Here is a 42,172-nt window from a genome sequence, read left to right as displayed (position 1 = left end):
CGGGCCCCGCGCGGCGCCCGCCCCCCCCGCCCCCCCCCCCCCCCCCCCCCCCCCCCCCCCCCCCCCCCCCCCCCCCCCCCCCCCCCCCCCCCCCCCCCCCCCCCCCCCCCCCAGATCACCCGCGGTAAGCGGGCGCACAGAAGAAGTAGCTGACGGTGCGGGGGAACACGTGCTGCTGCTTCGGTACGCGCCCCCGCATAACCGTTGATGACTCGTTCCATACGCTACATCAAAGGTCAGAAACGGACAAGCTAGATAATCTAGCTATCAAATTTGTGACACAGCAGGTCGTGATCTGCAACGGTAGAGGCATGATGCGGGGGCGCAACATCTGGGTCCCCCATGCATTCATAGGGGCAGGACACCATGACAGACACCCAGACGCAATCGGACAACACGCCTTCGCAGGAGCAGCTACGCCACGTTGACGGCATGGTCGCGAAGCTTCGGGAGATGCGCCAGCTCACCAACAAGGCGTACCGGGAGCAGAGAGATACGCGGAATCTCAACGACAAGGACATGGCGGCGCTGGGTTACCTGTCCCAGGAATGGGGCGAGGGCAAGGAGGTGAGTCCGAAAGACATCGCCGCTCACCTCGGGCTGTCCTCGGCGACGACGACCTTGGTCCTGGATCGGCTTGAAGCCGATGGATACGTGACACGGCGGCCGAGTAGCACCGACCGTAGAGCCATACTGCTCAAGCCGTCATCTTCCATGCAGGAATGGACCGAGCAGTACCCGGCCTCGCTGCTGCGAGCGAGCTTCCTCGACGTAGCAGCGGGCCTTGCTTGCGCGGACGTAGCGATCATCGAGCAGTACTTCGCCGCCGTCCTCGATGACGTCCGCCAGCGGCTCGCCTGAGCCCACAAACTCCTCGTGCCAAGAATGTACCGGTTGAATGACGTTGGCCCAGATGCCTGTCCTAGCTCCTCGTCGACTTGCCGCTCCGGCAACCGGCACTCTGAGCAGTCAGGACCTGTTGATGGGCCAGAGGAAGACTCCAACTGGTCAGGTCGCATATCGCTAGATTGTCTAGCTTTACATTCTTCTAGGTAACTGCGTAGGCTCAGCTCAGGTCAAGAAAGCGGCCATCATGATCTTCAGGTGATCTTGAAGAGGTTCAAAGGTTCGGCTCATGTCTATCTCTCCCTTGGCACCCTCCCCTCGCACAAGCATCCCCCTGGTTGTCCGCTCCATGTCCGAAGGCTCCGTTTCTGAACCTGTGGAGCATGTCCTTCACGCCGTTACCTCTACTGATCTCATCGGTCTGCCTTCTGGCGGGCTGGAGCAGGTGCAGCAGGTTGCACTTGGATGCAACGATGCGATGGAGGTTCCGTTTGATCTCAGTGAGGAAACTAACCGGGATCTTCGTCGGTGGAGCAATGCCCTATACAAGGTCATCGACTCGGACTTCCCGCCCTATGGCGCATGCGATGACTATGAGCGGGTAACAGCTGAGCTCGAGCGCCGGACAGCCAAGCGTGCGCAGGCTTCACCATCGATGGTGCGGGAGAAGTTCCGCGACAACGCTCTGAGCCGCCGCTTCGAGCTGTTCCGCAACGGGTCCCTCGCCGGCTATGTCAGCTACACGATGCGGGCCGGAGCCCTGCGGTTGCACCGCACCGTCATCACTGAAGACTTCGAGAGCATGGGCATCGAGGGCATACTGACGCGTAACGTGATCCTCGTAGCCCACAAGCGCCGGCTCGCAGCCATCCCGTATTGTCCCGTAGTGCAAGGTTTCCTGCGGGAGAACGCGCAGTACCGGCAACTGATGCACGTGTCCTAGAGCTGGGGGCCCGCTCTCCTGAACTGTCAGCTGAATGACGGGCGTGCCTGGTGTGGCGGTACAACAGGAGCCGCACCGGCCACGAAGCAACTGAGCAGCCCGCACCACAACCTGCACGCACGCAATTCCACAGGTCGGCCCGTAGCAGACAGCTTCACCGTCTGTAGGGCCTAGTTAGTCCGACTGTTGACCGTCTTTGTCGAGTGCCCGCCCAGTAGCTCATCCAACTGACGTCCTGCGGTTGCTGCGTGATCCACTTGACAGGGGCTGCCCCGACTGGTCAAGCAGACGGCCAGCCGAGGCAGCCCCTCCGCCTAACCCCGCCCCCTCCGACAAACTCGCGTCACCGATCGATACGTCAACAAATAGGTACCCGCGAATCAAACTCCCATGGGTCAGCTCGCGTGAAGGGCTTCGGGTGCTGAAAGGAAAGGTGAAGGGCTTGTTCGCCAGTATGTATTCCATCGATGTGCCGCGGTGGAAGGGGCCGCTGCCGGAGGAGAGGACGGCCATGGTGGAATTGGCGTAGCTGTTCCACCAGTTCGCGAGTTCTGTCGTCGCGTTCGTGCGCAGTGCTTCCCATGCGGGGGCTGACCCACGCGGCGATCTTCTCGTTCCTCAGGCACGTGGCCATCAGTCGAGCGGTGCCGAAGACGCGTTCGCGCTGCTTGCCGGGTAGCGACAAGATGGTGCCCATCGAGTCGGCTTCGAAGGTCAGGAAAGTGCTGTCATAGCGCGTCGTATCGGTAATTGTGCCAAAACCTACAATGTGAGCCATGAGCGCCGGTCGAAGTTTTCCCGTGACTGCAGACAGTAAGACTCGCTCAATCTTCAGTCGAATCCACGGATGATACTGCCGGTAGTCGTCGCCCGTCTTTCGAGTATTCGAGCTGCTAACTCGGGTGGGTGGCACTCGTGCTCGAGAAGGGTGGAGCTCGTAGCGTTGGCTCAGGGGTGGACAGCCCTGCCCGTTCTCGCGATGTGGTTGGTTGACACCCCTGGCAGCGTCCTTCTCTTGAGACCGGAAGCGACGATGCTGGTAGCTTCCCGTCCCCCAGCACGGAAGCGACTGCTGGTAGGGGCGGCGGCGCCCGAAATCCTGTTGAGACCCAGGCTTCTAGGGCGCCGCCGACTCCTTACCTCAAGATGGCTTCCCTAAACCAAGACCACGGGGACGAAGGGAAGTGCGGGGATGTGTGTCGGGTAGGCTCACGCCATGGCCACCTCAAGGGATCAGACGTTGTCGATCGTGTATTCGAGCACCGCAACGCGTCCTCTAAATGATGCGGACCTCTCGGCCCTGCTGGCCATCAGCCGGCGAAATAATGCCCGCGCCGAGGTGACAGGGATGCTGTTGTATCGGGGCGGCCGTTTCCTTCAGGTGCTCGAGGGCCCCGAAGCAGGTGTACGCGACCGCTTCCTCGCCATTAAGACGGACACCCGCCACATGGATGTACAGGTCCTCGTCGAGGACCGGACCCAACACCGCCAGTTCCCTGACTGGACTATGGCCTACGAAGCCATCACCACGAGTGCCGGGCATGACATTCCCGGCTATGAAAAGTCCTTTGAGGACATCACCGAAGTCAGCCGTCGCGAAGAGGACCTCGACGACACGATTCAGATTGTTCGCGCACTGATCCGCTGGTTCCAGGAACGGGCCGTCCCTCTTCGATAGTCCTGCCCGCACCTGTAAAAGTGCTCCTGAAATTTACGCAGAAGGAGCCGCGCCGGTCTCTCGCCGAGAACCGCCAGGGCTTCGCGGCTACTGTCGATGGTTAGAGTCGTCTCGGCGTTGACGCCTTCAACCTCACCGTCAATTCCCCAGGGTTCGTCGGCCTGCCTGTCCAGAACGGACCGCCCACTGCTCCAGGACCGGTCAGTCATCGCCGTGTTCACGACGCGCTGCGCGCGGTGTCGAGCTTCCTGCACCAGCATCGTCAGGGTCATGAAAGCGGGGGCGTCGTCTCCCAAAAAGGTCCGACGTGAGATGCGGCATCAATTCATCTCATTGAACGCACTGCAGCTAGTCGCGAAATGCGAAGACAGCTCCGCAGCAGATTTGTCCTTCTGTGTACCTGTACTTACCGCTGGCAGCTTGTACTCGGATAGAAGCAGGTGTCCTGCAGCTGGCTACGAGGCGTCGCCGACAGACCTTAGCGACGCTACGAGCAAGGGGCCGCAGGCACACCAGCACGAATCCCGCGTCCTATCACCAACGCCGATAAGGACTTCCGCTACCGCCCGCCCCGCACCCTGACTCTCTAACCGCTTAGAGCACCACCCTTCGCAGCAGGTTAGCCACGCCTGAAGTTGAGGGGTCGATCCTCGCCACCTGCGACATAACGATGGTTATCGGCGATCCAGCGTCTGCCTAGCCTGGACACTTTCTCAGCAAGTCTGCCTGGTTAGATCAGTGGATCGCTTCAACGCGTCGTCGATTGAAGCGATCCACCGGTGGGGTTCGTGAGTTATGCGGCGGAGATGTCTGCTCCGGTGAGGAGCGTGACGAGCTCGCGGCCGTTTGTCTCGGAGGCCTTACGGCTGGCAATGGCTCGTCCTTGGCGCATCACCCAGATGACGTCTGCGAGGCCCATGACTTCCTCGAAGTTGTGGCTGATGAGGATGACGGTGATGCCTTGCTCGCGGAGCTGGGTGATGAGCCGGTGAACTTCAGCACTTTCGTTCGGGCCAAGGGCTGCGGTGGGTTCGTCGAAGATCACCGTTTTGGCTCCCCAGGCGACTGCCCGGCAGATGGCGACGGCCTGCCGCTGCCCACCTGACATGCCGCCGATTTCCTGGGTGAGGGAGAGGGTGGTGTTGCCGATGCGGGCCAGCATTTCCTTCGCCCCGGCCTTCATTTTCTTCTGGTTGAGGAGGCGGAAAGGCCAGATTCCCGTCCGGATTTCGCGTGAGAGGTAGAGGTTTTGCATGACGTTGAGGGTGTCGATGACCGCGAGGTCCTGGTAGACCGTCTCGATGCCGAGGTCGCGTGATGCCTGCGGCGAGGAGATGTCAGCTGGTTCCCCGTCGACGAGGATTTGGCCGGTGGTGGGCTGGTGGATGCCGGAGAGGCACTTGATGAGTGTGCTCTTGCCAGCACCGTTGTCACCGATGATTGCGGTGACCTGCCCGGCGGGGACCTGCATGGAGACCCCGCGGAGGGCGTGGACACCGCCAAAGTATTTTTGAACGTCGATGAGTTCGATCATGTTCTCAGCCATGAGTTGGTTCCGATGCTTTCAGGTTAGGAGCGGTGAGGTGCTCCGAGGTTAGTGTGAGGTGCTCCAGTTCCTGGCGGTCCGTACCGGCCAGGTAGGAGGAGGACTTGCTGCAGACGATTCGCCCTGCCGCGTCGGCGTAGGCCAGGGCTTCCGCGAAGTCGCGCCCGGATGCGAGGCCGGCGACGAATGCGCCGAGGAACGTGTCTCCCGCGCCGATGGTGTTGACGACCGTTGCAGGCGTTCCCTGGATTCGCCCGGTGCCGCCCACACCGTCGATGTAGGCAGCCCCGTCCGATCCCAGGGTGAGCACAGCGGCGACGGATCCGGCGTCCTGCAATCCTTTGAGAAGCTGGTCCGGGTCGTTCTCGCCCGGCTGGTTGAGGACGAGCTGGGCTTCCTCCCGGTTGAGGACGGCAACGTCCACAAGTGGCAGGAGATCCCGCGCGCCGTCCTGAATCGGGGAGAGGTTCAGTACGACGATGGTGCCGAGAGCCCGGAACCGTTGCGCCGCGTGACGCGTCGTGGCGAGGGGAACTTCGAGGTTGAGCACGGCGTAGTCCGGAGCAGTCGTGTTCTCGAGAAAACGATCGACGTCCCCGGGGGTGAAGTTGCCATTCGCACCCGGGATGACGACGGTGTCGTACTCCCCTGCTGCACTGACCCTGACGTGTCCGATGCCGGTACCGGCTTCCGGATCGAAGACCAGGGAGCTGACGTCGATTCCGGCACTGGTGAGGGTCCGGGCGATGAAGGCGCCGAAGTCGTCCTCCCCTACCCTGCCCAGGAGCTGGACGGGGGCAAGGGCGGCGATGGTCATGGCCGTGTTGAGGCTTTTGCCTCCCGCGGACATCTGGAAACCGAGACCGTCGGCGTACCTGGTCGCATCCTGGGCATCGCCCAAGTATGCGACCAGGTCCACGTTGATGGAGCCGGCTACACAGATACGGTGGTTTTCCACTTCTCCCCCATGACTGTCTCCCACAGGATGGGAGCGGAATCCAAGGCATGTCCTGTCGGCAGGTCCGGGTGGTCCCTGACGAGGGTGCGGGCCATCTCGATGATGGCACCCATGCGCACGATATTCATGGCGCACTCCTCGACAGGATTCTCGCGCACCGGGTCGGTATCGAAGTAGTACGTACCGGCGTAGCCCTCGCGGATGAGGTAGTAGGCGAGCTCGATGGTCTCGGAGAGGTGGATGCTGCCCACCATGAGCCCGTCGTCCGCCACACCGTGGGAATCGTTGAGCTGCAGCCCGAAGAGCTTGCCGGACTGCAGGCACATTGCGGCTGACTGCGCCGGATTCTCCCGTGCCATCAGCAGGTGCCCGAAGTCCAGGGTCACGCCGACGTTCGGTCGGTCGGTGTCGTTGACAAGGTTCATGACCGCACCGGTCGTGTTGAGGATGGTGCGTCCCCGCGGGTCGGCCGGCTTGTACTCGATGGAGACCCGGATCGCCGGGTTGTGGTCGGCAACGGCTTGGAGGCTTTCGACCATCCAGGCCCAGGACTTGGTGTAATCCATCTGCAGCGGGTATTCGTAGCCGTCGTGCGCGGGCCAGAGCAGCACGTGGTCGGCGCCGAAGGCCGAGCACAGGTCGATTGCTTCGATGACCATCTGCACGGCTTCGGCGCGGATCTCGGCGTCCGCGTTGGTGAAGGCGCCGTTCGAGAAACGCGGTGAGGGCCAGCGCAGCTGGAGGGCGGGGACGTCCAGGCCGGCCTTCTCGACGGCGTTCTTGATGTCCTCGACGGAATCGTGCTTGAAGTGCTCGGGGTAGTTCAGCTCGAGCGAGGTCAGGCCGGGAACGGTACCGGCCAGGGCGATGAGCTCCAGGATCGGCTCGTCGCCTGTAGGCAGCTTCTTGCCCTTGCCCAGGGCGAAGGAGTTGACGCGGGTGGAGTACTTGACGGAGGACATTAGCGCTTCGCTTTCGATCGGGATGCAGCACGGTCGACGAGGACCGCGAGGAGGATGATGAGGCCGGTGATGAGGAGCTGGTAAAACGGGTTGACGTTGAGCAGCGTGAGCCCGGTCCGGATGGACCCGAGGAGCAGGGCTCCGAGGACCGTGCCGACGATCGAGGCGCGGCCGCCCATGAGGCTGGTGCCACCGACGACGACGGCGGCGATGACCGTGAGCTCATAACCGGTGCCGGAGATAGGTTCGGCGGCGCCGATGCGGCTGATCAACAAGACCGCAGCGAATCCCGCCAGGCCGCCAGCGATGACGAACGCGGAGACCTTGGTGCGCTTGACGGCAATGCCGCTCTTCAGTGACGCGTCGGCGTTGGTGCCGACAGCCTTGAGGTGCACGCCGAGCTTGGAGCGGTTGAGGATCAGGTAGCAGATGACCGTGATGGCCACCAGCAGGATGATCGGGATGGGAATGGTGCCGATCGTTCCGCTGAGGATGTTCCGGAAGCCCTGGTCGAGGCCGAAGATCGGCAGCCCGTCCGTATAGAGGAACGCCAGTCCGCGGTACACGTTGAGGGTCGCCAGGGTGACCACGAAGGACTCGAGGGAGAACACGGCCGAGAGGCTGCCATTGACGAACCCGAGAACGGCGCCGAGCAGGATGCCGGCGATGATCGTCGGAATGGCACCCCACGTCTCGAGGTTCGCGGCGCAGACGACACTGACGAGGCCGACGATGGAGCCGACGGAGAGGTCAATGCCGCCGGTGACAATCACCAGCGTCATGCCGAGGGCGATGATCGCGATGATCGCGGACTGCACGCCCATCTCGAGGAGGTTGGAGATGCTGAGAAAGGACGGCACGAGGGCCGTGAACACGGCGAAGGTGACGATCAGGGCGAAGATAACGCCAAGGATCCGGTTGTTGGCGAAGTCAGGGAGCCGGGAGGCTCGTTTCGCCGGTGCCGCTGCGCCGCGGCTTGCCTGCACTGCAGGCGTTGGTTCTTTGATGGGGATAGTCATGCCAAGGAACTTTCTGCTGGAGAGTTGGCAGGGTCTGCGATGGGCAGGTCAGTCGAGGGTGGGGGGTGCGTCGTCGACGTTCTCGGTGGTGATGAGTGCCTGAGGTGTGTAGACGGCGCGGGGGACGTCCTGTCCGCCGAGGATGCGCAGGGCCACGTTCACGGAGACCTGGCCCGTGAGGTACGGGTAGGAGTCGACGGTCGCGGTCAGGTCGCCCGCGCGGATCGCGTCGTAGGCGGCTTCAACGCCATCGGTACCGATGACCATGATCTCGCCCTTCTTGCCGGCGGCGTTGACGGCCTCGGCGACGCCGAGAGCCATGCCGTCATTGTTGGCGTAGATGGCCTTCAGGTCGGGGTACTGGCTGATGATCGTGGTGGCGGCGTCGCGTGCCTTTGCGATGTCCCAGTCGCCGGGGACGCTGGCGACGACCTCGAGGCCGCCCTCTTCGGCGGTCGTGGTGAAACCGTCGGTGCGCTGCTTGGCGGCGTACACGCCGGCCTGGCCTTCGATGACTGCGACCTGTGCGCCTTCTTCCGCGGACTCGAGGACGAATTCCGCGGCGTTCACGCCGTTCTGGCGCTGGTTCGGGCCGACCCACTGCTTGGCTCCGGGAAGGACGGCGTCGTTGACGTTCACGACGAGGAGGTCCTGCTGCTCGGCCTTTTCGACGGCCGGGCAGAGATTGGTGTCCGTCTGCGGGGAGACCAGCATCGTGTACTTCTTCTGCAGCATGGTCTCCGCGGAGTTCAGCTGCCCGACCTGGTCGGATTCGGTCGCTGCGGCCTGAACCTCGACGCCCACCCCGTACTGCTCGGCCGCTGCGGTCTGGCCCTCGGACAGGGCGACCCAGTACTGGTTACCGAGGAACTTCATGATGGAACCGATCTGCGTTCCCTCGGGGGCCTCAGGAACAGCTCCGAGCGTGCTTTCGAGCTCTGTGTACTCGACGCTGTCCTCGGCGTCGTCGGTGCTGAACGGCTCGCCATCGACGGAGCAGGATGTTCCCTCGGCTGCCCCTGCGCTGGAGCCCCCTCCGGAGGTGGCGGGAGCGGCCGCTCCGCAGCCCGATAGGACGAACGAGATCGCGAGGATCGAGAGGACCCCGGCGAGCTTCGGTGCAGGTGATGCTGTCTTCGTTGACTTCATTTTCTCTCCCTGGGACGGGTTGATCAGTCGAGAAAATTCCTTCCGGAACTTCGGCGCTGAAGTTGATCTAATGGTTGGAGTCTAGGAGCCTGTAGAGCCAAGAAAAGGGCTGAAGGACGATCTCCTGTAACGATTAGTCGTGCCTGAATATCCATTCAGGGGGCTCCTGAGAGCTATGGGACAAGTGATTTAGGCAACACCCCGCCACCGCGCAGAACATCACTTCTCGTCCGTGTGACCGGGCAGAATCGAGCTTGCATATATATTCATCGAAAGTGCCGAGCCTTCGGAAGGAACCGCTGTATGACACCTCCAAACGACCCCGTGTCACTCTTGACGGCGAGCCCGGACCAGTTGCGTCTACTGACGAAGATCGCAGTTCTGTATCACGAGGAGGGGCTTGCGCAGTCCGACATTTCGAGCCGATTGAACCTTTCCCAGGCCAGGGTGTCGCGCTGCCTGAAGCTCGCCACGGATCTTGGCATCGTTCGCACGTCCGTGGTGCAGCCGCCAGGCATTTACGTCGGTCTGGAGAAGGCTCTGGAGGAGAAGTATGGGTTGCAGGAGGTTGTCGTCGCGGACATGGTGGACGACGCCTCCCTGGGGATGCGGTTGGGGTCCTGCGCGGCCACCTACCTGGAAACGACAATTGAGGTCGACGACGTCGTTGGCATCTCCAACTGGAGTACGACGCTGCTGCAGACCGTGGAGGCGATGAGGTCCCGGCCCCGCAAGGTCCTCAGCGAAGTGATCCAGATGATCGGAGGGGTAGGTAGCCCGCAGGCGCAGATCCAGGCGACGCGCCTGGTGTCGCATCTTGCCGAGCTGACGTCCGCCAAGCCGTTCTACATGGCCGCCCCAGGTTTGGTCGCGAACCACGAGATCCGTCAGGCATTCCTTGCTGATCCCGCTGTTGCCAGCACCGCGGAAGCTTGGGACCGGGTCAATACCTCACTTGTCGGGATCGGCACGTTCCCCGCTTCACCGTTATGGCAGGCCAGCGGCAATGCCCTGACCACCACCGAGGAGAAAGCGCTCCTGGATTCCGGGGCGGTCGGAGAGATCTGCCTGCGTTACTTCGACATCGACGGAGCACCCATGAACTCAGCGATCGAAGAGCGGATGGTGTCCATCAGCTCCGAGGCGATGCTCCGCATACCCCGCCGGATCGGAGTCGCCGGTGGAATGCGGAAACTGGACGCCATCCGTGGAGCGATCAACGGCGGCTGGGTGAACGTCCTCATCACCGACTCCGAGGTCGCCCGCCAACTCCTCGAGCCCCCGCGCCTGCGTCCCAAGAGATAGACAGAGCGTGTCGGCCTAGTTAGGTGACCGGTTTGTTGCGGTACCGGCCCACCAGTTCCGGTGCCGCGGCCTGCAGGCGCACCGGTGCGAGACCCCGTGCCATGAGCCTCAGGTCATCGACGACCATGTCCCCGATCGATTCGAAGGCCTGGGTAATACCCCCGGCACGATGCGGAGACAGGACCGTGTTCTCGAGACGCCGGAAGGGGCTGTCCGCGGGTACTGGTTCTACCGGCCAGACGTCGATGGCTGCGAGGAATCGGCCTGCGGTGAGCCGCTCGAGCAGCGCATCATAATCAACGACCGCCGCCCGGCTCACCAGAATCAGCCGTGCACCCGGGGGGAGCAGATCCAGGGCCGGGCCATCGAGGAGGTGGGCGCTGTCCGCAGTAGCCGTCGCGAAGACATAGACGAACTGGCTCGCGGACAGCGTTTCTTCCAGGCTCGAGGCGATTCCTCCGGTGTCCTCGATGACCGCGGCCGGTAGCCACGGATCATAGATGCGGACGGTGTTGTGAAAAGGCTGCAGAAGACGGTGCAGGCTTCGTCCCAGGTTCCCGTACCCGAGGATCCCGACCGTTGCCCGGTGCAGGAGGACCGCACCGGTGTTCGATTCGCTCACATACTTCTCAGACCCTGTGCGCATGGCGCCGTCCTGATCGCTGATACCCCGGGCGAGGTCGATAGCGAGTCCTAGTGAGTATTCGGCTACCGCCTGGGAGTAGGCCGATCCGCACCCGAGCACCCGGATGCCTCGGGAGAAAGCGGCGGCGTAATCGACATTGGGGAAGAAGTTCCCTTCCACGTTGATGAGCGCTTTCAAACGGCCCGCCCGGGCCAGCCGTGCTGCGTCGAGGTCGGGCTGCCCGATGATCGCGAAAGCCTCTGGGAGGTGCTCGTCGAAGACTTCATCATTTGGGGCGTCCTCCAGGTCGATGACAGTGAAAACGTCATGGAGCGCGTTCAACGCCGCGGGAGTGAAGATGCGGTCGCGCTTCTGGGGTGCAGGCCGGAGCAGCACCACGGGCTTGGTGGGCAGAGTGGTCATCATGGTCCTCGATCTGGTTGGTGTGATTTCAGAGGTGTGTTCTGAGGTCCGCCTCGAGTGCGGCACGAGCGTTGTGGGAATGCCGCACGCTGACGGTGAAAGCCCCCAGGTCCCTGCCGAGGGCCAAGTAGGCGTCGCTGTCTTCCAGAACGACACAGGGAGGCACACACAGATCTCGGAAGATCGTTTCCTTGTCACGGCCCGGCTTTCTCCGTGCGACCTCCACGAAGGGGCCGAGGTTCCAGGTGATGAGCAGGGCTGCTATGAGGTCGGGATCCCCGTTGGAGACGACGACCTGCTCGGATGCGACGGAAGCAAGCGCCGGCATCAGCGTGGCGGCGAGCCACGAGGGTTGAAGGTTGCCCAGAGCCAGTTGCGCGACGACCTCACCTCGTTCCCGGTGCAGAGCCGCTATCTCATCCGACGCGGCCGGAAACCCTTCGGCGATCAATCGTTCCCAGATCCACTGCTCTGTGTGCCCAACCAGGGCATCGAAGAAATCGACCACGAAGATATGTCCCCGCCGCTGGCCCAGCTCCCGGTAGCTGGCTTCGTGCAACGGCTCCGTATGGCCAACCACCCCATCGAAGTCCCAGATGACGCGCGCTCCCGCTGCCTCCTGCATGAGCCGCTCGGTGAGGACCGTCGGATCAGTCTCGTCGTCGGGCATGGGTTCCTTCCGCGTTGTCAGGGCTCAGAAGTTGAGTGCCCTTGTCCATCCGTCACCTTAGGCATATCTCTTCCCCTTCCGGCATGGGTAAGCCGAACAGCAGGGCAGATTCCTTGGGGTTCTCCCCATAACACCGCTTATCGGCGATTGGCGGAAGGGGCGCCCGACGGTCTTCAGCACCACTTCGTGAGCAGGCGGAGGTACTGCTTGCGTTCTGGCATGGCACACCCGCTGGCCACTCTCATCCCCGAACGCTGAACTTATCTGACGCAATCGACGGCTGCGGTGAGATCGTCAGCCGCGACAGCTGCAGTGCAGGATCGACCAGCTTCAGCGGATCGTTCTACCTGACGGAAGGTAGGTTATCGGCGGTTCTGCCTCGCCCGTTCTATCGCCTTTCAACGAGCGAAACTTCGGGCTGCTCCGAGTTCAGCGATCCGCCACTGGCCGTAACAGCGAACGCCAGCACAGGCCCGTTTGTGGCTCCTTGTCCGCCGGAAATCCGACGGACAAGAAGTGGTGCCTCCGATGCTGGTACAAACGCGCTACGGCCTTGGGGAACGGAGAGGGTCGCGTTCGGGGTGTCGAGCACGATCGGTCCGCTTACGGCAAGGACGATAACAGGCCCGTTTTGAACAATCGGCACCTGTTCGAGGACGACATTCCCACCCTCTACGACGGCATTGCCGCTCTGGCCGGCTTCAGTGCTCTCCGCGGACCGACCAGCACGACTAGCGGCCTCATCGGACAGAAGGATTCGCTGGAGCTGGAACTCTTCGAAGGGCGGGCGGAACAGCTCTTGGTCTAGCAGCGTGTATTCAGGCATGAGCGACGGCGGGGCCAGTGGCTCGAATACGACGGTAGAGAGCAGTTCGGCGGAATCTACATGTTTCGGCGTAAGGCCGCCGCGGAGGACGTTGTCCGACGATGCCATTACCTCAATGCCCAGACCTCGTAGGTAGGCGTGGATATTGCCAGCAGGAAGGTAGATGGCTTCCCCTGGGCGTAGCGAAACGCGGTTCAGCAGCAAGGCTACGAGAACCCCCGGGTCTCCTGGGTACTGTGCCGCGAGCTCTACGATCGTCGTGGCGTCGCGGCTGATCGAGCCCTCCGACCATCCTGCTTCGGGTGTTGCTCCGATGCGGCTACGTACAGCGGTCTCCACGTCCGTAACGATCTCCGGGGGCGTGTTGAGCAACAGGGTGAAAGCAGTGCGGAGCGAGCCCTCGCTCCCTGTAGCGAGATGCATGGCCACGGTATCGAAAACTTCGTGGGCCGGGGACCCGTGTTCGACGGCGGACGCGAGGACTGTGAAGATGCTGACGGCCTCGGCGAGGGGGCGGAAGCCGCACAACGCCTCGAAAGGGGTCAGCGCTAAGATCATCTCTGGCTTGTGGTTCCGGTCCCGGTAGTTGCGGTGTGGTGCGCCCTGCGGTACCCCCGCAGCTTCCTCGACGTCGAAGCCGGCAGCGGCCTGCTCGAGGCTCGGATGGACCTGTAAGGAGAGCGCCGATTCGGCGGCGAGTACCTTCATGAGGAAGGGAAGGAGCCCACCGAAGCGAGCGTTCACCGCATCGCCAAGAAGCTTCCGAGAATCCTTCGCGATGAGCTCGTCAAGGCCGCACCGTCCGCCGTCGTCCTGCAATACCTGCGACGGCGAGTCAGGATGCGCCCCGATCCACAGCTCAGCTTCAGGTTGGCCGGAGGGATCCCTGCCGAGTAGTTCGGCGATCGCCGTCTGAGAACCCCAGGCGTACGAACGAAGCGTGTTATCGAGGAGATACATCAGTCATCCTTTGGTAAGAGAAGCGCCCGTGACGGTTTCCGCCGACAGTAGGAAGCCGGCTCTGACCAGCGACCCTTAGGGGGCTGGTCAGCGCCGGCCAGTAGTGGTGATGTCCTGTCAGTGACTGCTGTGGAAGAAGTCCCACATGAGTTCACTTGCCTGGATGTCTTGCGTGACTGGGCCTGATCCGTTGAATTCGGCGGGGTCACCTCCTGGCCAGGTGTGTCCGCCGCCCTCGACCACGTAGTGGAAGACCTCGGCGTGGGATCGGCATGCTGTGTAGCTAACGAGGGAGACAGTGCTCGTCACCTCTTCGGTAGCTGACTTCTTGCAGTGGTTCAGTTCAGCCCACCGATCCGATGCGTCCAGGGCGCCATAGCGCCAGTACGCGGAGCCTCCGTCTTCGAAGGGGTTGGTGGGGTCTGCGGTGCCGCTGAAAGTCATCACGGGAAGGGGTTCCGAGGGCTGGCAGGTGGCTGGGTCAGGGACGTACCCGCCTTCAGGTGCCGGCATCGAGCTGCCGGCTCGCAGTCCGGCGACAGGTGCAATCGCTGTCAGAACGTCTGGGTGCTCGCATGCGAACTGGGACAGCATTCGCCCGCCTCCGGAGTAACCCGTGCCGTATACCTTCTTGTCATCGGCACAGGTCGATGTGAGTTCTGTGACGAGGTCTTTGAGGAAGGCGACGTCATCGGGAGCGCCTGGCTGGTCCGTGGAGGTGTACGGGACGTTCCAGCTGTAGCTCCCAGACGAGGGAATGGCGCCTTGCGGGGCGGCGACAACGAACTTCTCCCTGGCTGCTACCTGCTCGAGTTGTGACCGGCGAAGTTGCACCTCGGATGTACTCGAGCTGCCGTGAAGGTCCAGAACCAAGGGAAGCTTGGTGTGCTTCTGATCCGTTTCCGGCATGAAGACGACGGCTGATCGTGCTTTACCGCCGGATTGAATGGTGATCGTATGCCGTCCGGGTTCGGTCAGGGCGCATGTGGCATCCGGTGACCGATGAGGTGAATCCGGGGTGGAGGACGAATTCGTGGGCGCTGCGTGTGCCATCGCCGGGGTCGTTGCCGTGATGAGTAGGGCTGCAGCGAGGCCCGCTTGTGCAAGACGTTTCATGAAGACAGGTGCTTCCTCTGAAGATGTGAATAAGGGCTGGTTAAAACGAATCCCGCTTCCGGGACTGTAGAAGCGGGATTCGTCCTTCAAACGGGGTTCATCAGGGCGCGGAGAGGGTGGTGCGCAAATCATCGATGATGAGGTTTCCTGTGCCGCTGCCGTTGACGTAGACCGAAACTTCGGTCACCGCCGTGACGTTCAGGTCTGCTTCGGGCGCCCAGCTCGGCGGGGCGAAAGCCGTGAACGGGATGGTCACCTTTTGCCATTCGGTGCCTGTCGTCGTGACAGTGGTTTCCCAGTACGCGCCGCCGGCAACGAACTGCACCGTGAACTTGTTGGTGGCGTTGGGCTTCACCCACATTTCGAGTCCTGAGTATCCCCACCAGTTCTGTGCCTCAGGGAGTTTGTGAATGAGTCCGGCATACCCGGCCGATCCGGCCGAGTAGTTGACGGACAACGCCTTCGAACCGGTCTGGGGGTTGGTGGTCAGCGCCGCGGTGATGGGATCTCCTCCGCTGTTCGGAATGTATGCCGAAGCCACTGCCGCGTCAGTTGCATACTGTTCGAAGTCGTCGATTGTCAGCTGGGCCGTCGGCAAAGCTGCGGTGGTGAAGGACGCCGCTTGTGGGCTGACTACCGTCTGCCCCTTCCCGTTGACTGCGGTCACCGACCAGTAGTAGGTCGTTGCTGCCGTCAGGTCCAGATCGGGTGTGAACGAAGTGGACGGAATTGTTCGGGCCGTTACCAGCGGAGCGGACAGATCGGGGTTCGTTGAGAGCGTGAAATCGTAGTACGCGGTATCTGAGGCGGGTGTCCACGAGAAGGTTGGGGTGTCGATGACGTTGCCCGCGTTAGGTGCGGGGTTGGAGACCTGGAACGCGCCCGGCAGCGCCAGTTCGCCGCTCTGACCTGAGTAAATGGACACTTCACCGAGCTGTGGTGTCCAGACGTTGCCTGTTGCAGCAGGCCAGGTCACCTTGAGGTAGTTCACGTTCGTAGCACCTCGGACAGAGTAAACGTATTCCCTCCAGTTTCCTGTCCCTCGGTCAACCTGCACCGGCAGGATTTCCCAGTTCTGCCCATCACTCGAGCCGGAGATTTCCAGGTCACGCGCGGGCTCGTCTGGCCAGTACCACGCTGTGATGTCCGCTCCAGTCATGTCGTCTACAGCCCAAACGACAGAAGCCGGATCCGCGCTCTCTCGTTTCACACGCGAGGTATCTCCCGAGAAGTTCGCGGAATTCCCGGTGTCGAAGGCGAGGCTGCCGTTATGGCTTTGCGTCAGTGACCAGTCGTTCAGCGGGTCGTAGAGCGCCGGGCGGGGTGCCTGGTTCCAGAAGGTTGCGTCCCGAATCTCGATGGCTGCGCTGGAGGGCCACTGCACCTTCACCGCAGTGGCAGTCAGACCTGAAGCGACGAGTGTTGTTTGCCCCTTGTTCCGCTCGACTGTCGTTTTGACCGGTGTCCAGGTCTGCCCGTCGGTGGTCGCAAGGAGCTCAACGCCCTTTGCGTTGGACACAGTGATTTCGGCTCTGGTGATGTTGTCGCGTTCCCACACGATGTTGGATGTGCCGGAGCCCGTACCGACAACGACTGCGCCGTCGGCCCGTGGTTCAAGAACTACGTTTTCGCGGCTGGACGTCAAGAACAGGCTTTCGAGCGGATCCACCTGGATCGTGTTGTCGCCGGTGAGGGTATTGACGACAGCTGAAGGTTTCCCTACGGTCCCGTCGGGTTTGATGGCCGTAATGCGGTACTGAGCGTTATCAGGCGATTCGGTGTCGGTTACCGGCGATTCCTGGGCGCTGACTGGCTGCTCGGTGATTGTGGCCCAGGTCTTTCCGTCCGTTGAGCGCTCGACGATGTAGGTGCCGGCTCCGGCAACACCTCTCCACGAGATGAGGTTGATGCCGCTCTTGTTCTCGATCGATGTGATGAGTGGGATGTCGAGCTGGATCGAGCCCGGGCGGGTTCCGACGGCGGTGCCGTAGTCCCTGATGGCTTGTACCTGGGCGATTTCCTTCTCCGTGGTTCCTGGGTAGTGGAGGGTGAAGCCGTCGTCGTGCGGCACATAGCCGCCGGTGTCGTTGTGCCCGAACAGCGACCAGAAGAACATGCCTGACACGTCGGGATTGGCGGCGGCCGCTTCGAGAAGCTCAGCCGAGGCCGAGGTGGACCCGTACTCGCCAGCGATGTACACCTTGTCGGCGTTGGTGACGGCCTCGGCGTGCGCGGCAACCCGGTCGACCGTCGGCGGGTAGTAATGGACGTCGACGATGTCGAGCTCCGGAGCAACGAGGGTATCGGGGTCGATATCGAATCGACGCCCCGCGGCTACGAGCTGATTGGGGGCTTCCTCGTTGATGAGATCGACCTGCTGGTTGATCCAGTCGAGTGTCATGCCTTCGAGCTCGTTGCCGAGCTCCCACGCCAGGATGGTCGGGTCCTCGACGTATGGAACACCGGTCAGGGAGTTGGTTCGGTCCAGGATCATGGTCACGTAGTCCTGGTAAGCGGCGATAGCTCCCGGATCGGTGTAGAAGTCGGACGACTGGAGGCCCAGAGGGGTTGTAAAGTCCCGGTGTCCGCCGTGGTAGTAAGACCATTCGTCGGTGAGCGGGAGGATCAGCCTGATGCCTAAGGAACCTGCGTACGCGATCGCGAAATCGACGGTCTTGAACGCTTCCTCGTTGTACTCACCGAGTGCCGGCATGATTGCCAGCGGATTGGCGTCGTTCTGTCCGGTGGAAGTCATCATGTGTGAACGGACGACGTTCACGCCCATCTCGGATGCCGTGTCGAGGGCGTTCTTAATTCTGAAGTACGTGGGGTAGTCCACTCCCCCGACGTTCTCGTCCAGCCCCATCCAGTAGATGTTCGTTCCGCTCATGCGGTACGGCTTGTTTTTCAGCAGCAGGTCCGACCCGTCGCGGGTGACGAACTCTTTGTTCAAGCTCTTCCATTTGATATCGGCCGGACCGGCACTAGCCGGCACAGCGGATAGGGATGACGCTACGAAGACAGCTGCGAGGGCTCCGGTGACGCACCTGGCAGCCGTACGTCGTGCATGTCCTTGGGACGGGGTGAACATCGTCGGTCTCCTGTTGCTTGATCGAATGATGAGTCTGTTCCGGTACAGGAACAGACTCATCAGGAACTGTGGCAACGGCTTCCCCACCAGCCGGATGTGTGCCATAGCTCACACAACTATGGGTACCGGCAGGGGCAGAGTCAAGACTTACATAGATTAATTATGAAACAAGTGGATTCGCTGTTGATCCACGCTCGATGATCGTTGCACGAGGAGCTCTGACCTCTGAAGGCGGGACTGATTGAATGGCTTCCAGCACGGCCATGCCGGCCAGCTCCCCGATGGCGAGGACATCATGGCTCATGACAGATAGGGGCGGTTCCGCCAGCTCGCAGAGGGCAGAATCATCCCACGCCAGCAGTGACACGTCCTTCGGCACCTTAAGCCCCATATCGAAGGCAGCGCGAAGGCCGCCGAGGGCCATAACATCGTTGTCGAAAATGATCGCGGTCGGTTCGCCATCACGGAGCAGTTCGGTCGTAGCGATCCGACCGGATTCCTCTGAGTAGTCTCCTGCTCGCGCCTGATAGGACAAGCCGAGTTCGCTGCATCGCCGAGCCAGCGCAGAGGAGCGTATGGCGGAGTGAGCCATGTGTGCGGGTCCACCTATGTGCCCCAGTGAACGATGACCGAGCCGCTCCAGGTAGTCGACTGCGTCCTGCATGACGACGTCATCCTCGGTCCAAATGGACGTCAAGCCACCTGCTGAATGGACATCACTGATCGCCACGGCTGGCAGGCCGAGGTCGCGCACCTTGTTCAGCCGGACATCTCCGGGCACGAGATCGACAAGGACCACCCCGTCCACATGGCTTTCGTTCTTCCAGCGCTCAAACGTCTCCAGCTCGGACTCAACATCGGGCAGGATCTGCAGCAGGAGTGCGTAGTGCGAGGGCTGCAGTGCCAGCTCCAGCCCAGCAATGAACTCATGGTAGAAAGGTTCAGCCAACAGCATTTCTGATGTGCGCCGGAGCGTCAGGCCGACCGACCTGCCTCGATGGGCAACGTGGTCCGAGTGGCTGAAAACTGTGCGCAAGGATGCTCCAAGGCTGTTCGGGGCTCTAGGTTATATCGGCGTCGAGCTACGCCCTACATACTTGCATAGAAGCTTCTCTGACCATTTGGGTGAACGGAACCGTCAACAGTGGCACGACATGAGAACCCCAGCTCCGGCCCGGGCAGCAGGGCCTTGGTGATGGATCTGATCCGCTCTGCGGGAAGCATCAGCAGGGCCGAGCTGACCACGCTTACTGGACTCACCCAGCCGGCAATCTCGAGCATCGTCAAGAAGCTCATCAACGAGGATCTCATCCGCGAGGTTGGCCAGTCCGGTTCGACGGGCGGTAAACGGCGGCGCATGTTGGCCATGAATTCGGTGGCACGCTTCGGTGTGGGCGTTCAGGTAGCCGCCCAGGGGCTGTTATGGATGGCGACCGATATGCGCGGCGGGGTCCTGGGGCGTCGGAGAACCCCTGAGGCGCCGATCTCGGATCCTGTCGCTATGTCCGAACGAGTGGCGGAAGAGTACGATGCTTTCCTTGCCGCACTGCAGCTACCAGCAGAGGCAAGTGTGGGACTCGCGCTGGTCGGTCCTGGTCCAATCGATCAGGCCAGTGGTCTTTTCCAAGGTTCGCAGACCCCGCAGGCCTGGGTAGGCTTCGACATACCAGCCTCCCTGCGGGAAAAGCTGCAGCTACCGGTCCTCATCGAGAATGATGCTAGCTCCGCAGCACTCGGGGAATTCTGGTCGCGGCAGGTATCGCGACAGAAGACTTTCGCCTGCATATACATGAACATGGGCATTGGGGCGGGCGTCATCGTTGACGGCGCGCTCTACCGTGGCGCCAGCTCGAACGCCGCTGAGCTTGGCCACATCTCCCTCAACCCTTCGGGCCCCCCGTGCTTCTGCGGCAACCGCGGATGTCTCGAACGATACGCAGCACCCAGCACCATCTTGCAGCAGGCAAAGGACGATCCTGAACTACGATCAATGCTCGAGACGTCGTTCACGACCCGGGATGTCATGGGCCAATTCGATGATCTCGCTCGCCTCGCGATCCACGGCAACGAGGCTGCGTGCGAGCTTATTGACACCTCCGCAACCTATCTCGCGCACGCAGCCCTGACGCTGACAAACCTGTTCGACATCGATCACATCGTTCTGGCGGGCCCTGGTTTCGCCGTCGCCGGGGCTACATATGTTAAAAAGCTTCGTGCCCAGCTCGGGGCCGCGGCATTTGTGCGAAGTGCCCACACCATCGACGTCGAGCTGTCCTCCAACCCGCGTGACTCCGCAGCAGCCGGAGCCGCAGCGCTTATGTTGCAGAGCTCCGTGTCGCCGGGTCATGGACCCGTGCGCCTCGCATCCTGATCCTGAGCGAACAGCTTTCATAACTAATTTATGAAAGCTGTTGACACCTGCCCGTTCTCTCGTGCAACCTGAAGAACACGATCTTCTTGAGGGCAGGAACCGAGGCCGCTGTCATGTAGCAGGACAGTCTCGGACCAGAGTGCATCAGCCCATCTGATGGCAAGATCCCTCAAGCAGCCCGGAACTTACCGTCGGCCCCGCCGACGCACGCGTCACTGGAGACTTGAACAAGGAGCTTTTCAATGAAGAAAAAGGTAGTAGTTACCGCTGCCCTCGCACTTGGAGCCTCGATGGCGCTGAGTAGCTGCGCCGGCGGAAGCAGCAACAGCCCTGCAGGCGAAGGGTCGGGAGAACCGTCAGGGGACATCACTGTTCTCACCAACCGAACCGACCTCGTCGACACGGTCTTTCCTGAATACGTCGAGAAGTTCCAGGAAGAGTACCCCGATGTGAACGTTGAGTTCGAAGCGCTGACGGACTACGACGGCGACGCGACGATCCGACTCAACTCCCAGGACTACGGCGACGTCCTGCTCGTTCCGACCGCCGTACCGAAGGATCAGTTCCCAGCCTTCTTCGAGCCCTTGGGAGAAGCTGCCGAGCTGACCGAAGAGTACAGATTCATCAATTCCGGGTCGTTCGAGGGACAGACGTATGCGCTGCCGACCTTCGGCGCAGCCATGGGATACGTGTACAACCGCGGCGTCTGGGAAGAAGCCGGCATCACCGAGGCCCCGGCCTCGGAACAGGAATACCTCGACGCACTCGGCGCCATCGCTGACAAGACCGACGCGATCCCGTACTACACCAACTACGCGGACGGATGGCCGCTCTCGTCACTCCAAAGCAACCAGGGCGCCATCGGTGGCCCCGACGCCCGCATCGAAATGACCCAGGACGACTCTCCGTGGGAAGAGGGTAAGGACCAGTACGCCCTCGATTCCCTCCTCTGGGACACTGTCGCCGAAGGTTACTCCGAACCCGACCCGACCACGACCAACTGGGAGGAATCCAAGAACCTCCTCGCGACAGGGCAGGTCGGATCCATGGTCCTCGGATCTTGGGCGATCGCACAGATGCAGGACGCAGCCGAAGCCGCAGGTGAATCGCGTGACTCCATCGGCTTCCGGCCGATGCCGTGGCAGACCGACGACACCTTCACGTCGATGATTGCGCCCGACAAGATGCTCGCCGTCAGCAAGAACTCCGACAACAAGCCGGCCGCCCGCGCTTGGCTCGATTGGTTCACCAACGAATCCGGCTTCGCGGCAAGCCAGGGAGGGCTCGACCCCAAGATCGACGCCGAAATCCCTGAGTCCCTCGCAGACTTCGAAGAGCTGGGTGTCGAGTACGTCGAACTGGCCCCGGAGCCCGAGGGCGAGGAAAGCCTCTGGTCCGACATCTACAACGAGGCGGAAATCGACCTCACCGGGGACCAGTACCGCCGCGAAATCATCGACATCGCGCGAGGCGCGCAGGGCGGCGACAAAAACGGCTACTTCGCCGACCTGAACGAGCGCTGGGCAGCCGCACGAGCATCGGTCACCGAATAACCGCTCCCCACATACCGTTGTGGCGGCGCTGAAAGCGCCGCCACAACGGTCCAAGATTGGACTACACATGGCACTGCTAGCTCCACGAGCCGGCCAAGCCGATCGCAGCAAGCAGCATCGGGGCCCGAAACCGCCCAGGAGAAACCGGAAGCAGTCACGCATCACGCCGTGGCTCTTCCTTGCCACACCGCTGGCTTTCCTGGTCGTACTCACCTACATACCTGTCGTCAACATGTTCTGGTACAGCGTCACGTCCTGGAACGGCATCGACGTTGACAAAGAGTTCGTAGGGCTCGAGAACTACACCGAGATCTTCACCGAACCCTCGATCTTTCAGGTCTTTTTCGTCAGCGTCTACTACCTGTTCGGCGCTGTGGCTCAATTGGTCATCGCACTCTACTTCGCCACCATTTTGAGTTTCAGCACCCGCTTCAAGAACCTCTTCAAGGGCCTACTGTTCTTCCCCTACCTCATCAACGGCGTAGCAATCGGCTTGGTGTTCCTCTACTTCTTTCGTCCCGGCGGCACCCTGGACGCACTGCTTGCAGTGACGGGTGTAAACGATCCACCACTCTGGCTCGGCGACCCGTCGCTCGTGAACATCTCCCTCGCAGCTACCTCCGTCTGGCGGTACATGGGATTGAACTTCATCCTGTTCCTCGGCGCGATCCAGTCGATCCCCTCGGAACAGTACGAAGCAGCCGACATCGACGGTGCGACCGCTTGGCAAAAATTCCGGTTCATCATCCTGCCCAGCATCAGCCGGATCCTCGGGTTGTCCTTCACCCTCGCCATCGCAGGCGCGCTTTCGGTATTCGAGATGCCTTACATCATGACCGGGGGCGCGAACGGATCAGCAACGTTCGTCATCGAAACCATCAACACCGCGTTCAAATACGCGAACGTCGGACTTGCGTCAGCCATGGCAGTCGTCCTCCTGCTCATCGTGCTCTTCGTGACCTTCATTCAACGCCGTATTTTCCCCGACGACCAGGAGGCTTCACGATGAGCTCGCAGGTCACCCCCTCGGCATCGAACGAGGCACCCCCGATTACCGGCAGAGCAGAACTCCCAAAACGCAGGGAGTCCGGTCGTACCACCCGGTACACCGCTCGAACTCTCAAGTACATCTCCTTGGTACTGGCGGCGCTGGTGTCACTCGTGCCCTTGGTGACGATCTTCATGACGTCCTTCAAGACGCAGGAGGAGTTCCGCACGACCAGCCCTCTGACTCCGCCGGAGAACTGGACCAACTTCTCAAACTTCGTGACCGCCTTCGATAGCGGCGGCATGATCACCGGGTTCATCAACACCACGATCATTCTCATCGTCTCGGTCACCGGAACGATCCTGATCGGAACGATGGCCGCCTACGCCCTCGATCGCTTCACCTTCCGCGGCAGGGGCCTTGTGATCTTCGCGTTCCTCCTCGCAACCCTCGTCCCGGCGGTCACAACTCAAGTAGCGACGTTCCAGGTCATCAACGCCCTGGGCCTTTTCAACACCCGCGGCGCGGCGATGGTCCTCTTCATGGGCACGGACATCATCGCGATCTACATCTTCCTGCAGTTCATGAAGTCGATTTCGCCCTCACTCGACGAGGCAGCAATGATCGACGGCGCGAATCGCTTCACCATCTACTGGCGGATCATCCTCCCGCTCCTGAAACCGGCGATTGCGACCGTGGTCATCATCAAAGGCATCGCGGTCTACAACGAGTTCTACATCCCGTTCCTCTACATGCCCGCTAGGGACCTCGGCGTGATCTCGACATCTCTCTTCCGCTTCACCGGGCCATTCGGCTCCCAATGGCAGGTCATCTCGGCCGGGACGATCCTCGTCATCGTGCCGACGGTCATCGCCTTCATCTTCCTTCAACGCTATATCTACAACGGGCTAACAGCTGGAGCTACAAAATGACAACCGATCTGCACACCGTCCAGTACCTGCACAACGACTGGACCCTCCGAGCACTCGCAGGGCCAGTACCTGCTCACATCGCCGGCCAAGCCATCGAAGCCACCGTCCCCGGGACCGTGCACACAGACCTGATGGCACAAGGACTCATCCCCGACCCCTACCTTGACGGCAACGAAAAACTCCTCACATGGATCGGCCAGTCCGACTGGGAGTACACCACCAACTTCGCCTGGTCGCCCGACGGACATGAGCGCCACGACCTGGTCTTCGAAGGACTCGACACCGTAGCCCGTGTCCTGCTCAACGGCACGGAGATAGCCAACACCCGTAACCAGCACCGCACTTACCGGGTTCCTGTCGACAGGACCTTGCGACAGGGGCTGAACGTCCTCACCATCGAGTTCGCCTCGCCCATCAAGTACGCCAACGCGGAAAGCCTGAATCTCGGATACCGGCCGCACGTCAATTTCCATCCCTACAACGCGATCCGCAAATCGGCATGCAACTTCGGTTGGGACTGGGGACTGGACGCCACGACAAGCGGTATCTGGCGCCCAGTCAGCCTGCACTCATGGTCCGGTGCCCGGCTCGCCAGCGTCCGACCCACACCAACCGTCGAGGGAACGCGCGGCCAGGTAGCCGTCGTCGTCGAGATCGAACGAGCATCCCAAGGACCGGTCGATATCAGTGGCTCGATACCTCAGGCAGGAGCCGTGGAATCAACAACCATCGGAGAAAATGAGACCGCGTGCACCATCAACCTAGACGTCGAAGACGTCGACCTGTGGTGGCCGCGCGGCTTCGGTGACCAACCCCTCTATGACCTGAGTATCGATCTGGGAATCAAGGGTTCCCGGGTGTCCGGCTGGGAATCCCGCATCGGTTTCCGGACCGTCAAAGTGGAACTCGAACCCGACGATGAGGGAACCAGCTTCCGCTTCATCGTCAACGGCACCCCCGTCTGGGCTCGCGGCGCCAACTGGATCCCCGATGATGCTTTCCTGCCCCGCGTCGACCGCACACGGCTAGCTGCACGACTCGACCAAGCCGAATTCGCCAACATCAACCTGCTTCGGATCTGGGGCGGTGGGATCTTCGAATCCGACGACTTCTTCGAACTCTGCGACGAACGCGGCATCATGACATGGCAGGACTTCCTGTTCGCCTGCGCTTGCTACGCCGAGGAAGAACCACTGCGCAGCGAAGTCGAAGCCGAAGTCCGGGACAACATTGAACGACTCATGCCCCACGCAAGCCTCGTCCTTTGGAACGGCAACAACGAAAACATCTGGGGCTTCGACGAATGGGGCTGGAAGAAGCGACTCGAAGGCAAGACATGGGGCCTGGGCTACTACCTCGACCTGCTGCCACGGCTGGTCAGCGAACTGGACCCCTCCTGCAACTACACCCCAGGCAGCCCGTGGTCGGGAAGCCCGGAAATCTTCGCCAACGACATCGAACACGGCTCCGTACACCTCTGGGAGCACTGGAACCGGCAGGACTACCCGACCTACCGCGACGTCGTCCCACGTTTCGCAGCCGAATTCGGGTGGCAAGGACCGCCCTCATGGTCAACAATGACGCGCGCCATCTCCGACAATCCGCTCACCCCCGAATCGCCCGGAATGCTGGTACACCAAAAAGCTGCAGACGGGAACGACAAGCTCACCGACGGGCTGGTCGCGCACCTTCCCCTCCCCAACAACACCGAGGACTGGCACTGGGCTATGTCCCTCAACCAGGCCAACGCCATGACATTCGCCATCGAACACATGCGCTCCTGGAGTCCGCGATGCATGGGAACGGTCATCTGGCAGCTCAATGACTGCTGGCCCGTCACCTCCTGGGCCGCAGTCGATGGAGACGGGGTCGCAAAGCCGCTCCTGTACGCACTCCGGCACGTCTACGCGGACCGGATGCTAACAATCCAGCCCCGCGGGGATCAACTCGCAGTGGCAATCATCAACGATGCCGCAGAACCCTGGAACGGTACCCTTACAGCGCGTCGGCTTCGTTTCGATGGAACCGAGATAGCCGCCGTCGAGCTTGACCTAACAACGGTCAGTGCACGGGCCTCACAACTGATCGAACTACCAGCCGAGGTAGCTGCGGCAGGTGACGTCGCGGATGAGGTACTCGTTATCGACTACGGCAACGAGCGTGCAAGCTGGTTCTACGCGGAGTACCGGGACTCCAACCTCGAAGCCGCGCGCTTCACAAGCGAGGCTACCGCCACTGATACGGGTTACTCGGTGACGATCACCGCCGAAAACCTGATCCGGGACCTTACGCTCCTCGTCGACAAGGTCGACCGCCATGCCGTCGTCAGCGACATGATGGTCACGCTGCTCCCCCAGGAATCGGTGACCTTCCACATCACCTCCACCGTGGAGGTCACACCCGAAAGCTTCGTGACCAAGAACGTGTTGCGGACAGCAAACCAGTTGGTCATCGACTGGGGAACCCGGGCGCTTCCTCACCAGCGCGAGCTCGCCCCTACTCCCTAAGCGCACCGGGTTCTGACCTGCTGCTCATAAGCAGGTCAGAACCGGCTCCTGCTCCATCACAACATTTCTACGGATCTACAAACCTATAAATGTAGACGACACCCAGTTAGGGACGCTCATGGATGCCGCACGCCCATTTCTGACTCTCGCAGTAGATATCGGTGGCACAAAGGTCGATGCCAGTCTCATCACCGCAGATGGAGCCGTGGTCCCCGGCACCCTCCACCGACGTGCCACAGGCTCAACCACCTCAAGGCAGCGCATCTCAACTGCCATCAGCGAAGCCGCAAGCGCCGCCATTGCTGGGGCGCCTGCCAGAAGTTCCATCATCGGAATCGGGATCGGATCAGCCGGGCCTGTAAACCTCGACAAAGGCACCATCAGTCCCAAGAACCTGCCTCACCTGCATGACTTCGGAATAAGCGCTCACCTCGGAGCTCTCCTACCAGGACGTCCCGTCACCCTGCGCCTCGACGGTACCTGCATCGCACTGGCCGAATCCTGGAAGGGAGCCACACAAGGATCACCCAATTCACTCACCATGGTGATCTCGACAGGCATCGGTGGAGGCATCATCCTCCAGAACAAGCTCATCGCCGGGCGGTCAGGAAACGCCGGCCACATCGGACAGATGCGGCTACACCCGAAAGAAACCACGCACTCCCCCATCCACGCAGGGACACTGGAAGATCTTGCATCCGGCCCGCAAACAGTCGCCTGGGCCCGAGGCCAAGGGTGGACCGGCGCAACCGGCGAAGACCTCGCCCACTCCTACGACCAAGGAGACGCCACCGCACAGGCAGCAGTCCGCCGTTCAGCTGCCGCAGTGGGGCTCGCCATAGCGAACGCTGCGACGCTACTCGACCTCGACGTAGCGGCGCTCGGCGGCGGGTTCATCAATGTAAGCAGTGACTACGTCGACCTCGTGCGAGAAGCCGCCCACTCATCCCGCGTTCTGGACTACACAACCGACCTGCGCATCGTTGCAACAGCACTCGGACACGAGGGCCCTCTTCTCGGGGCCGCAGCCCTCATCCACCAAGCCCACGCCCTGGACCTCGCAGCCTGAGTAGCAGGATTCAGCCATCACCTCGAAAGGTCGAACAACGATGTTCCACAAGAACCCATGGCGCGCCCCCGCCGTCGCGCTCCTGTGCCTACTCTTCATCGGAGCATCCTTCACCCCCACACAAGCGTTCTCCTGGACATCCAAAGCGACCGTCGTCAGCTACCTGCAGTCAATTTCGGGCACCAAAGTGATCGCCGGTCAGCACAACAAAGAACCAGCGGCACAGCCGGCCTACTACACCAACAGGGTGCAAGCCATCACCGGCGTACGTCCAGGCCTATGGGGCGGCGACTTCCTGTTCAGTTCGACCGATGTGAGCAACCGTCAGTCGGTCATCAACCAGGCCAAGACCGAATGGGCCAACGGATCACTCGTCACCCTTACCTGGCACGTGTGTCCCCCCACCACCAGCTCGAGCTGCAGCTGGGAGACAATCAACGGCAACCTCACCGATGCGCAGTGGAACGAGCTCGTCACCAACGGAACTGCTCTCAACAGGGCGTGGAAGACACGCCTGGACGAGATCGTCCCCTATCTGCAGCAGCTCGACGACGCTGGCATCCCTGCCATCTTCCGTCCACTGCACGAGATGAACGAACAATGGCCCTGGTGGGGAGGCCGAACCGGCCCAAACGGATCAGCGAAGCTCTTCCAAATCACCCGGGACTACCTCGACAGCACAAAAGGACTAGGGAACCTGATCTGGGCATGGAACGTCCAGGACAACGCCAACGGGAACTTCGCCGGCTTCTACCCAGGACACAACTACGTGGACCTCGTGACCCTCGACGCCTGGTACAAAAACTTCCCTTCGAACCAGGAGTACTCAGCTCTCCTCGCCCTCGCCCCCGGCAAACCCCTCGCTCTGGGAGAGGTAGGCAAAATGCCCACCGAAAGCCAACTCGCAAGCCAACCGCGATGGACCTACTTCATGCACTGGTCAGAACAGCTTGAAACCAACAACACCCACCAGGACATCAAAAACACCTACTACAACCCACGGGTCATGCACCAAGGCGACATCACTTTCCCCTGACCATGCCATACGCCGATGCTCAGAGGTCCAGCACGTCCGGCGGTACCCAGCCAGAACGGGGGCGGCCCCTTCAACTCACCACCTGCCGCAGCGGAGTCCCTAACTCCTATCGAGCTGCCGGAATGGAGCTCCTCACATGAAGAAACATGGTCGCCTAGGATTCGGACGTCCCACCAGCACCGAGACCGCTCAACAAGTCAGCGCTCCATTTAGAGGGAGACGCGACTTCGACAATGGCTCCATCACGTCCGAACGCCCATTCTCTGGACTGGTACAGGCACTGAAACCAGCTCGCGTGAAGCTAGTAATCGCGGTCATTGCCTACCTCGTGAAAGACAGCCCCGTCTGGGTGCTGCCCGTTATCACGGCGGCAGTCATCGACACGGTAGTGGCAGGGGGACCTCCGGAGAGACTCGCACTACTCGGCTGCGCAGCACTGGTCTTGGTCGCCTTCAACTACCCCGCCAGCCAAACGTTTGTTCGGCTGATCAGTGCCACAGTTCGCGATCTGGGTGTTTCCTTGCGGAACGAACTCGCTCACCGTCTCCAAGTGTTGTCCATCGGATTCCACGGAAGGTCCAGCTCGTCAGTCATCCAAACCAAGGTCGTGCGAGATGTTGAAAACGTCGAGCTGATGCTTCAACAGGGGGCCAACCCGCTCCTTTCAGGTCTCGGCGTCATCCTCGGAGCCGTGACCGTCCTCGCCCTTCAAGTGCCCGCCTTCCTCCTGCTATTCATACTGGTCGTGCCGCTCTCGGTCGTACTCATCCAAGGAGTGCGCCGCCGTTCCCACCAGAAGAACGAGCTCTTTCGCCGAGACATCGAACAGTTCTCGTCGCAGGTGGGCGAAATGGCGATGCTCCTCCCAATCACCCGTGCACACGGCCTCGAAGAAGTTGCCACACAACGAGTTCTCACGACAGCAAAGGCTGTACGGAACTCAGGATTCAGCCTGGACATGCTAAACGGCCGGTTCAGCGCGCTTGCGTGGGGATCCTTCCAACTACTGTCCATCGCCTGTCTCATTGGTGCAGCAGCCCTCTCCGTGAGCGGTCTGCTGCCGATCACCGCAGGACAAGTGATACTGCTGAGTACCTACTTCGTCATGCTCACAAACTCAGTACTCAACCTCCTCAACCTCGCCCCCTTGCTCACAAAGGGACGCGAATCCCTCCGATCCATCGGCGAGGTCCTTCAGGAACCGGACATTGAGCGGAACAACGGCAAACACCAGATCCTTCATACAGACGGGCATCTGACCTTCGATCACGTCGACTTCCGCTACCCGGAGGAAGAAGACCTCGCCATTCACAGTCTCAGCTTGGACATCAACCCCGGAGAGACCATCGCCTTCGTTGGCAAATCAGGATCCGGCAAATCAACTGTGCTGAACCTCGCCCTCGGTTTCCTCCGACCAACCAGCGGCCACCTGCTGCTGGACGGCACCGATATGGAAACACTCGACCTGCGCACTGTGCGTCGCCACATCTCAGTGGTACCGCAGGAATCCGTACTCTTCTCCGGATCAATCCGAGACAACATCGCTTACGGGCTCGACAACGTCAATGACGAATCGATCTGGCAAGCACTCCAGGAGGCCAACGCATCCGACTTCGTTCGAGCACTCCCGAACGATGTCAACACCCTACTGGGCGAACGGGGAGCCCGCCTATCGGGCGGACAGCGACAACGAATCTCCATCGCTCGCGCCCTGATTAGGGACCCACGGGTCCTCCTGCTGGACGAGGCAACAAGCGCTCTAGACAGCGAGTCAGAACAACTCGTTCAAGACGCGCTTGCAAACCTGCGCCACGGAAGAACGACCCTGATCGTGGCTCACCGGCTCTCGACAATCCGCTCCGCGGACCGAATCGTGCTCTTAGACAGCGGCCGAGTAGTCGAAACCGGTACACATGAAGAACTCCTGACCGCTAAGGGCCCCTATGCGAAGCTGTACACACTTCAAACGCGCTGAACGGACTCCGCAAGACACAACGCACCGGTACGGGCGATCGGAAGCGGAACAGAGGTATGGGCATCGGGCGTACCTGACTGCCATCGTGCTGACCCCTCCATCACGGTTGTGCTGAACTCGGCCGTGCAACAGGCTAGACGCGGCTCTTCAGATAGTTCAGGACTTCGCGGGCGTCCGTGATCATGGTGGACGAACTCCTATGCACGCCATCGTCATCCTGGTACTCATAGTCCTGCCGAATACCGATTTCATCCGTGAAAGTGTGAGTCGTCGTTTCCCAGAGTGTGTACTTCCCGTCGGAACCCCAGCCTGGACGAGTGGAGGTGTGCGTCTCCTCACGCCCGCGGTACTGACCGTAATCACGGATGAACTCAGCCAAAATGAGTGCATCATCGTCTGTCAACCGTGTTCGAGACATCAAGACGAGCTCCAATGGTTTCCCTAAGCCGCCTTTTCTCTTGCTGATCCATGTTGCCTCCTCGATTCACGGACGCCAGGGTATCGATGCATTACCTCGGCTTCAGGGATGGTGCTTTAGGCACCATGCTAGGGGTACGCGGGCGGACGGGTAGAAGTGCTGTACCTACTGCTACGAGTACAAACCCTCCGGTGCTGGGACAACTGGCAACGGCGTGTTCGCAGGCTTGTGCTCCGCCGGCGTGCAGCCCTGGAAAGGGCCGGTACTAGAGAAAAGGGCAGCCATGTGGGGTCGGCGTAGCTGTTCCACCAGTTCGCGAGTCCTGTCGTCGGGTCGACGCGCAGCGCTTCCCATGCGCGCCAGAGCGCGTTGAGCCGGTTGACGGCTTCCTTGTGCCGCCACCAGCTGGCGCACCAGGTGAACTCCGCACGTCCATGAGACACAACGGGCCGCTGATACTGGTGCACCAGGAACTCGGTTACGAACTCCTCGAGGTTGTTGAAGACCATTTCGGGAGCAGGCTGCGCTGTCCCCTGGGTTGGGTGGATGCTATCGGTTTCGGGCTCCTCGCCGGGGAACACATCATCGGCAGAGTCGTCGGACCCGAAGGGTGCGTGCAGGTCCATCGAGCTACTCCTTCACCATGGTCGACCAGCGGTTACCGCCGGCCGCGACAGCAGGGTTGGCGGGAACGTCGTCAACGCTCGTCGGCACTGAAGGCGCCGCTGCAGCGGACGCGGAGGCGACTCGTGTGCCGTTGTGGGCGGCGCCGCGACCTTATCGGCGTAGGAGCGGTCCCTGACAGGCACTGTGCGCAGCAGGACGGCGCGGGAGCCGGAGCCGAGCATGATGGCTCGGCCCTTGGGCATCGCGGCGAGGTCCGCGACGGAGAGGATGTCGTCGGTGGAGTCCTGATGGCTCGTGGAGCGGCTGTCCTTCTGCCTCGAGGTCGACACCGAGGTGTACCGGTACTGACACACCAGGTCGGAGAGCATCTTCAGGAAGCCCTCTTCCTTGACGTTGCCGCCGTAGGTGAAGACGTTGGCTGTGGAGAACAGCTTCTTCATCCCGGATTCGCCCCACACGTCGACGCCCTGAGACCAGGATTGTAGGAATGTAGAAACCACGATTCCTCGGGACCCGTAGTGGCTGTAGAGGTCGGGCAGGTTCTCCCACCGGCACACGTTCGCAGCCTCATCGAGGACGCAGACCATCGGGACCGCCAGGCGGAAGCGCGGAGCTACCAGGACCAGTTGTGAGGCGGCTGCTCGGTAGCAAGAATGCGCCGGGCGGTCTTTCGGACGTGCGTTGTCCCGCATTCCCCGAACGGGCCTCGCTTGACGAAGAGGACTGTGGCGTGGCGATCGAAGTGGTCGATCCACCAGGAGGACATCCCCCCGTTTGCCTGCGCGTCTAGCCATTGCTCGTACAGTGCGCGGAACCGGTCGACGGCTTCTGGGTGGTTCCACCACTGGGAGCACCAGTACTGGTTTTGCGACCGATCCACGGACTCGAGTATCGCGACGAGGCTTTCCACCCAGTCCACGAGATCCTCCGGGGTGTAGGTGAGCTCTGCCCCCTCGCCCTGACCGTTAGGTTCGGTACCACTCGCGGTCGTGTTGGTGGTTCCAGTCATGACGACATCGCTGTTTTTTGACCCTTGATGCGGTCGACTGTTTCCCCGATACGGGCGTTGATGGTCTTGTCGCGGAACCAGGGGACGGTGCGGACGATAGTTCCGCCGCCGGTGGAGGTCTTCACCCACGCCCGGTTGGCAGGGAGTTCGGAGAGCTGGGAGAAGGACATGATGTCGCGGCGCTGGGTCTGCACTGACCGGGAGGACCCGTTCCTCGAGGTCGAGCTGCTGCGGATTCTCGCGTCGTACTGGCCGATCGTCTTGGACAGGGATTCGAGGAATTGTGTGTCGTCGGATCCGCCGCCGTAGACCTTGATCGCGGCCGCGGACCACAGGGTGTCCCACCCGGTGCGCTCGAGCATGGCCATGCCCTGCCCGCGGGTCTGGAAGTAGGCGCTGACAACGATGCCCATGGACCCGAAGAACGAATACCACTCCGGGAGCTGCTTGAGTTTGACGACGTTCCCGACCTCATCCAGGTCAGCCACCAGCGGCACCGGCAGGCGACCTCCAGCCCGCCGGGCGGCCTGCTGCGCGGCGGTGAACACCGCGTAGACAAAGGTGGACACAAACGCTGCACCCGAGCCGGCGGCGTCCTGCGAAAGCAGGATCAGGGTGTCCGTGCCGGTCACGAACCGGGCCGGATCGAAGACCGGCACACCTGGGGTCGGCGTCGACCACGCCACGAGCTCGTCGTGTACCAACGCTGAGGTCATGCGCTGCGCACTGGCGGCCACGGACCCGCGGGTGTCCTCTGGCTGGGCGCTCATGCCCTTCAACGCCGACGCAGGACCAGCGTGGCCCGCCCGTTCGAGCAGCTCGGCTGGTTCCATGAAGTCCGCCGAGGAAACCCACCGCATAACGTCTTTAATGGTGTCTCCATGTCTCGCGGCTGCGAGGAGGCACCAGGCCAGGAAGTCGCGTCCCTGCGAGTCGAACTGGGCATCCCCCCTGCCCTGGCCGGCGTTCGGGGCGGAGGAGGTCTCGAAGATCGACGCGACCTCGCCGGCGCTTACCGTGTCGGTGACACTTGTGAGCGGGTTGAAGATCATGGCGGGCCGGTGGCTGTCCCGCCAAATCCGCTGCGGGTCGAACAGCCACACCGTCCCGGTGTCGGAGCGCGCGGCCAGGACTTCGGCGACGCCGTCGACCTTGTTACTGGTCATGATGTACGGGCCAGGGGCTTCGGTGGCGTGCCGGACGACCTGCGTTGTCGTCTTGCCCCGCCCGGTCCCCCACACATGGGTCGAGCACTCCCTCCAACCCTGGATAACGGCTTTGGTGCCGGTGTCGCCGGCGTACCCAATCGTGAGGCCCGGGCGATGCCCTCCACGTCTGGGTGGAGGCCGGCTGCTTCGGTGAGGCGGGCATCAAGCATCGCCGGACGCATCTTCCCGCCAGGACTCATCCGACGGGACGCCTCGGCGGTCCTGGACACAGGGCGGGTGGTCCCCCACGCAAGGACCGCGATGACCACGACCGCTTCCGCCCCGAGCAGCCAGCCCGCGGCCGCCGGCCACGGATCCCCCGTGGCAAGACCAATCGCCAAGGTGATCGGGTTCCATGACAGGTCGGTGGGAACAGGGGTGAAGGCTTCCCCGAGGTGGATCAGGGCGACCGCGACGAACGCGGCCAGGGCCAGGAAGGAGAACAGGACAACGGATGCGTTCTCCTCGTTCTTCAAAGCATTCGTCATGGGGTCACCGTCATCGGCTTACTTTTGCTTGTGCTGCGGCCCACGCCTGGCTCGTGTTGGGGGCCCGGTGCTCGCCGGCATGGGGCGGCGCCTGCTCGGCTCCTACATGGGTGACGCCGTACCCGAGCGCGACATCCCCGCCCACCTGGACCTGTGGCGGCGCGGCCTGCTGCCCGTCGAACTGCTCCACACGGACACGCACCCCCTCGAGGATCTCAACGAAAGTCTCGATGCGCTCTCCGAGGGCCGCGTGGTACGACGGATCTTCACGCTCGGCAAGTGATTTGTTGCCGTGGGGACCAAAACCCGGTCCGTGCGTACGATGACAGCTGCACGTCTATCCAGAGGAGAACGACAATGCAGCAACGCACACTCGGCGGTATCACCGTCAGCGCCCTCGGACTGGGCGGAATGCCCATGTCCATCGAGGGACGCCCCGACGAGGACCGTTCCATCCGCACCATCCATGCAGCGATCGACGCCGGGATCACCCTGATCGACACCGCGGACGCGTACCACCGCGACGCGGACGAGGTGGGCCACAACGAGGTGCTCATCGCGAAGGCACTGGCCACCTACGGCGCCGACAGCTCGTCCGTGCTGGTCGCGACCAAGGGTGGCCACCTGCGGCCCGGCGACGGATCATGGACGCTGAACGGTCGCCCGGACTACCTCAAGGAGGCCGCGAAGGCGTCCCTCAAGCGCCTCGGCGGCGACGCCATCGACCTGTACCAGTACCACCGTCCGGATCCGGAGGTCGCCTACGAGGATTCCATCGGGGCCCTCAGGGACCTGCTGGACGAGGGCGTCATCCGCATGGCCGGCATCTCGAACGCCACCGTGGACCAGATCCGGCAGGCCAACGAGATCCTCGGCGGCCGGCTGGTATCCGTGCAGAACCAGTTCTCGCCGGCCTTCCGGTCCAGCGAGGACGAGCTGAGGTACTGCGGCGAGAACGGCATCGCCTTCCTGCCGTGGAGCCCCCTCGGCGGCATCAAGAAGGCAGGCGGACTCGGCGAGCACTTCACGCCGTTCCAGGAGATCGCCGACAGGCACGGCGTCAGCCCCCAGCAGGTATGCCTGGCCTGGGAACTGGCCCTGTCACCCACGGTTCTCCCGATCCCCGGCGCGTCGCGGCCCGAGAGCGTGCAGGACTCGGCACGCGCCTCGGACCTCGAACTCTCGGCCGACGAGATCGGGACATTGTCCGGCACGAAGTAGGCCCGTTCCCGAACACGGGGATGCCCGCACCCGCCAGGGGTGCGGGCATCCCCGTGTCGTAGGGGTGCCGTTCCCCGTCGGGGCCGGACCGCCCCGGGAGGGCCCGCCGGCACCCGCCCCGACGACCGGAACGGGCGCTAGCGGCCGCCCGGCCCGTCCGGCTGCATGGCGACGGCGCGGACGGGAGCCCCGTCCGCCCCGGCGAGGGCGAGCGGCAGCACGGAGACGACGGGCTGGTCCCAGGTCACGGCAGCGAGACCTGCGAGGTTCTCGATGATCACGCCGCCGGCCCCGAGCAGTGCCGCGTGGAACGGCAGCCGTCCGCCGTTGCGCAGGGTCGGGTCGGGATTGAGGGTGTCCACGCCGACCACCGTGATACCCGCCGCGAGCAGCAGTTCGGCGACCTCGGGCGCCAGGACGGGGTGCTCCAGATAGTGTCCGCTGCCGAACCAGGCGGACCAGCCGGTATGGAACAGCACCATCGCCTGGCCCGTCAGGTCCTGCAGCTGGCCCTCCACGGAGGCCCAGGTGATGATCTCGTGCGGAGCCAGACCGGTGCACTGCACGATGCGTGCCGGCCCCACCAGCCGGCCGAGGTCGATGTCGTCCACGGCCTGCCCGCCCGCGATCGAGTGGAGGGGCGCGTCGAGATGGGTGCCCGTGTGGGACCCGGCGTGGAGCGAGGCCACCTGGTACCCGTCCTCGGCGACCGTCGCGACGGTGGTCAGGACGACCTCCGGATCACCCGGGTAGACCTGCATCCCGGTACGGACGGGCTGCGAGAGGTCAACGATCCGCACGGACGCCCTGCTTCTCCGGGAGATCCAGGAGATGGACACGCGGGTGCCCGTCGCGGCTGATACGTCGTGACGCCGCCGCCCAGGCGAAGTAGAGCAGGGCGGACAGCACGAAGGTCGGGATGGTCGCTCCGATCGGACTGGGGACGACATAGGTGAGGAGCAGCGATGCGCCGGCTCCGAGGAGCCAGACCAGGACCGCGGCCACGTTCACTCCCCCGGTGTACCAGTACTCGCCGCCGCTGGCACGGAGGATGTCCCGGCCGTAGTGGCGGGAGCGCACCACGTAGTAGTCGACGATCATGATGGCGAAGACGGGGATGAACAGGGCGCCGATCACCGTCAGGAAGGCCGTGAACTGGTTCAGGAGCGCGAGCCAGGTGGAGCCGAGGATCGAGATGACGCCGAGCACGATCGCGGTCGGCAGGAACGTGACGCGCCGGGAGGGCACCATGTTCACGACGGAGGCCACCATGCCGTAGACCACCATGGTGTTGGTGGCCATGACGGACAGGAAGATCACGACGGCGAGCGGAGCACCGAAGGAGGCGACGATCACGGTGGGATCGAACGGCACGGCCTCCCCGCCGTCGAGCACCACGTAGCCGATGGCCGTGGCGCCGAGCGTCATGGCGAGCACGGTGGAGAGCATGTACCCGATCCCCGAACCGATCATCCCCGCCGACTGCGTGCGCGCGAGGCGGTTGAACTCCGCGGACAGCACCGTCCAGGAGATCGCCGTCGCGATCACGACGTCCAGGGCGGCGACACCCGTCCAGCCCGCTGCCGTGTCCTGCGGGATGGCGGCGATGTCCGCGGGGCTGTAGGCGAGGAACGCGGTGGTGAAGATGTACGCCATGAAGGCGAGGATCACGAGGGCGAGCCACGGCTCCACGCGGGCGATCCCGGTGTGGCCGAAGATCGCCAGGCACACCACCAGCAACTGGCACAGCACCGAGAAGAGGACGGGGCTCGAGAACCCGGTGGCCTGCTCGACGAGGAAGTTCACGGTCACGCCGGCGAGCATCGCCTGCACCCAGCTCCAGCCCATGAGCGTGATGACGTTCGCGGCCACCGGCAGGAAGGACCCCCGCAGCCCGAAGGACCCCTTCGTCAGGGACATCGTCGCCAGGCCGGTGCGCGTGCCCATGTTGCCCACCAGGACCAGCACCGAGCCGCCGATGAGCGTGCCCAGCACGATCATGGCGACGGCGAGCGGCCAGCTGATGCCGGGGACGAACAGGGTGCCGGTGAGGAGGGTGGTGACCACGAGGTTCGCGGCGAGCCAGATCATGCCCATCCGGGCCGTACCGAGCGTGCCGCGCAGTGGGCCGTAGCCGTCGGAGTTCCGGTCGAGGTGGTCCGACAGGCGTCAGTAGGCCGAGGTGGGAGGGGTTCCTGCCGTCATGGTGGTCTTACTTCCGGTCGTCGTGGGGGGTGGGGCTGAGGTGTTCGTGGACCGCCGTGATGGTGCCGTCCGAGCGGCGGAAGACGATCGTCTCGCGCTCCCGGGTGGTCTCCGACTCTCCGGCGGTCTCCGTGGTGGTGCGGACGTCGTGCGTGAAGACCGCCACGTCCCCGAGCAGCTGCACGCGCCGGTCGCTGCTGGAGCAGTCCGTCACGCGCCACCCCGCGTCGAGCCACGTCGACCACAGCTGCTCGTAGGCGGCCCTCGACCCGAGCCTGCGGTCCTCGGTGTGGAAGACGAAGGTCGCGTCCTCGGCGAAGCAGGCGAAGTATGCCTGCGTGTCGGTCGCACGGAAGGCCTCCACGAGGGCGGCGGCCGCGTGGAGCACGTCCTCCTCCGTGAGATGTGCATCGGTCATCGAGCGTCGTCCCTTCCACCGTCACCCTCAGGTTGCCCACAGGTGAACATTTGTTGTCCAGTGAGTGTGTGTGACGTGGGCGACGTTGTCAACGGAGCACGGCCTCGCCGTCGGCCGGGGAACGCCGGACGGCCTCCCCCGCATTGCTAGGGTGAGGGCATGTCACCGAACCCCGTCGCCCTCATCACCGGCGCCTCCCGCGGTATCGGCCGCGCCATCGCCGACGAGCTCGGCTCCACGCACCACCTGCTGCTCGGCGGCCGTGACCTCACCGCCCTGGCGGACCTGTCGTCGTCGTTCCCGTCCGCGGAACCCTTCGCGGCGGAACTGCGCGACGCCGGGCAGGTGGCCGCCGCCGTGGCAGGGATCCCGCGCCTGGACGTCCTCGTCCACTCGGCGGGCGTGCTCCGGATGGGGCCGGTCGCGGAACTGTCCGACGATGCCTGGCGCGAGAGCTTCGAGGTCAACGTGTTCGCGGTCGCGTCCCTCACGCGGGCGCTGCTGCCGGCACTGCGCGCCGCTTCGGGCCAGATCATCGCCATCAACAGCGGGTCCGGGTACACCTCCGGCGCCGGGTCGGCCGTCTACAGCGGCACCAAGTTCGCGCTGCGGGCCCTCACGGACGCGCTGCGGGAGGAGGAGCGGCCACACGGTGTGCGGGTCAGCTCCATCCACCCGGGCAGGGTCGCCACCGACATGCAGGAGGAACTGCATGCATGGGAGGGCAGGGACTACCGGCCTGAGGCATGGATCCGCCCGGACCAGGTGGCGAAGGCCGTCCGGCTCGCCGTCGATGCGACACAGGAGTCGGCGATCGAGACCCTCAGCATCCGGCCCTCCGGCATCACGCTCGGCTGACCCACACTCCAGCGGCGGCAGCCGACCGGCACAGGTCCTGCGTCCGGGGCCGCTAGCCGACCACTCGGGGCCTGCCGAACTGCGTCTGCACTCCCGGGGAGAACAGCACCGACTCCGGCGGACCCTCGACCCGGAGCCCCGCCGCACCGAGCAGTCCGTCGTCGAACTCTGTCAGCGTGGCCGGGTGGAGCGGCCAGGGGGAATGGGTGTTGGGGATGTAGAGCGTCCGGCCGGCCAGGGCGCTGTGCAGGCCGAAGCGGGCGGTGAGTTCGAGGGACAGGACGTCCTCCGCGGTGCGCTCCAGCTCGGGACGGGCGACGAAGCGGGACGTCGCCTGCCGGCGGTACCGGACGACGTCGTACCCGTACTCCCGCTGCGCATCCCCGCCCCGCTGGAGCGGTGCGCATCTCGACCACACGTAGGGGATGCCGCCCGCCCGCGCCGCGAGCACCACGGCGAGGCGGGACGCGTCGAGGGTCACGAAGACCACGCCGCGCGTACCGTCCGGACCCCGCGAGTAGAGCCGCACATTGATCTCGGTGAAGGACCCGAGATAGGGCACGGGCAGGCCCCGGCCGAGCCCGGCTCCGACCATCCGGAAGCCGATCAGCCCGACCCAGGACGAACCGTCCACCACGTCCGGGGTGACGCCGGGCGGCATGAAGCGCTGCACGGCGTCAGCGGCGATCCGCCAGTGCAGGAACACGGCATCCGCCCAGAACTGGTCCATGATGACGGGCGCCGGCAGGTCGGGGGCGAGCTGCCAGCCGGGGTCCCGGCCGTCCGTGGTCATGACAGGGGCTCCCCGCACTCGTCGCGTTCCGCCGCGAAGCGGTACCACTCGGGCAGCGCGGCCGTGAAGGCCGACCGGATGTCCGGGTCCTCGGCCACGGTCCAGTCCACGGCCGCGCCCACCTCGGGTTCCACCTTGTTCCACTCGAACCAGTTCACCATCCGCAGCTGCGGGAAGTGCTCGTGCACGGCCGGGTCGAAGACCTGCTCCCACCAGGCACGCTTGATGTTCAGTGTGCGGAGCCCGCCGATGTCATCCGTCACGAGCGCCGCGGTCTCCGGGATGGCGACGGGCTTGCCGTGGTCCACGCCGTAGTCCGCGTAGAAGTCCGGCAGCATCGATTCATCGCCGTTGCTGCCGTGGTAGGTCCCGGTCAGCTGATCGATGAACTTGCCATCCTCCGGCATCTCGCTCTCCCCCCACGGATAGGTGCTCCCCCAGTGATACAGGGACATCCCCACCCAGTCCACGGCGTCGTCGCCCGGGTAGTACGGCGCGTAGGGGTCGTCGAAGGCCGTGAGGACCCCGTCCGCGGTGGTGTCGAGCTCCGCGAACCCCGTCGCGCCGGGGAGTGCTTCGTAGGTGCCGCCCGCGAAGGGGTAGCCGCCGGCGTAGTTCGGCGCCCACATCATGGCGGAGCCGGGCGCGTCACGGTGGACGGCGTCGGCGACCCGCCGGAAGGCGGCGATGTACTCGCCGGGCTGCTGTCCCCACGGGTACCACGAGCCGTTCATCTCGTGCGCGAAGCGCACGATCACCGGGACACCATTGGTATTGAAGTCCGCAAGCATCGCTGCGAGATCATCGGCATGCTGGCCGGTCACCGCCTCCAGGCCCTCCATCGGTTCGAGAGTCAGCAGCAGCGTGCCGCCGTTCTGCCGCAACTGTTCCGCGGCCGACGCGATCAGACCCGGATCCTCCTCCCTGAACGGGAAATCCGCGAACGTCACGGCGACCGCGGGACGCTCGCCGAGTTTGTCCGAGTACTCGGCGAGCGTCTCCCTGCCCCATTCGAGGTTCACGCCCATGAGCGTGCCCTCCGTCGGAGCGAGTTTCCGCCCGTCGACGACCTCGCAGGGGACCGCCGAGGGATTGATGTTGCATGCGCACAGGGCAAGGAGGAGAAGCACGGGAAGCATCCGCGCAAGGTGTGAGACCACGGAGCCAATCTACAACCGGATCGGCGGCCCAGCGTACCACCCCCGCCGCCGCTGCTAGAACGCGTAGCGGATCCGGCAGTAGGGCAGCTCGGCCGAGGCCAGGCGGAGGAGCTCGTCGAGATAGCCCCGCTTCTCGTAGGCGATGTACCGCACGTTGGTGAAACCGTTCTGGGATCGCTTGGTCTCCTGCAGGTCCGGGCGCCAGAGGATCTCCTCGGCCTGCGGGTGCCAGCCGAGGTTGACCTCGTGCAGCTGCTGGTTGTGGGTGAGGAAGATGACCTCCGCGGCGAGCTGCTGCTTCGCCGCGGGCGAGAGCGACGCGTCGAGTTGGCGGAAGAGCTCCCGCCAGTCCTCCTGCCAGCCCGGCGTGATGATGACCGGCGAGAAGTTCACGTGCACCTCGTAGCCGGCGTCCACGAAGTCGTTGATGGCGGCGATCCGCTCCGCCACCGGCGTCGTGCGGACGTCCACCGTGCGCGCGAGTTTCTCGGGCATGAGCGAGAAGCGGATCCGGGTGCGCCCCTGCGGGTCCCAGGTCAGCAGGTCCCGGTTCACGTACTTGGTGGCGAAGGAGAGCTTGGCCGTGGGCAGCTCGCGGTAGAGGTGCACGAGGTCGCGCACGTTGTCGCTGACGAGCGCATCGACGGAGCAGTCGCTGTTCTCGCCGATGTCGTAGACCCAGGCGTGGTCGTCGCACTGGTTCGGCTCCAGCTTGAGGCCCTGCCGCGCGACGTGCCGTTCGAGGTAGCCGCCGATCTGGTCGATGTTGGCGAAGACGGTGATCGGGTTGCTGTACCCCTTGTGGCGCGGCACGTAGCAGTACGCGCAGGCCATGGCGCAGCCGTTCGCGGTGGAGGGGGCGATGAAGTCGGCGGATCTGCCGTTGGGCTTGGCGGTGAGGGTCTTCTTGACGCCGATGATGAGCGCCTCGGTCTTGATGCGGACCCAGCGACGCACGTTCGCCTCGTCCCCGCTGAGTTCGGGGATGCGCCAGTGGCTCGCCACCTCGACGACGTCCGCCTCCGGCCAGCGCGCGAGGATCTCCTGGCCCCGGGGCAGCGCGGCAGCGGCCGGCTCGACATAGATCCTGCTGATCTGGAGCAGCTTGTTGGCCTGCAGCATGCAACCCTTCGTGTCGGTGGTGTGCGGCCAGAGTATCGGCCGCCACCGACACTTCCGGGCGGGAGCCGCGCGCCCCTAGAGTGGCAGGATCGGCGCC

At 63.2% G+C, this 42,172-nt stretch carries 37 protein-coding genes; 15 read left to right on the top strand and 22 right to left on the bottom strand.

The window, feature by feature from the left end; all coding sequences use genetic code 11:
* The first annotated feature begins 366 nt into the window (after nucleotides 1–366).
* Nucleotides 367–861, top strand: a complete 495-nt coding sequence (locus AC0Z9V_RS16525; RefSeq protein ID WP_485142158.1) for a MarR family winged helix-turn-helix transcriptional regulator — start codon at nucleotides 367–369, stop codon at nucleotides 859–861.
* 274 nt (nucleotides 862–1,135) lie between these two features.
* The gene (locus tag AC0Z9V_RS16520; protein ID WP_485142157.1) at nucleotides 1,136–1,789 is read left to right on the top strand and encodes an N-acetyltransferase; all 654 of its coding nucleotides are present in this window, start codon (nucleotides 1,136–1,138) and stop codon (nucleotides 1,787–1,789) included.
* 219 nt (nucleotides 1,790–2,008) lie between these two features.
* On the opposite strand, the gene AC0Z9V_RS16515 is transcribed toward AC0Z9V_RS16520, so the two are convergent.
* A complete protein-coding gene (locus tag AC0Z9V_RS16515; RefSeq protein WP_485142163.1) occupies nucleotides 2,009–2,362 on the bottom strand; it encodes a hypothetical protein in 354 nt (117 codons plus the stop codon).
* Nucleotides 2,363–3,005: 643 nt separating this feature from the next.
* Between AC0Z9V_RS16515 and AC0Z9V_RS16510 the strand changes: the two genes are divergently transcribed.
* Entirely contained in the window at nucleotides 3,006–3,467 is a 462-nt protein-coding gene (locus AC0Z9V_RS16510; RefSeq protein ID WP_485142156.1) for a BLUF domain-containing protein, read from the top strand.
* 793 nt (nucleotides 3,468–4,260) lie between these two features.
* Here AC0Z9V_RS16510 and AC0Z9V_RS16505 read toward each other — a convergent pair.
* Genes AC0Z9V_RS16505 through AC0Z9V_RS16485 form a run of 5 tightly spaced genes read right to left on the bottom strand, consistent with a single transcriptional unit; the run spans nucleotide 4,261 to nucleotide 9,101 of the window.
* Nucleotides 4,261–5,013 (bottom strand): ATP-binding cassette domain-containing protein, encoded by a 753-nt coding sequence (locus tag AC0Z9V_RS16505; RefSeq protein WP_485142155.1) that lies wholly within the window; start codon nucleotides 5,011–5,013, stop codon nucleotides 4,261–4,263.
* Nucleotides 5,006–5,971 carry a PfkB family carbohydrate kinase gene (locus AC0Z9V_RS16500; RefSeq protein ID WP_485142154.1) on the bottom strand — a complete coding sequence of 322 codons (966 nt, stop codon included), beginning with the start codon at nucleotides 5,969–5,971 and terminating at the stop codon, nucleotides 5,006–5,008. The genes AC0Z9V_RS16505 and AC0Z9V_RS16500 overlap by 8 nt, the downstream gene beginning before the upstream one ends.
* Nucleotides 5,947–6,933, bottom strand: coding sequence for a sugar phosphate isomerase/epimerase family protein (locus AC0Z9V_RS16495; protein WP_485142153.1), 987 nt, complete (start codon nucleotides 6,931–6,933; stop codon nucleotides 5,947–5,949). The genes AC0Z9V_RS16500 and AC0Z9V_RS16495 overlap by 25 nt, the downstream gene beginning before the upstream one ends.
* Nucleotides 6,933–7,952: an ABC transporter permease gene (locus AC0Z9V_RS16490; RefSeq protein WP_485142152.1), complete on the bottom strand. Its 1,020-nt coding sequence runs from the start codon at nucleotides 7,950–7,952 to the stop codon at nucleotides 6,933–6,935. Before AC0Z9V_RS16490 ends, AC0Z9V_RS16495 begins: the two co-directional genes overlap by 1 nt.
* 48 nt (nucleotides 7,953–8,000) lie before the next feature.
* On the bottom strand, nucleotides 8,001–9,101 hold the full coding sequence (locus AC0Z9V_RS16485; RefSeq protein WP_485142151.1) for a sugar ABC transporter substrate-binding protein: 1,101 nt from the start codon (nucleotides 9,099–9,101) through the stop codon (nucleotides 8,001–8,003).
* Nucleotides 9,102–9,404: 303 nt separating this feature from the next.
* Here AC0Z9V_RS16485 and AC0Z9V_RS16480 point away from each other — a divergent pair, with 303 nt between their 5' ends.
* Nucleotides 9,405–10,406 carry a sugar-binding transcriptional regulator gene (locus tag AC0Z9V_RS16480; protein WP_485142150.1) on the top strand — a complete coding sequence of 334 codons (1,002 nt, stop codon included), beginning with the start codon at nucleotides 9,405–9,407 and terminating at the stop codon, nucleotides 10,404–10,406.
* Between the two features lie 19 nt (nucleotides 10,407–10,425).
* Here AC0Z9V_RS16480 and AC0Z9V_RS16475 read toward each other — a convergent pair whose 3' ends face one another.
* From AC0Z9V_RS16475 to AC0Z9V_RS16450, 6 genes are all read right to left on the bottom strand, one after another.
* A complete protein-coding gene (locus tag AC0Z9V_RS16475; RefSeq protein WP_485142149.1) occupies nucleotides 10,426–11,454 on the bottom strand; it encodes a hydroxyacid dehydrogenase in 1,029 nt (342 codons plus the stop codon).
* Nucleotides 11,455–11,482: 28 nt separating this feature from the next.
* Nucleotides 11,483–12,124: an HAD family hydrolase gene (locus AC0Z9V_RS16470; RefSeq protein ID WP_485142148.1), complete on the bottom strand. Its 642-nt coding sequence runs from the start codon at nucleotides 12,122–12,124 to the stop codon at nucleotides 11,483–11,485.
* 388 nt (nucleotides 12,125–12,512) lie between these two features.
* Nucleotides 12,513–13,910 carry a mannose-6-phosphate isomerase, class I gene (gene manA, locus AC0Z9V_RS16465; protein WP_485142147.1) on the bottom strand — a complete coding sequence of 466 codons (1,398 nt, stop codon included), beginning with the start codon at nucleotides 13,908–13,910 and terminating at the stop codon, nucleotides 12,513–12,515.
* Nucleotides 13,911–14,027: 117 nt separating this feature from the next.
* Nucleotides 14,028–14,963 (bottom strand): extracellular catalytic domain type 1 short-chain-length polyhydroxyalkanoate depolymerase, encoded by a 936-nt coding sequence (locus AC0Z9V_RS16460; RefSeq protein ID WP_485142162.1) that lies wholly within the window; start codon nucleotides 14,961–14,963, stop codon nucleotides 14,028–14,030.
* Nucleotides 14,964–15,126: 163 nt separating this feature from the next.
* On the bottom strand, nucleotides 15,127–17,979 hold the full coding sequence (locus AC0Z9V_RS16455) for a CIA30 family protein (protein ID WP_485142146.1): 2,853 nt from the start codon (nucleotides 17,977–17,979) through the stop codon (nucleotides 15,127–15,129).
* Nucleotides 17,980–18,277: 298 nt separating this feature from the next.
* A complete protein-coding gene (locus AC0Z9V_RS16450) occupies nucleotides 18,278–19,066 on the bottom strand; it encodes a LacI family DNA-binding transcriptional regulator (protein WP_485142145.1) in 789 nt (262 codons plus the stop codon).
* Between the two features lie 246 nt (nucleotides 19,067–19,312).
* Between AC0Z9V_RS16450 and AC0Z9V_RS16445 the strand changes: the two genes are divergently transcribed.
* The 8 genes from AC0Z9V_RS16445 (at nucleotide 19,313) to AC0Z9V_RS16410 (ending at nucleotide 30,548) form a co-directional block, all read left to right on the top strand.
* Nucleotides 19,313–20,488 carry an ROK family transcriptional regulator gene (locus AC0Z9V_RS16445; RefSeq protein WP_485142161.1) on the top strand — a complete coding sequence of 392 codons (1,176 nt, stop codon included), beginning with the start codon at nucleotides 19,313–19,315 and terminating at the stop codon, nucleotides 20,486–20,488.
* 242 nt (nucleotides 20,489–20,730) lie between these two features.
* Nucleotides 20,731–22,041, top strand: coding sequence for an ABC transporter substrate-binding protein (locus AC0Z9V_RS16440; protein ID WP_485142144.1), 1,311 nt, complete (start codon nucleotides 20,731–20,733; stop codon nucleotides 22,039–22,041).
* Between the two features lie 67 nt (nucleotides 22,042–22,108).
* The gene (locus AC0Z9V_RS16435) at nucleotides 22,109–23,050 is read left to right on the top strand and encodes a carbohydrate ABC transporter permease (protein WP_485142143.1); all 942 of its coding nucleotides are present in this window, start codon (nucleotides 22,109–22,111) and stop codon (nucleotides 23,048–23,050) included.
* Nucleotides 23,047–23,961 carry a carbohydrate ABC transporter permease gene (locus AC0Z9V_RS16430; RefSeq protein WP_485142142.1) on the top strand — a complete coding sequence of 305 codons (915 nt, stop codon included), beginning with the start codon at nucleotides 23,047–23,049 and terminating at the stop codon, nucleotides 23,959–23,961. Before AC0Z9V_RS16435 ends, AC0Z9V_RS16430 begins: the two co-directional genes overlap by 4 nt.
* Nucleotides 23,958–26,468: a glycoside hydrolase family 2 protein gene (locus tag AC0Z9V_RS16425; protein ID WP_485142141.1), complete on the top strand. Its 2,511-nt coding sequence runs from the start codon at nucleotides 23,958–23,960 to the stop codon at nucleotides 26,466–26,468. The genes AC0Z9V_RS16430 and AC0Z9V_RS16425 overlap by 4 nt, the downstream gene beginning before the upstream one ends.
* Nucleotides 26,469–26,586: 118 nt before the next feature.
* Entirely contained in the window at nucleotides 26,587–27,537 is a 951-nt protein-coding gene (locus AC0Z9V_RS16420; RefSeq protein WP_485142140.1) for an ROK family protein, read from the top strand.
* A 40-nt stretch (nucleotides 27,538–27,577) separates the two neighbouring features.
* Nucleotides 27,578–28,573 carry a glycoside hydrolase family 26 protein gene (locus AC0Z9V_RS16415; protein ID WP_485142139.1) on the top strand — a complete coding sequence of 332 codons (996 nt, stop codon included), beginning with the start codon at nucleotides 27,578–27,580 and terminating at the stop codon, nucleotides 28,571–28,573.
* A 295-nt stretch (nucleotides 28,574–28,868) separates the two neighbouring features.
* Nucleotides 28,869–30,548 (top strand): ABC transporter ATP-binding protein, encoded by a 1,680-nt coding sequence (locus AC0Z9V_RS16410; protein WP_485142138.1) that lies wholly within the window; start codon nucleotides 28,869–28,871, stop codon nucleotides 30,546–30,548.
* A gap of 546 nt (nucleotides 30,549–31,094) precedes the next feature.
* On the opposite strand, the gene AC0Z9V_RS16405 is transcribed toward AC0Z9V_RS16410, so the two are convergent.
* Genes AC0Z9V_RS16405 through AC0Z9V_RS16390 form a run of 4 tightly spaced genes read right to left on the bottom strand, consistent with a single transcriptional unit; the run spans nucleotide 31,095 to nucleotide 33,843 of the window.
* A complete protein-coding gene (locus AC0Z9V_RS16405) occupies nucleotides 31,095–31,592 on the bottom strand; it encodes a DUF4913 domain-containing protein (protein ID WP_485142137.1) in 498 nt (165 codons plus the stop codon).
* Nucleotides 31,593–31,604: 12 nt separating this feature from the next.
* Nucleotides 31,605–32,180, bottom strand: a complete 576-nt coding sequence (locus AC0Z9V_RS16400) for a TraG/TraD/VirD4 family protein (RefSeq protein ID WP_485142136.1) — start codon at nucleotides 32,178–32,180, stop codon at nucleotides 31,605–31,607.
* A 26-nt stretch (nucleotides 32,181–32,206) separates the two neighbouring features.
* Nucleotides 32,207–32,602: a DUF4913 domain-containing protein gene (locus AC0Z9V_RS16395; protein WP_485142135.1), complete on the bottom strand. Its 396-nt coding sequence runs from the start codon at nucleotides 32,600–32,602 to the stop codon at nucleotides 32,207–32,209.
* Nucleotides 32,599–33,843 carry a type IV secretory system conjugative DNA transfer family protein gene (locus AC0Z9V_RS16390; protein ID WP_485142134.1) on the bottom strand — a complete coding sequence of 415 codons (1,245 nt, stop codon included), beginning with the start codon at nucleotides 33,841–33,843 and terminating at the stop codon, nucleotides 32,599–32,601. The genes AC0Z9V_RS16395 and AC0Z9V_RS16390 overlap by 4 nt, the downstream gene beginning before the upstream one ends.
* Before the next feature lie 522 nt (nucleotides 33,844–34,365).
* On the opposite strand from AC0Z9V_RS16390, the gene AC0Z9V_RS16385 reads away from it, so the two are divergent.
* Complete coding sequence (locus tag AC0Z9V_RS16385) at nucleotides 34,366–34,581, top strand: hypothetical protein (protein ID WP_485142133.1); 216 nt, start codon at nucleotides 34,366–34,368, stop codon at nucleotides 34,579–34,581.
* A 74-nt stretch (nucleotides 34,582–34,655) separates the two neighbouring features.
* The gene (locus AC0Z9V_RS16380; protein ID WP_133081369.1) at nucleotides 34,656–35,519 is read left to right on the top strand and encodes an aldo/keto reductase; all 864 of its coding nucleotides are present in this window, start codon (nucleotides 34,656–34,658) and stop codon (nucleotides 35,517–35,519) included.
* A gap of 137 nt (nucleotides 35,520–35,656) precedes the next feature.
* Here AC0Z9V_RS16380 and AC0Z9V_RS16375 read toward each other — a convergent pair whose 3' ends face one another.
* From AC0Z9V_RS16375 to AC0Z9V_RS16365, 3 genes are all read right to left on the bottom strand, one after another.
* The gene (locus AC0Z9V_RS16375; RefSeq protein WP_485142132.1) at nucleotides 35,657–36,319 is read right to left on the bottom strand and encodes a cyclase family protein; all 663 of its coding nucleotides are present in this window, start codon (nucleotides 36,317–36,319) and stop codon (nucleotides 35,657–35,659) included.
* Nucleotides 36,306–37,616: a purine-cytosine permease family protein gene (locus tag AC0Z9V_RS16370; protein WP_485142131.1), complete on the bottom strand. Its 1,311-nt coding sequence runs from the start codon at nucleotides 37,614–37,616 to the stop codon at nucleotides 36,306–36,308. Before AC0Z9V_RS16370 ends, AC0Z9V_RS16375 begins: the two co-directional genes overlap by 14 nt.
* Before the next feature lie 115 nt (nucleotides 37,617–37,731).
* Nucleotides 37,732–38,142 (bottom strand): YybH family protein, encoded by a 411-nt coding sequence (locus AC0Z9V_RS16365; protein WP_485142130.1) that lies wholly within the window; start codon nucleotides 38,140–38,142, stop codon nucleotides 37,732–37,734.
* A gap of 159 nt (nucleotides 38,143–38,301) precedes the next feature.
* Between AC0Z9V_RS16365 and AC0Z9V_RS16360 the strand changes: the two genes are divergently transcribed.
* Complete coding sequence (locus AC0Z9V_RS16360) at nucleotides 38,302–39,000, top strand: SDR family oxidoreductase (RefSeq protein ID WP_208740057.1); 699 nt, start codon at nucleotides 38,302–38,304, stop codon at nucleotides 38,998–39,000.
* Between the two features lie 52 nt (nucleotides 39,001–39,052).
* Here the strand turns inward: AC0Z9V_RS16360 and AC0Z9V_RS16355 are convergent, their stop codons facing one another.
* Genes AC0Z9V_RS16355 through AC0Z9V_RS16345 form a run of 3 tightly spaced genes read right to left on the bottom strand, consistent with a single transcriptional unit; the run spans nucleotide 39,053 to nucleotide 42,072 of the window.
* Nucleotides 39,053–39,793 carry a YqjF family protein gene (locus AC0Z9V_RS16355; RefSeq protein ID WP_485142129.1) on the bottom strand — a complete coding sequence of 247 codons (741 nt, stop codon included), beginning with the start codon at nucleotides 39,791–39,793 and terminating at the stop codon, nucleotides 39,053–39,055.
* Nucleotides 39,790–40,953: a glycoside hydrolase family 26 protein gene (locus AC0Z9V_RS16350; RefSeq protein ID WP_485142128.1), complete on the bottom strand. Its 1,164-nt coding sequence runs from the start codon at nucleotides 40,951–40,953 to the stop codon at nucleotides 39,790–39,792. Before AC0Z9V_RS16350 ends, AC0Z9V_RS16355 begins: the two co-directional genes overlap by 4 nt.
* Nucleotides 40,954–41,007: 54 nt before the next feature.
* Entirely contained in the window at nucleotides 41,008–42,072 is a 1,065-nt protein-coding gene (locus AC0Z9V_RS16345) for a spore photoproduct lyase family protein (RefSeq protein ID WP_133081598.1), read from the bottom strand.
* Between the last annotated feature and the right edge of the window lie 100 nt (nucleotides 42,073–42,172).

This window comes from Arthrobacter sp. UYP4 (assembly GCF_057291175.1).
Note: the sequence above shows the minus strand (reverse complement) of the source record. Positions and strands in the feature narration are given on the sequence as shown.

Coding starts and splice junctions, on each gene's coding strand:
- AC0Z9V_RS16525 (WP_485142158.1), top strand. CDS start 367: ATGACAGACACCCAGACGCAATCGGACAACACGCCTTCGCAGGAGCAG.
- AC0Z9V_RS16520 (WP_485142157.1), top strand. CDS start 1,136: ATGTCTATCTCTCCCTTGGCACCCTCCCCTCGCACAAGCATCCCCCTG.
- AC0Z9V_RS16510 (WP_485142156.1), top strand. CDS start 3,006: ATGGCCACCTCAAGGGATCAGACGTTGTCGATCGTGTATTCGAGCACC.
- AC0Z9V_RS16505 (WP_485142155.1), bottom strand. CDS start 5,013: ATGGCTGAGAACATGATCGAACTCATCGACGTTCAAAAATACTTTGGC.
- AC0Z9V_RS16495 (WP_485142153.1), bottom strand. CDS start 6,933: ATGTCCTCCGTCAAGTACTCCACCCGCGTCAACTCCTTCGCCCTGGGC.
- AC0Z9V_RS16490 (WP_485142152.1), bottom strand. CDS start 7,952: ATGACTATCCCCATCAAAGAACCAACGCCTGCAGTGCAGGCAAGCCGC.
- AC0Z9V_RS16485 (WP_485142151.1), bottom strand. CDS start 9,101: ATGAAGTCAACGAAGACAGCATCACCTGCACCGAAGCTCGCCGGGGTC.
- AC0Z9V_RS16480 (WP_485142150.1), top strand. CDS start 9,405: ATGACACCTCCAAACGACCCCGTGTCACTCTTGACGGCGAGCCCGGAC.
- AC0Z9V_RS16475 (WP_485142149.1), bottom strand. CDS start 11,454: ATGACCACTCTGCCCACCAAGCCCGTGGTGCTGCTCCGGCCTGCACCC.
- AC0Z9V_RS16470 (WP_485142148.1), bottom strand. CDS start 12,124: ATGCCCGACGACGAGACTGATCCGACGGTCCTCACCGAGCGGCTCATG.
- manA (WP_485142147.1), bottom strand. CDS start 13,910: ATGTATCTCCTCGATAACACGCTTCGTTCGTACGCCTGGGGTTCTCAG.
- AC0Z9V_RS16460 (WP_485142162.1), bottom strand. CDS start 14,963: ATGGCACACGCAGCGCCCACGAATTCGTCCTCCACCCCGGATTCACCT.
- AC0Z9V_RS16445 (WP_485142161.1), top strand. CDS start 19,313: ATGGATCTGATCCGCTCTGCGGGAAGCATCAGCAGGGCCGAGCTGACC.
- AC0Z9V_RS16440 (WP_485142144.1), top strand. CDS start 20,731: ATGAAGAAAAAGGTAGTAGTTACCGCTGCCCTCGCACTTGGAGCCTCG.
- AC0Z9V_RS16435 (WP_485142143.1), top strand. CDS start 22,109: ATGGCACTGCTAGCTCCACGAGCCGGCCAAGCCGATCGCAGCAAGCAG.
- AC0Z9V_RS16430 (WP_485142142.1), top strand. CDS start 23,047: ATGAGCTCGCAGGTCACCCCCTCGGCATCGAACGAGGCACCCCCGATT.
- AC0Z9V_RS16425 (WP_485142141.1), top strand. CDS start 23,958: ATGACAACCGATCTGCACACCGTCCAGTACCTGCACAACGACTGGACC.
- AC0Z9V_RS16420 (WP_485142140.1), top strand. CDS start 26,587: ATGGATGCCGCACGCCCATTTCTGACTCTCGCAGTAGATATCGGTGGC.
- AC0Z9V_RS16415 (WP_485142139.1), top strand. CDS start 27,578: ATGTTCCACAAGAACCCATGGCGCGCCCCCGCCGTCGCGCTCCTGTGC.
- AC0Z9V_RS16405 (WP_485142137.1), bottom strand. CDS start 31,592: ATGGACCTGCACGCACCCTTCGGGTCCGACGACTCTGCCGATGATGTG.
- AC0Z9V_RS16400 (WP_485142136.1), bottom strand. CDS start 32,180: ATGGTCTGCGTCCTCGATGAGGCTGCGAACGTGTGCCGGTGGGAGAAC.
- AC0Z9V_RS16395 (WP_485142135.1), bottom strand. CDS start 32,602: ATGACTGGAACCACCAACACGACCGCGAGTGGTACCGAACCTAACGGT.
- AC0Z9V_RS16380 (WP_133081369.1), top strand. CDS start 34,656: ATGCAGCAACGCACACTCGGCGGTATCACCGTCAGCGCCCTCGGACTG.
- AC0Z9V_RS16370 (WP_485142131.1), bottom strand. CDS start 37,616: ATGGGCATGATCTGGCTCGCCGCGAACCTCGTGGTCACCACCCTCCTC.
- AC0Z9V_RS16365 (WP_485142130.1), bottom strand. CDS start 38,142: ATGACCGATGCACATCTCACGGAGGAGGACGTGCTCCACGCGGCCGCC.
- AC0Z9V_RS16360 (WP_208740057.1), top strand. CDS start 38,302: ATGTCACCGAACCCCGTCGCCCTCATCACCGGCGCCTCCCGCGGTATC.
- AC0Z9V_RS16355 (WP_485142129.1), bottom strand. CDS start 39,793: ATGACCACGGACGGCCGGGACCCCGGCTGGCAGCTCGCCCCCGACCTG.